The following is a 57,671-nucleotide window of genomic DNA, read 5'->3' on the forward strand; positions in this document are numbered from 1 at the left end:
ATCATCGGGTACTGGTACGCTGCATTGACCATCTTCACGAGATCGCGCGCGCTCGACACGTTCGAGCTCGACAGGCCGGTCGAATTCTCGAAATGCGTATCGGTCATGCCGAGCGACTTCGCCTTCGCGTTCATCGCTGCGATGAACGCCGGACGACCGCCCGGATAGTAGCGCGACAGCGCGGCGGCCGCGCGGTTTTCCGACGCCATCAGCGCGATGTGCAGCATGTCCTCGCGCGACAGCACCGAGCCGACCGACAGGCGCGAGCCCGTGCCCTTCTCGTAGTCGCGGTCTTCGTCGGTGACTTCGAGCTGATCGGTCATCGGCGACTTCGAGTCGAGCACGACCATGGCCGTCATCAGCTTCGAGATCGACGCGATCGGCACGACCGCGTGCGAATTCTTGTCGAACAGCGGCTCGCCGGAATTCTGGTCGACGACGTACGCGACGCTCGAGCGCAGCGCGAGCGCGTCGGGCGTGTCGTGCAGGCCGAACGCCTGGCCGACCGTCGGACGGCGCGGCTGGAACGCGACCTTGCGCACCGCGCCGCGATGGCCGCCATGCAGGTTGTTCGCCGCGAGCGTCACGCGCTTACGCGACGCTTTCGCGCGCGGCGCATCGGCGTCGGCGACCTTGGCGGATTTGTCGGAGGTCGCCCGGGCCGACTTCTTCTTCGCTGACGAAGCAGGAGCGACGGCCTTTTTCTTGGCGGCTTGGGTCTTCGCAGTGGCGGCGAAGGCGTCGGCAGGCGTGACGGACGCGGTGGTCGCGAGCAACGCGACTGCGACCGACACAGCGGTGCCGAGCGTCATGCTCTGCAACAATCTGCGCGGTGAAAACGATTCGGCTTTCATTGGGGTCTGGACAAAGCGGGCGGGAGGTTTCCGCAAGTGTAGTTAAAGCTGAAAAAAAGAGCAATATTAGGCACTTACCGATCGTCTTTAAACCGGAATGTAAGAGTCGGCCAACCTCCGGCCAATCGACCCTTCCGTTCCCATCGAAAAAATCGATGGGACGCACTGCCCGACAGCGCCCGTCTCCCGATTACCACGCGGTTAATTGAGATAACGTCACTTCGGCGGCAATTTAAAGCGGGGAAAGTACGTATCCGATGCTCGGCGTGCCCAGGGCGCCGGTCTCGGCCGTAACGGCGGCACGTCGCCACGGCACGCGCGTCGAAACGGCGCGTTTTTCGACAGGAACAGAAGGATAACGTTCCATGGGCCTGTCAGGTTTACCTGTGCGTGATCATGGTGCGGCGCGTTTTCCCCGGCGCCGTGCGCACCATGTGGGAACACGCATGAAACCGATTCCGCACGGGTGCGATAACTCGTTGTTTTATCGATAATTTGTCGCGATTGTGCAACGCACAAAAAATGCTTGACATCCGTGCTCTCTGCCCTAAAATAGGCCTCATTGCTGCGTTGCACAAAGCACGCGGCGCCGAAGTTCCCCAGCGTAGTGCCCTTTATCCTGCGATCGACGCGATCGCTTTTCAGGAGCCTGACATGTCCTTGCTGACCCCCGAGCAAATCGCCGCCGCCCAAAAAGCCAACCTCGAAAGCCTGTTCGGTCTGACGACCAAGGCGTTCGAAGGCGTCGAAAAGCTGATCGAACTCAACCTGCAAGTCGTGAAGTCGACGCTGGCCGAAGGCCAGGAAAACGCGCAGCGTCTGCTGTCGGTGAAGGACGCGCAGGAACTGATCGCGCTGCAAGCGAGCCTGTCGCAGCCGGTCGCGGAAAAGGTGCTGTCGTACGGCCGTCACCTGTACGAAATCGCATCGTCGACGCAAGCCGAGTTCGCGAAGGTCGCCGAAGCGCAATTCGACGAGCAGAACAAGAAGGTCCAGGCACTCGTCGACAACGTCGCGAAGAACGCCCCGGCCGGTTCGGAAACGGCTGTCGCCGCACTGAAGTCGGCGCTGAACGCTGCGAACACCACGTACGAAACGGTTCAGAAGGCCACGAAGCAAGCGGTGGAAATCGCTGAAACGAACTTCAACGCCGCTGCTGCCGTCGCAACGAAGGCTGCAACCGCCGCTGCCGCACGTCGTTCGAGCAAGCCGGCCGCGTAAGCGTCCCCTGCTCCTGAAAGAGCCGCGCCCAGCGCGGCTTTTTCGTTTCTGGCGCCGGAATGTGCCGGGCGGGCGGCCAACTGCCCGCCACCATCGAGCCTGTCGCGCGCCACGCAAAACAAAACGCCGCCGTCCGGTTTGCCCGGGCGGCGGCGTTTTCGTGGCCGGCGCGTGGCCGGCCATGCCGGTCGCGTTACTGTTACTTCTTGCGTTGCGGCGGCAGGTCCGTACAGACGCCTTCGTACAGCTCGGCGGCCATGCCGACCGATTCGCCGAGCGTCGGGTGCGGGTGGATCGTCTTGCCGATGTCTTCCGCGTCCGCGCCCATCTCGACCGCGAGACACACTTCGCTGATCAGGTCGCCCGCGTTCAGGCCGACGATCGCACCGCCGATCACGCGATGGGTTTCCTCGTCGAAGATCAGCTTCGTGAAGCCTTCGTCGCGACCGTTCGCGATTGCGCGGCCCGAAGCGGCCCACGGGAACACGGCCTTGCCGTACTTGATGCCTTCGGCCTTGCACTGGTCCTCGGTCTTGCCGGCCCACGCCACTTCCGGATCGGTGTAGGCCACCGACGGGATCTGCAGTGCGTCGAAGTACGCCTTTTCGCCGTGCGCGGCTTCCGCGGCGACGTGGCCTTCATGCACGGCCTTGTGCGCGAGCATCGGCTGGCCGACGATATCGCCGATCGCGAAGATGTGCGGGACGTTCGTGCGCATCTGCTTGTCGACGTCGATGAAGCCGCGATCCGTGACCGCGACGCCGGCCTTGTCGGCACCGATCTTCTTGCCGTTCGGGCTGCGGCCCACCGCGACGAGCACGAGGTCGTAGCGCTGCGCTTCCGCCGGCGCCTTTTCGCCCTCGAACTTCACGTAGATGCCGTCTTCCTTCGCTTCCGCGCCGACCGTCTTGGTCTTCAGCATCACGTTGCCGAAGCGCTTCGCGTTGTACTTTTCCCAGACCTTCACGAGATCGCGGTCGGCGCCCATCATCAGGCCGTCCATCATTTCGACGACGTCGATCTCGGCGCCGAGCGTCGAGTAGACCGTCGCCATTTCGAGGCCGATGATGCCGCCGCCGATCACGAGCATACGCTTGGGCAGCTGGCGCAGTTCGAGCGCGCCCGTCGAATCGACGACGCGCGGGTCTTCCGGCATGAACGGCAGCTTCACGGCCTGCGAGCCCGCGGCGATGATCGCCTGCTTGAACTTGACGACCTTCTTGCCGTTTTCGCCCTGCACTTCCATGTGGAACGGATCGACGAACGCGCCGACGCCGGTGACCACTTCGACCTTGCGCGCCTTCGCCATGCCGGCGAGGCCGGTCGTCAGTTTCTTGACGACGCCGCCCTTGAAGTCGCGCAGCTTGTCGAGATCGACTTGCGGCTTGCCGAACGTGATGCCGTGCGACGCGAGCGCCGCGGCTTCCTCGACGACGAGCGACGTATGCAGCAGCGCCTTCGACGGGATGCAGCCGACGTTCAGGCAGACGCCGCCGAGCGTCGAATAGCGTTCGACGAGTACGGTCTTCATGCCGAGGTCGGCGGCGCGGAATGCGGCCGAGTAGCCGCCGGGGCCGGCGCCGAGCACGAGCATGTCGCACTCGATGTCGGCGGCGCCGCTGTAGCTGCCGGCTTGCGGCGCGGGCGCGGGTGCCGGCGCGGCTGCGGGCTTCGGCGCTTCGGGCGCTTTCGCGGGAGCGGCTGCGCCTGCCGACGCTTCGACGATGGCGATGACGGTGCCCTGCGAGACTTTCTCGCCGGCTTTGACCTTGACTTCCTTGACGGTGCCGGCGACGTCGCTGGGCACTTCCATGGAGGCTTTATCGGATTCGAGCGTGATGAGCGTTTGCTCTTTTTCGATCACGTCGCCGGGTTTGACGTTGACTTCGATGACATCGACGCCGCTGAAATCGCCGATATCCGGAACCTTGACTTCGATGAGACTCATGACTGTCCCCTTCTTGAATAGCTGCAGAGAGAGAGGGAGGGACCGGCGGAAAGACGGAACCTGACGACATGCGGCCTGACAAGAGCACGCGACGTTGGGCAGGACCACCTTTGCCGTCCGCCCAAGGACGCGCCTTTCTTTTGGTCACTTTTCTTTGGAAGACAAAGAAAAGTGACCGCCGCCCCGCGCAGGGGCGACGCTAGCAGACCGTTGGCAAAACAGGTTCAACGACAAGAGCGTGGAGAACAGACACGAAACCACGCCCCCGCGAGCCCCTCATCTCATCAAAGAATGATGCGACGGAAATCCCCGAGCAACGCGCCGAGATACGCATTGAACCGCGCGGCTTCGGCGCCATCGATGACACGATGGTCATACGACAGCGACAACGGCAGCATGAGCCGCGGCACGAACTGCTTGCCGTCCCACACCGGCTTCATCTGCCCGCGCGACAACCCGAGGATCGCCACTTCCGGCGCGTTGATGATCGGCGTGAAGTTTGTCCCGCCGATCCCGCCGAGCGACGAGATCGAGAAGCAGCCGCCCTGCATCTGGTCCGGCTTCAGCTTGCCTTCGCGCGCGGCCTTCGACAGGTCGCTCATTTCCTTCGCGATGTCGACGAGGCCCTTCTTGTCCGCATCGCGGATCACCGGCACGACGAGGCCGTTCGGCGTATCGGCCGCGAAACCGACGTGGAAGTACTGCTTGAACACGAGGTTGTCGCCGTCGAGGCTCGCGTTGAAGGTCGGGAATTTCTTCAGCGCGGCGACGACCGCCTTGATCACGAACGCGAGCATCGTGAACTTCACGCCCGCCTTTTCGTGTTCCTTGTTCAGCTGGACGCGCAGCGCTTCGAGCTCGGTGATGTCCGCTTCGTCGTTGTTCGTGACGTGCGGGATCATCACCCAGTTGCGATGCAGGTTCGCGCCCGAGATCTTCTTGATGCGCGACAGCGGCTTCGCCTCGAACGGGCCGAACTTCGAGAAGTCGACCTTCGGCCAGGGCAGCAGGTTCAGCTCGCCGCCGCCTGCCGGCGCGGCTGCCGCGGCCGGCGCCGCGCGCTGGCCCGTCATCACGCCCTTCACGAAGCCCGTCACGTCTTCCTTCGTAATGCGGCCCTTCGGCCCCGAGCCCTGCACGCGCGCGACTTCGACGCCGAGTTCGCGTGCGAACTTGCGGACCGACGGCGATGCGTGGCTCGCGCGATATTCGCCCGACGGCGCGGCGGCCGGAGCCGGAGCGGCGGCGGCCGGTGCCGGCGCAGCCTTCGCGGGTGCCGGTGCGGCGGCGGGCGCCGGGGCGGCCGCGGCCGGCGCCGGCGCGCTGGCCTGCGGTGCGGCTGCAGCCGGTGCGCCTGCGGCTTCGAGCAGCACGATCAGCGTGCCTTCCGACACCGAATCGCCCACCTTGACCAAGATGCCCTTCACGACGCCGGCGGCCGGGCTCGGCACGTCCATCGTCGCCTTGTCCGACTCGAGCGTGACGAGCGACTGTTCCTTCTCGACCGTGTCGCCGACCTTCACGCCGATCTCGATCACCGGGACATCCTTGTAGTCGCCGATGTCGGGCACCTTCACTTCGAGCGTGCCGCCGGACGCGGCCGGTGCGGCAGCGGGCGCGGCGGCGGCCGGTGCCGGCGCTGCTGCGGGAGCGGGAGCCGCGGCCGGCGCGGCCGCGCCATTCGCCTGCGCGCCTGCGCCGCCTTCGAGCAGGATGATCAACGAGCCTTCCGACACGGAATCGCCGACCTTGACCTTGATTTCCTTCACGACGCCGCCGACCGGGCTCGGCACGTCCATCGTCGCCTTGTCGGACTCGAGCGTGACGAGCGACTGCTCGGGCTCGACCGTGTCGCCGACCTTCACGCCGATCTCGATGACCGGCACGTCCTTGTAATCGCCGATATCCGGCACCTTCACTTCGATCGCTTGACTCATCTGTTTCTGTCTCCATGGCCGCGCGCGCTCCTCGCGGGAGCGGCGCGCGGCATCACACGGCGTGTGCGTTAAACGGTCATCGGGTTGGGCTTGGACGGATCGAGGTTGTACTTGGCGATCGCGTCCGCGACCACCTTGCGCTCGATCGTGCCTTCGTCGGCCAGCGCGTTGAGCGCGGCGACGGTGACCCAGTGACGGTCGACTTCGAAGAAGTGACGCAGCTTCTCGCGGGTGTCCGAACGACCGAAGCCGTCGGTGCCCAGCACGACGAAGCGGCGATCGATCTGGCCGCGGATCTGGTCGACCAGCGCACGGACGTAGTCGGTCGAAGCGATGACCGGGCCCTGCGTGTCCTTCAGGCACTTCTGCACGTGCGACAGGCGACGCTCCTCGGTCGGATGGAGCAGGTTCCAGCGCTCGACCTGATGGCCTTCGCGCGCGAGTTCGGTGAAGCTCGGCACGCTCCACAGGTCGGCGGCGACGCCCCAGTCGTTCTTCAGCAGGTCGGCGGCGGCGATCACTTCGTTGAAGATCGTGCCCGCGCCGAGCAGCTGGACGCGCGGCGCCTTCTTGTCGGCGTCGGCCTTCCTGAACGCGTACATGCCCTTGATGATGTCGGCCGCCACGTGCTCGCCCTGCGGAATCGCCGGGTGCTCGTAGTTCTCGTTCATCACCGTGATGTAGTAGTACACGTCTTCCTGGTCCTGCACCATGCGGCGCAGGCCGTCCTGGACGATCACCGCGAGTTCATAACCGAACGTCGGGTCGTAGCTCACGCAGTTCGGCACCGATGCCGCCCACAGCAGCGAGTGGCCGTCTTCGTGCTGCAGGCCTTCGCCGTTCAGCGTCGTACGGCCCGCGGTGCCGCCCAGCAGGAAGCCGCGCGAACGCATGTCGCCCGCGGCCCACGCGAGGTCGCCGATGCGCTGGAAGCCGAACATCGAATAGAAGATGTAGAACGGCACCATGATCTCGCCGTGCGTCGAATACGACGTCGCCGCCGCGATCCAGTCGCACATGCCGCCCGCTTCGTTGATGCCTTCCTGCAGGATCTGGCCGGTCTGCGATTCCTTGTAGAACATCAGCTGGTCGGAATCTTCCGGCACGTACTTCTGGCCTTCCTGGTTCCAGATGCCGATCTGGCGGAACAGGCCTTCCATGCCGAACGTACGCGATTCGTCCGGGACGATCGGCACGACGCGCTTGCCGAGCGCCTTGTCCTTCAGCAGGATGTTCAGGATCCGCACGAACGCCATCGTCGTCGAGATCTCGCGGCCTTCGCCCGTGCCCTTCAGGAGCGGCTCGAACGCGTCGAGCGCCGGCACCGGCAGCGACGTCGCCTTCTCGCGGCGGTGCGGCAGGTAGCCGCCGAGGTCCATGCGCTTCTGGCGCATGTATTCGAGTTCCTTCGAGCCTTCCTCGAACTTCAGATACGGCACGTCGGCGATCTGCTCGTCGGTGATCGGCAGGCGGAACTGGTCACGGAACTTCTTCAGTTGCTCGACCGGCAGCTTCTTCTGCTGGTGCGTGATGTTCATCGCCTGGCCCGACTCGCCCATCCCGTAGCCCTTGATGGTCTTCGCGAGGATGACGGTCGGCGCGCCCTTCGTGTTGGTCGCTTCGTGGAACGCCGCGTAGATCTTGTGCGGATCGTGACCGCCGCGGTTCAGCGCCCAGATGTCGTCGTCCGACCAGTCGGCGACGAGCGCCTTCAGTTCAGGCGTGTTGAAGAAGTGCTCGCGGACGTACGCGCCCGACTCCGACTTGTACGTCTGGTATTCGCCGTCGACGCATTCCATCATCCGGCGCATCAGCGCGCCCGACTTGTCGCGCGCGAACAGCGCATCCCAGCGGCTGCCCCAGATGACCTTGATCACGTTCCAGCCGGCGCCGCGGAATTCCGATTCGAGTTCCTGGATGATCTTGCCGTTGCCGCGCACCGGGCCGTCGAGACGCTGCAGGTTGCAGTTGATCACGAACACGAGGTTGTCGAGCTTCTCGCGGCTCGCCATGCCGATCGCGCCGAGCGATTCCGGCTCGTCCGTCTCGCCGTCGCCGAGGAACGCCCACACCTTGCGGCCTTCCGTCTTCGCGATGCCGCGCGATTCCAGGTACTTCATGAAGCGTGCCTGGTAGATCGCCATGATCGGGCCGAGACCCATCGACACGGTCGGGAACTGCCAGAAGTCCGGCATCAGCCACGGGTGCGGGTACGACGAAATGCCCTTGCCGTCCACTTCCTGACGGAAATTGTCGAGCTGCTCTTCCTTCAGGCGGCCGAGCAGGAACGCGCGCGAGTACACGCCCGGCGACGAGTGGCCCTGCACGAACACGAGATCGCCGCCATGCTGGTCGGACGCCGCGTGCCAGAAATGGTTGTAGCCGACGTCGTAGAGCGTCGCGGCCGACGCGAACGATGCGATGTGGCCGCCGACGTTCGTGTCCTTGCCCGCGCGCAGCACCATCGCCAGCGCGTTCCAGCGCGTGTACGAACGGATGCGGTGCTCGATGTCCTGGTCGCCCGGAATCTTCGCCTGTGCTTCGAGCGGAATCGTGTTGATGTACGGGGTATTGGCGGAGAACGGCAGGTGTTCGCCGTGCATGCGGGCGAATTCGATCTGCTTTTCGATCAGGTAATGCGCGCGGCCGGTGCCCACGGAGGAGATCACGCCATCGAGCGACTCCAGCCACTCGACGGTTTCCTGCGGGTCGTCGTCACGTTCGGCGGCGACATACTTCATCACTTCGTTCGGTACAGCGGACATTCTCGTCTCCTGGGTCCTGGAATGTGAGGATCGCTCTCGTGCAGACGACGCGGCGCGGCCGGCTGCGGGCAAGCTCCGACGGATTGTAATGAGCGTGGACGGGCCTGCGCAACAAAATTTTCGAATCGTGAGATCTTTTCTCATGATGCGAAATATTGCTGCGCTGCACCCATATTTCGGGGCTCCGCGGCCCGTCTCGTCGGAACAAAACCGTTTCCGTTCAACATATCCGGTATCGGTTTTCCATGTATTGCGCTGCGCTACAATCCTGCCATGTTGACCGATCGGCTTTTCGCACGCTCGGCGCGACCGCCGGGCCCGCCGGCGGAGTCGCAGCCGTCCCGTTGGCACCACGGACCGTGGTGGTCCAATTCCTATTTGCTGACGCCGCTGCTGTCGATCCTGGTGTTCCTCGTCGTGATGAGCCTCATCCTGTGGAGCCTCAACCGGCGCGAACAGCAGCAGCAGGAAGACACCCTGTTTCGCAACGTCGCGTGGGCCCAGCAGCAGATCCGCCTGTCGATGACGGGCGCGCAGGAACAACTGCAGGCGCTGTCGCGCGACCTCGCGTCCGGCCGCCTCGATCAGAACGCGTTCCAGATGGCGGTCGCGGACGTGATGCAGACGCATCCGGAAATCCTCTACCTGAACTGGTACACGGCGCCGGGCGTGCAGCGCTGGCCGGCCGTGCATCCACCGCTGCTCGGCCAACGGCTCGCGAAGCCCGGCGACGCGCAGATGCAGGACGCGGTGCGCGGCGCGTACGACGAGGCGCGCAGCACGCGCCGCCAGGCGTATTCGCCGCTGATCTACGACGAGTTCGGCAACGGCTTCATCACGTTGCAGACGCCGGTAATGCGCGGCGACCGCGAATATCTCGGCTCGCTCGCCGCGGTGTTCTCGGTCGAAGGGATCCTGAAGCACGACATTCCGCAGGAGCTGTCGTCGAAGTACAAGATCTCGATCACCGACTCGAACAACCGCGAGCTGTCGTCCACGTCGACGCGCCCGCGACTGCCGCGCGACTCGCACTACGATCTCCCGCTCGACCCGCCCGGCCAAGGGCTGACGGTGCGCGTGTACGCGTTCCCGCAGCTCACGAACCTGACCAACAACACGCTCGTGTGGCTCGTCGCCGGGCTGTCGTGCTTCGTGCTATGGAGCCTCTGGAGCCTGTGGAAGCACACGCGCCAGCGCTTCGAGGCGCAGCAGGCGCTGTACGCTGAGGCGTTCTTCCGCCGCGCGATGGAAAACTCGGTGCTGATCGGCATGCGCGTGCTCGACATGCACGGCCGCATCACGCACGTGAACCCCGCGTTCTGCCGGATGACGGGCTGGGACGAGACCGATCTCGTCGGCAAGGTCGCGCCGTTCCCGTATTGGCCGCGCGACGCGTACCCGGAAATGCAGCGCCAGCTCGACATGACGCTGCGCGGCAAGGCGCCGAGTTCGGGCTTCGAGCTGCGCGTGCGGCGCAAGAACGGCACGCTGTTCCATGCGCGCCTGTACGTGTCGCCGCTGATCGACAGTTCGGGCCGCCAGACCGGCTGGATGTCGTCGATGACCGACATCACCGAGCCGAAGCGCGCGCGCGAAGAGCTCGCGGCCGCGCACGAACGCTTCACGACGGTGCTCGAAAGCCTCGACGCCGCGGTGTCGGTGCTCGCCGCCGACGAAGCCGAGCTGCTGTTCGCGAACCGCTACTACCGCCACCTGTTCGGCATCCGCCCGGACGGCCATCTGGAGCTGTCGGGCGGCGGCTTCGACCGCGCGCAGGCGTCGTCCGACTCGATCGACATGGTCGACGCGTTCGCGGGCCTGCCGGCCGCCGCGCTGACAAGCAGCACGGCGGACGCGCAGGAGGTGTACGTCGAGAGCATCCAGAAGTGGTTCGAGGTGCGCCGCCAGTACATCCAGTGGGTGGACGGCCACCTCGCGCAGATGCAGATCGCGACCGACATCACGACCCGCAAGAAGGCGCAGGAACTCGCGCACCAGCAGGAAGAAAAGCTGCAGTTCACGAGCCGATTGATGACGATGGGCGAAATGGCGTCGTCGATTGCTCACGAATTGAATCAGCCGCTCGCCGCGATCAACAACTACTGTTCGGGCACGCTCGCGCTCGTCAAGAGCGGCCGCGGCACGCCCGAGACGCTGCAGCCGGCGCTGGAGAAGACCGCGCAGCAGGCGCTGCGCGCGGGGATGATCGTCAAGCGGATCCGCGAATTCGTGAAGCGCAGCGAGCCGAAGCGCCAGCCGGCGCGGGTCGCGGACATCGTCGCCGACGCGGTCGGGCTCGCCGAAATCGAGGCCAGGAAGCGGAGAATCCGGATCGTCACGGAAATCCTCGCAAGAATGCCTATTATTTATGTCGACCCCGTGTTGATCGAGCAGGTGCTCGTGAACCTGATGAAGAACGCAGCCGAGGCGATGGCCGACGTGAAACCGGCGTCGGTGGACGGCGTGATCCGCGTCGTCGCCGACATCGATGCGGGCTTCGTCGACATCCGTGTGATCGACCAGGGCCCGGGCGTCGACGAAGCGACCGCCGAGCGCCTGTTCGAACCGTTTTACAGCACCAAGTCCGATGGCATGGGCATGGGGCTGAACATCTGCCGTTCGATCATCGAATCGCATCGGGGGCGTCTGTGGGTGGTCAACAACGTCGAGCCGGACGGCCGCATTTCCGGCGCGACGTTCCACTGCAGCCTGCCCATTGGGGAACCCGCTGATCTCGGCCAAGGGGGGCGCGAGGCATCGGCATCACATACCGTTACGGGAGAACTATGAATAGCCCTGTCACCACCACTCAGGAAACCGTCTTTGTCGTCGACGACGACGAGGCCGTACGGGACTCGCTGCGCTGGCTGCTGGAGGCGAACGGCTATCGCGTGCAATGCTTCTCGAGCGCCGAGCAGTTCCTCGATGCGTACCAGCCGGCGCAGCAGGCCGGCCAGATCGCGTGCCTGATCCTCGACGTGCGGATGTCGGGCATGAGCGGCCTCGAATTGCAGGAACGCCTGATCGCCGACAATGCCGCGCTGCCGATCATCTTCGTCACCGGCCACGGCGACGTGCCGATGGCCGTGTCGACGATGAAAAAGGGTGCGATGGACTTTATCGAGAAACCGTTCGACGAAGCCGAGCTGCGCAAGCTCGTCGAGCGGATGCTCGACAAGGCCCGAAGCGAAAGCAAGAGCGTCCAGGAGCAGCGCGCCGCGAGCGAACGCCTGTCGAAGCTGACCGCGCGCGAGCAGCAGGTGCTCGAACGGATCATCGCGGGCCGCCTGAACAAGCAGATCGCCGACGATCTCGGCATCAGCATCAAGACGGTCGAGGCGCACCGCGCGAACATCATGGAAAAGCTCAACGTCAACACGGTGGCCGACCTGCTGCGCCTCGCGCTGTCGAAGAAACAGGCCTGAGCGGGTGCTCCGGCCGCGGCGGCACGGCCCGCCCCGGCTGCCCGGCCCGCAACCGGCGTTTGCCGCCCCGCGCGATGCGGCCCACTCGCGCGGCGGCGGCCGTTCCTCCCGGCGCACGCGCGCCGCGGCCATGACGCTTCCCGTTGATTCGCTGTCGGACGGCAGCAGGCGAACGGTATAATTACGTGCTTTGCTACGGCGCTTCGGGCGCCGTACGCCCGCATTCCAACTTCCCGGCAGGACCCACCACCATGACAGCCCTCCTCATCGACGGCAACGCCCTTTCGAAGACCTTGCGCGCCCAGGCCGCCGAACGCGCCGCCGCGCTGACCGCGCGCGGCCACCAGCCCGGTCTCGCGGTGATCCTCGTCGGCGCGAACCCGGCGAGCGAAGTCTACGTGCGCAACAAGATCAAGGCGTGCGAGGACAACGGTTTCTTCTCGCTGAAGGATGCGTACCCGGCCACGCTGTCGGAAGCCGACCTGCTCGCGCGCATCGACGCGCTGAACCGCGACCCGAAGATCCACGGCATCCTCGTCCAGCTGCCGCTGCCCGCGCATATCGACAGCCACAAGGTGATCGAGGCGATCGCGCCGGAAAAGGACGTCGACGGCTTTCACGTCGCGAACGCGGGCGCGCTGATGACCGGCAAGCCGCTGTTCCGCCCGTGCACGCCGTACGGCGTGATGAAGATGTTCGAAGCGCACGGCATCGCGCTGCAAGGCGCGAACGCGGTCGTGATCGGCCGCTCGAACATCGTCGGCAAGCCGATGGCGATGATGCTGCTCGACGCCGGCGCGACCGTGACGATCTGCCACAGCAAGACGCGCGACCTCGCCGCACATACGCGCCAGGCCGACATCGTGGTCGCGGCGGTCGGCAAGCGCAACATCCTGACCGCCGACATGGTGAAGCCGGGCGCGACGGTGATCGACGTCGGCATGAACCGCGACGACGCGGGCAAGCTGTGCGGCGACGTCGATTTCGCGGGCGTGAAGGAAGTCGCCGGCTACATCACGCCGGTGCCCGGCGGCGTCGGCCCGATGACGATCACGATGCTGCTGATCAACACGATCGAATCCGCCGAACGCGCGGCGGCCTCCGCAGCCTGACACTGCCTTTGCCCGGCCGGCGCGCGGTTCAGCGCGCCGACGCCTCGCCAGCCGCCATCGCGCGGCTGCACCTCTCCGGCCGCACCTCGCCGGCCGCCCGCATCCGACCCTGCGTCAATCGCGTCATTAGAAACTAACGATTGGAAAGCGCACGATGCGCCCCAATAATGTCGGTATCGGGCGCCGCTTCGTCGCGCCTCACCCTTTTCACCCCGGTTCATCCGGCAACAGACAGGGAGTCTTAATGTCCGCCAGCGCCAACACCAATCCGCTCCTCGACTTCTCCGGCCTGCCCCGTTTCGGCGAGATCCGCCCGGAACACGTGACGCCCGCGCTCGATACGCTGCTCGATGCCGCCAGCCGCGCGGTCGAAACGGCGAGCGCGAGCGACACGCCGTCGACCTGGGCCGCCGTCGTCGAGACGGTCGAGCGAGCCACGGAGCCGCTCGGCCGCGCATGGGGCATCGTCGGCCACCTGAATGCGGTCGCCGACACGCCCGAACTGCGGGCCGCCTACGGTGAAAACCTGCCGCGCGTGACCGAGTTCTGGTCGAGCGTCGGCCAGAATCTCGCGCTGTACGAAAAGTACAAGGCGATCGCCGCGAGCGCCGAATACGCGACGCTGTCCGCCGAGCGCAAGAAGATCCTCGACAATGCGCTGCGCGACTTCCGCCTGTCGGGCGCCGAGCTGCCCGAGGACCAGAAGCCGCGCTTCGCGGAATTGCAGGAACAGCAGGCCGCGCTGTCGAAGGCGTTCTCCGATCACGTGCTCGACGCGACCAATGCGTACGCGTACTTCGCGAAGGACGAAGCCGAGCTGGCCGGCCTGCCCGGCGACGCGATCGAGGCCGCCCGCGAAGCCGCGCAGAAGGACGGCAAGGAAGGCTGGAAATTCACGCTGCATTTCCCGTCGTACTTCCCGGTGCTGCAGTACGCGGACAACCGCGCGCTGCGCGAGACGCTCTACCGCGCGTATGCGACGCGCGCGTCGGAGCTCGGCCCGCAGTACGGCGACGGCAAGGCCGAATGGGACAACACGGCGATCGTCGCCGACGCGCTGAAGCTGCGCCGCGAAGAGGCGCAGATGCTCGGCTACCGCAACTTCGCCGAAGTGTCGCTCGCGCCGAAAATGGCCGAATCGCCGCAGCAGGTGATCGCGTTCCTCGAGGATCTCGCGACGCGCGCCCGCCCGCACGCGGACAAGGACTGGGACGAACTGCGCACGTTCGCCGCGAATGCGCTCGGCCTGACCGAACTCACGCCGTGGGACGTCGCGTACGCGGCCGAAAAGCTTCGCCAGCAGCGCTATGCGTTCTCGGAAAACGAGGTCAAGCAGTACTTCCCGGAGCCGGCCGCGCTGAAGGGCCTCTTCACCGTCACCGAAACGCTGTTCGGCGTGCAGATCAAGCCGGACGACGCGCCGGTATGGCACAAGGACGTGCGCTTCTTCCGCGTCGAGAACCGCGACGGCTCGCTCGTCGCGCAGTTCTATCTCGACCTGTACGCGCGCGAAGGCAAGCGCGGCGGCGCGTGGATGGACGACGCGCGTTCGCGCGCGAAGCGCGGCAGCGACGTGCAGACGCCCGTCGCGTACCTGACCTGCAACTTCTCCGCGCCGGTCGGCGGCAAGCCCGCGTGCTTCACGCACGACGAGGTCATCACGCTGTTCCATGAATTCGGCCACGGGTTGCACCACATGCTCACGCGCGTCGACGAGCTCGGCGTGTCGGGCATCAATGGCGTCGAATGGGATGCGGTCGAACTGCCGTCGCAGTTCATGGAGAACTTCTGCTGGGAATGGGACGTGCTGTCGTCGATGTCGTCGCATGTCGATACGGGCGCCGCGCTGCCGCGCGCGCTGTTCGACAAGATGATCGCCGCGAAGAACTTCCAGAGCGGGCTCGGTACGCTGCGCCAGATCGTGTTCTCGATGTTCGACATGCTGCTGCACGTCGATTTCGACCCGGCCGGCGCCACCGGCGTGACCGCGTTCGCGCGCGAGATCAACGAGCGCTATCACGTGATCCCGCAGGCGGCGTTCTCGCGCTGGCCGAACACGTTCAGCCATATCTTCGCGGGCGGCTACGCGGCCGGCTACTACAGCTACAAGTGGGCCGAGGTGCTGTCGGCCGACGCGTACGCGGCGTTCGAGGAAGCGGCCGCCACCAGCGGCAGCGTGCTCGACGCGGCAACCGGCACGCGCTATCGCCGCGAAATCCTCGAGGTCGGCGGCAGCCGTCCGGCGATGGAGTCGTTCAAGGCGTTCCGCGGCCGCGAACCGCAGATCGATGCGCTGCTGCGCCACAACGGGATGGCCGCGTCCGCGCACTGAGCGCGCCGCCCGGCCCTTCCGGCTGTTCCGGCTGCATCGACAGGCACCGCTTCGGCGGTGCTTTTTTCATGGCGCGGGCGTGTCGTCGCCCGCTTCGTCGTCGAACAGCAGGAATTGCCCGTGGCGCTCGGCCGTGTCCTCGTCGATACGCACGCCGACGCCGAGCAGCCGCACCGGCTGCGCGCGCCGCAACAACCCCTTCGCGAGCAGCGTGACGGCCGTCTCGGCATTCGTCGCGTCGGCCACGCACTCGACCGTCGTACGCTGGAAATCGGCGAAGCGGATCTTCACGTACAGCTTGCGGATCGACCGCGCGGCGCCGGCGCGCTCGATCCGCGCGTCGAGTTGCACGACGAGGCGTCGGATTTCGTCCGCGCATTGCTCGAGCGTCGTCAGGTCGGTCACGTAGGTCGTCTCGACGCTGACCGACTTGCGCTCCTGGTCGGCCTGCACGAGCCGCTCGTCGATCCCGCGCGACAGTTCGTACAGCCGCCGCCCGAACGCGCCGAACTCGCGGTGCAGGTCGATCAGCGGCCAGTCGCGCAGCTGCGCGCAGGTCTGGATGCCGAGCCGGTCGAGCCGCGTGGCCGTCACCTTGCCGACCCCGTGCAGCTTGCGCACCGGCAGCGCCGCGACGAACGCGTCGATCTCGTGCGGCCGCACGACGAACAGCCCGTCGGGCTTGTTCCAGTCGGACGCGATCTTCGCGATGAACTTGTTCGGTGCGACGCCCGCCGACACGGTCACGCCGACCGTATCGCGCACCCGCTCGCTGATCTCGCGCGCGATCAGCGTCGCGCTGCCCTGGCAACGCTCCGACCCGCTGACATCGAGGTACGCCTCGTCGAGCGACAGCGGCTCGACGTCCGGCGTGTAGTCGCGATAGATCGCCATGATCTGCCGCGACGCCGCGCGATACTTGTCCATCGCGGACGGCAGGATCAGCAGGTCCGGGCACTTGCGCATCGCCAGCGCCGACGACATCGCCGAATGCACGCCGTAGCGCCGCGCCTCGTAGTTGCAGGTCGCGATCACGCCGCGCTGGTCGGGCCGGCCGCCGACCGCGAGCGGCCGGTTGCGCAGCGACGGGTCGTCGCGCATCTCGACCGACGCGTAGAAGCAGTCGCAATCGCAGTGGATGATCTTGCGCATGCGCGGTGGCGCGTCGCCGGGCGGCGGCGCGGGCGGATCGGCAGGCGGGATGGTGGTCGGGCTCACGGTGCCGATACTGTACAAAAACACAGTGCCGGTTTCAACTGCCGCGTATGACCCGAGTCGGTCGCCCGCCGCCGGCCACCCACACCCGGCTGCGCCGTACTGGCCCGGTTTGCGCGGATCGTACCGGCCGGGCACGCGCAGCGGCGCCTATACTCGTCTGCCGCGATACACGAAACGCAGGGGTGTCAGATGAAGACGATCGGACTGATCGGCGGCATGAGCTGGGAATCGTCGGCCGAGTACTACCGGATGATCAACCGGCACTCGAAGGCATTGCACGGCGGCCATCACAACGCGAAGAGCGTGCTGGTCACGGTCGACTTCGCCGAGATCGAAGCGCTGCAGCGCACGCACGACTGGGCGGCGCTCGGCGAACGGATGGCCGACGCCGCGCGGCAGCTCGAAGCGGCCGGCGCCGATCTCGTCGTGCTGACGACCAATACGATGCATCGCGTGCACGAGGCGATCGAAGCCGCGGTGACGCTGCCGTTCCTGCACATCGCCGACCCGACCGGCAGCGCGCTGCGCGACGCGGGCGTCGAGCGCGTCGCCCTGCTCGGCACGCGCTACACGATGGAGCTGCCGTTCTATGCGGAGCGGTTGCGCGAGAAGTTCGGGCTCGACGTGCTGACGCCGGACGAGCGCGGGCGCGACGACGTGCACCGGATCATCTACGACGAGCTGTGCCACGGTGTGATCTCGGCGGAATCGCGCGTGACGTACGTGTCGGTCATCGACGAACTGGCAAAACGCGGCGCGCAGGCCGTGATCCTCGGCTGCACGGAAATTACGCTGCTGATCGGCGCGGACGATTCGCCGCTGCCGGTATTCGATACGACCGCGCTGCATGCGAAGGCGGCCGTCGAGTGGGCGGCGCACTGAAGGACGCCCGCCATCGCGTGGCGTCAACCGTCGCCGGATGGCATCGCCGCATTGTTCCGCGCGGCAGGATTCAGTCTCCCGAGGCGCGCCTCGCCGCGCGCGCGACTCCGTGCTCTCGCCCGCCACACGGGCCCGGCGCGCACGGCCCGCGAAGCACCCAACGCGGCTCGCGCGGGCGCGCCGACACGACTGGTTATTCATTGGTAATAAAGTGACCGCAAATTGGTACGCGAGCAGCGGCGCTCAATCGACCCTGCTCGTCGCAGTCTCTTTTCCACCAACAGGAAACAGGAAATTGAAAAAACTGAACACCGCATTCGGCGCGTTGCTCGCCGTATCGTTCACGCTCACCGCGCACGCCGACCCCAACATCACCGCATCGGCGGCCTCGACGCCCCGGGACGGCTTCGATCGCATGACGTGGGAGATCACGCCCGAGGTCGTGCCGACCCAGGTCAACGCGAGCTACTACTGGGCCAACCAGTTGTCGTCGCAACATGGCGGCCACGCGATCTACACCGGTATCCAGCCACGCACGCAAAGCAGCAACGTGGTGATCTTCAGCGCGTTCGGCACCGGCACGACGCCGCTGTCGGCGAATTGCCGCGGCGGCGCCGACGGCGGCTCCGGCACCTCGTGCTCGATCGCCTACCCGTGGAAAACGGGCCACGCCTACCGGTTGCAGGTCACCGTGACGCAGGGTAATCGCAGCGACGGGCGCTCGACCGTCGACGGCTTCATCACCGACGTCGCCACCGGCGCGACGACGCCGACCGGCAGCATTGCCGTGCCGGCCGACTGGGGCGGCCTGTCGAGTTCGGCTTATCTGTTCGACGAGTACTTTCCGTTCAACGCCGCGTCGAGGGACCCGATGCAGCGGCCATGCGTGCCGTATGCGCGCTACATGACGTCGCTGCCGCATTTCTATCTGAAGGACGTCGACTACCCGACGACCGAACGGTCGATCCGGCTGAATACGGGCCAGGACAAGTGCGCGGCGCTGTCGGGCACGCCGAACGCGCGGGCCACGCTGGTCAACACGACCACCTATCTGCTCGAGAACGGCTTCTTGCCCGGGAGCCCGGGCGCACCGAAATAACGAAGACGGACGCGAAAAACAAAAAACCCGGCACGGAGCCGGGTTTTTCGTAGACGAAGTGCGCATCGGTCAATTGCGCGGCACATCGCCTGGTGTGCTTGGTTGCGGGGACAGGATTTGAACCTGTGACCTTCGGGTTATGAGCCCGACGAGCTGCCAGACTGCTCCACCCCGCGTCAGAGAAATAAATTATAGGGTGAGGAAGTACTCACGTCAATACTTTTGTCACAATTTCTGCTTCCGTTGCCCAAGCGGCGATGCGTGACACATGCGCGAGCCCGCATGACGCACGCGTTCGCACCCCATGCTCGCGGTAAGATGGCGGCCTTCGCATTCACGCCGCACGCACCCTCCCGTTCATGAAAATCGCCACCTGGAACGTCAACTCGCTCAACGTCCGCAAACAGCACGTGCTCGACTGGCTCGCGCAAAGCGGCGCCGACGTACTGTGCCTGCAGGAACTGAAGCTGCCGGACGAGAAATTCCCGCGCGCCGATCTCGAGGCGGCCGGCTACCGCAGTTGGTTCACCGGCCAGAAGACCTACAACGGCGTCGCGATCCTCGTGCGCGACACGCTCGCCGTCGACGAATCGGACGTCGTGCGCAACATTCCCGGCTTCGAGGATTCGCAGCAGCGCGTGATCGCCGCGACGGTCGACGGCGTGCGCATCGTGTCCGCGTATTTTCCGAACGGCCAGGCGCTCGACTCCGACAAGTTCGTCTACAAGATGCAGTGGCTCGACGCGCTGCAGGCGTGGCTGCGCACCGAGCTGCAGCGCTACCCGAAGCTCGCGCTGCTCGGCGACTACAACATCGCGCCGGAAGACCGCGACGTGCACGATCCCGCGAAATGGGAAGGCCAGAATCTCGTGTCGCCGCAGGAGCGCGCGCATTTCGCGCAGTTGATCGAACTCGGCTTCGTCGATGCGTTCCGTCGCTTCGAACAGCCCGAGAAAACCTTCACGTGGTGGGACTACCGGATGATGGCGTTCCGCCGCAACGCGGGGCTGCGCATCGATCACATCCTGCTGTCGCCGGCGCTCGCGGCGACCTGCGCGTCGTGCGAGGTCGATCGCGTGCCGCGCACGTGGGAACAGCCGTCCGACCACACGCCGGTCGTCGCGGTCGTCGGCTGATCGTTCAGGGCCTGTTCACGCCGATAACAGGCCCCAGGCCGCCCGCGCGCGATCAGCGCCGCGCGGGCGCCGGCCCGAGATGGGCCCACAGAAAGCCGAATTCGGCTGCGTCGGCTTCCGCGCGTTCGAGGTCGTCGGCGCTGCCGTGGCCGCCGTCGGTGTTCTCCCAGTACCACACCCGTTCGTGACCGAGCGCCTGCATGCGTGCGGCCATCTTGCGCGCATGCGCGGGATGCACGCGGTCGTCGCGCGTCGACGTCGTCAGCAACAACGGCGGATATGCGACGCCTTCGCGCACGCGGTGATATGGCGAATACGCGGCCAGCGCCGCGCCTTCGCGCGGATCGTCCGGGTCGCCGTATTCGTCGAGCCATGCGGCGCCCGCGTGCAGCTTCGGATAGTGCTGCATGTCGAGCAGCGGCACGCGGCACAGCACTGCGCCGAACAGCTCCGGACGCTGCATCATGCACGCGGCGACCAGCAGCCCGCCGTTGCTGCCGCCCTCGATTCCGAGTTGCGCGGCGGTCGTCACGCCGGTCGCGGCCAAGTCCTCGGCGACCGCGATGAAATCGTCGAACGAACGCTGCCGATGTTCGCGCTGCGCGTCGACGTGCCAGCGCGGCCCGAATTCGCCGCCGCCGCGGATGTGCGCAAACGCCATCACGCCGCCGCGTTCGAGCCAGCCGATGCCGAACGCATCGCTGTAGCCCGGCAGGTTCGGAATCGCGAAGCCGCCGTAGCCTGACAGCAGGCACGGCCGCGCGACACGCGCCCTGCCTTCCGGTGCATCGAGGGCATCGCGCGGACCGATCAACGTGTACGGCACCACCGTGCCGTCGCGCGAACGCGCGCTCGCGCGGCGGACGACGAGCCCGGCCGCATCGAACTGCACCGGCGGCCGGTCGAGCAGCACGCGGCGCGACGGCGCATCGTCCGCGCGATCGGCAAGATCGGCCAGCCAGCATTCGGGCGGATCGAGATAGGTGTCGACGTCGACGTACACCTCGTCGTTCAGCGTCGACTCGACGGGTTCGACGTCGATCTGCGCGTCGCCCGGCCAGTCGAACGGCCGCGCGTCCCACGTCCATGACCCGTCTTCTGCTTGCTTCGGCTGCCACAGCATCGTGCGGTTGTGCACGTCGTCGAGCCAGCTCGCGATCAGCGTCGTGCGCGTGTGCGTCCACGTACAGGCGGACGTCGTCGGGCGCGGCGCGAACAACGTCGTGAATTCGCGCGCACCGGCGAGGAACGCCTGCTCGCGAATCGCGAGCAGCGAGCCGCCCGCGTGGCGCACGCCGTTGCAGTCCCAGTCGAGGCGCGGCTCCAGCACGAGCCAGCCTTCCCAGAACCCGACCTCGACATGCGTCGGCACGTCGTAGCGCGCCCACTCGCCTGCGTCGGTCAGCCGGTACGCGTGCGCGTCGAAGAAGTCGACGCTGCGCCACGCGACGTGGCGGCGGTCGATCGGGTCGTACCATGCGCCGGCGCTGATGTCGTCCGGCTCGCCGCTGAACACGACGGGCGCATCGGCGAGCGCGGTGCCGCGTACCCAGCGCCGCGCTTCATACGGATAACCGGCCGCGGTCGCATGCGCTTCGCCGCGATCCCAGCTCACGTACACGGTGTCGCGGTCGATCCAGCCGACCGTGTGATGGCCCGGCGCGTCGATCGTGAACCCGCCGTCGACGAACCGCCGCTCGACGAGATCGAATTCGCGCACGACGACCGCGTCGGCGCCGCCCGGCGACAGCGACAGCAGCACGCGATCGCCGTCCGGATACAGGATCGCGTCCTGCTCGAACACCCACGATTCGCCCTCTTCGGCGCCGAGCGCGTCGACGTCGAGCAGCGTTTCCCACGCCGGCTGGCCGGCCCGCCAGTCGGCCCAGCGCGTGCGGCGCCACAGTCCCTTTGGATGGAGATCGTCCTGCCACAGGTCGTATGCCCAGTCGCGCCAGCGGGTCGGAATCACCGGGCGTTCGCGCGGCAGATACGCTTTCGCGAGACGCGCGGTCAACGCACGATATTCATCGTCGTCGCGCAGCACGGCGCGCGTGCGCGCATTCTGCTCGTCGACCCACGTGCGGGCGCGCTTGCTGTCGAGTGCTTCGAGGAAACGGAACGGGTCGGCCCCGGCGGGCCAGCGGAAGGAGTCGGACATGGAGGATCGGCGGGATGGCAAACGGCGTGCAAACCGCGATTATGTCCGATCGCGGCATGCGCGGGCCCGCGCATGCCGCGAATCGTGCTCGGTCAGGGCTCCAGATGGAGTTCCTGGATCTTGCGCGTGATCGTGTTGCGGCCGATGCCGAGCCGCTCCGCGGCTTCGACCTTGCGGCCGCGCGTGAAGTCGAGCGCCTCGCGGATCACGGCCGCCTCGAAGCGGCGTGCGAGTTCGTCCATCACGTCGGCCGAGTTCTCGCGCAACAGCCGCGCGACTTCAGTGCGCAGCCCGTGCTCCCACAGCGGGTAGCCGGTCGGCGCGCTGCCGTTCGCCGCGCTCGCGACCGGCGCGGCCGTCGGCGCTGCACCGATCGCGGCAGGCGCCGCCGTCGCGTGGCTGCTGCTACCGTGCACGTCCGCGCCGTCGCCCGTCGCGACGACCGGCGCACCGGCCGGCACGAGGTCGGGCGGCAGGTCCTTGATCTCGACCGTCTGCGCGGGCGCCATCACGGTCAGCCAGTTCGCGAGATTCTCGAGCTGCCGCACGTTGCCGGGAAACGGCAGCGACGTCAGGTACGCGAGCGCGTCGTCGGACACGCGCTTCGGCTCGACGCCGAGATCGCGCGCGCTCTTCTGCAGGAAGTGGCGCGTGAGCAGCGCGATGTCCTCGCTGCGTTCGCGCAGCGGCGGCAGACGCAGCCGGATCACGTTGAGCCGGTGGTAAAGGTCCTCGCGGAACAGCCCCTGCCGCACGCGCGACTCGAGATTCTGGTGCGTCGCCGCGATCACGCGTACGTTCGCGCGCAGCGGGTTGTGACCGCCTACGCGATAGAACTGCCCGTCCGACAACACGCGCAACAGGCGCGTCTGCAGGTCGAACGGCATGTCGCCGATTTCATCGAGGAACAGCGTGCCGTTCTCGGCCTGCTCGAAGCGGCCCTGCCGCGTCGTCTGCGCGCCGGTGAACGCGCCGCGCTCATGGCCGAACAGTTCGGATTCGAGCAGATCCTTCGGAATCGCCGCCGTGTTCAGCGCGATGAACGGCCCGTTCGCGCGCGGGCTGTGACGGTGCAGCGCCCGCGCGACGAGCTCCTTGCCGGTGCCCGACTCGCCGGTGATCAGCACGGTCGCGGCCGAATGCGACAGCCGGCCGATCGCGCGGAACATGTCCTGCATTGCGGGCGCCTGGCCGAGCATCTCGGGCGCCTCGGCCACGCGCTCGTCCTGCGGCGCGCCGCCGCGCAGGCTTTCTTCCACCGCGCGACGGATCAGCTCGACCGCCTTGTCGACGTCGAACGGCTTCGCGAGATATTCGAACGCGCCGCCCTGGAACGCGGCGACGGCGCTGTCGAGATCGGAGAACGCCGTCATGATGATGACGGGCAGGCCCGGCAGCCGCTCGTGCATCGCCTGCAGCAATTCGAGGCCCGAGCCGCCCGGCATCCGGATGTCGGACACGAGCACCTGCGGCGTCTCGTGGTCGAGCGCGGCCAGCGCGTCGCGCACGTTCGCGAAGCTCTTCGTCGCGAAGCTGTCCCGGGCGAGTGCCTTTTCAAGCACCCAGCGGATCGATTGGTCGTCGTCTACTATCCAGATCGGCTTCATAGGTCGGTCAGGTATGGGTGAATCGCAATGCCGCCGCTCAATGGTCGAGCGGCAGCAGAATCTGAAATTCGGTACGTCCGGGCCGGCTTTCGACCTCGATCATCCCGTCGTGCTGCTGGACAAACGTCTGCGCGAGCGTGAGGCCGAGGCCGCTGCCGTCGTCGCGTCCGGACACGAGCGGGTAGAAGATCCGGTCGCGGATCTCCTCCGGAATGCCGGGCCCGTTATCGACCACGTGCAAGTCCAGTGCCAGCTTGTACAGGCGCTTCGCGATCGTGATCTTGCGCGCGATGCGCGTGCGCAGCTCGATCTTCGCGTCGCCCTGCGCGATCCGTTCGCGCAGCGCCTGCGCGGCGTTGCGCACGATGTTCAGCAGCGCCTGGATCAACTGCTCCTTGTCGCCGCGCAGGTCCGGCACGCTCACGTCGTAATCGCGCTCGATCGTGAGCCCGCGCGGGAATTCCGCGAGCATCACCGCGCGTACGCGTTCGCATACTTCATGGATGTTCACGTCGCCGACGATGTGCGGATGCCGGTGCGGCTCCAGCAACCGGTCGACGAGCGTCTGCAGGCGGTCGGACTCCTTGATGATCACCTGCGTGTATTCGCGCAATTCGCCGCGCTCGCGCTCGCCCAGTTCGAATTCGAGCAGCTGGGCTGCGCCGCGAATGCCGCCGAGCGGATTCTTGATCTCGTGCGCGAGATTGCGGATCAGTTGCTTGTTGACCGCGGTCAGGTCGTGGATGCGCTCTTCCCGATCGGTGCGCGACTGACGTTCGTTCTCGAACAGTTCGACGAGCACGAAATCGGGCGCGCTCTCGAGGAAGCCGACGATCGCATGCACGTGCAGCGGTTCGCGGCCGGGCCGATCGAGCACGGTATCGAGGTGCGTCGCGTGAAAGCGTTCCTGGCCGATCGCGGTGATCGTCGACGCGAGCTCGTTCGCGTTCGGGAAAATCTCGCCCCACGGCCGCTGCGCGAGCTGCCGCCGCGAGATGTCGAGCATTGCCTCCGCGGACGGGTTCGCGAACGCGACCCGCAGCGTCTTGCGGTCGAGCACGATCACGACCGTCGGCAGCGCTTCGAGCCCCGCCAGCAGACCCGAGCGCGCGAGCCGCTCGTCGTCCGTCAGTCGTTCGGGCTGCCCCGTTTTCGCCTTGATCAGATTCTTCAGAACCATCTGCGTGCTTGTCGCGCCTCACCGGGCAGAAAATGAAAATCGGCGGAACAAAAAAGGGACGGCCGGACGCCGTCCCCTTTCAGACTCCGCCGTCCCCGCCGCCAGCCGCGCGACGGGAACGAACCGGCATGACGGCGCTGAATCGAAGCGCCATCGCCGATTAGAGCGAGTAGTACATCTCGAACTCGATCGGGTGCGTCGTCATGCGGAACTTCGCCAGCTCCTGCTCCTTCAGCGCGAGGTACGCGTCGATCATGCCGTCCGTGAACACGCCGCCACGGGTCAGGAACTCGCGATCCTTGTCGAGCGCTTCGAGTGCCTGGTCGAGGCCCGCGCAGACGGTCGGGATCTTTGCATCCTCTTCCGGCGGCAGGTCGTACAGGTTCTTGTCCGCGGCTTCGCCGGGATGGATCTTGTTCTGGATCCCGTCGAGGCCGGCCATCATCAGTGCCGTGAAGCACAGGTACGGGTTCGCCATCGGATCCGGGAAGCGCGTTTCGATACGGCGGCCCTTCGGGTTCGACACGTGCGGAATGCGGATCGATGCCGAACGGTTGCGTGCCGAGTAAGCGAGCTTGACCGGTGCCTCGAAGTGCGGGACCAGACGCTTGTACGAGTTCGTCGTCGGGTTCGTGATCGCGTTCAGTGCACGGGCGTGCTTGATGATGCCGCCGATGTAGAACAGCGCCAGTTCCGACAGGCCGGCGTAGCCGTTGCCCGCGAACAGGTTCTGGCCGTCCTTCCAGATCGACTGGTGAACGTGCATGCCCGAACCGTTGTCGCCGACGACCGGCTTCGGCATGAACGTCGCCGTCTTGCCGTACGAGTGCGCGACGTTATGGATGATGTACTTCGACCATTGCGTCCAGTCGGCGCGCTGAACCAGCGTCGAGAACTTCGTGCCGATTTCGTTCTGGCCCTGGCCCGCCACTTCGTGGTGGTGCACTTCGACCGGGATGCCGAGCTGTTCGAGCAGCAGGCACATTTCCGAACGCATGTCCTGGAACGTGTCGACCGGCGCGACCGGGAAGTAGCCGCCCTTCGTGCCCGGACGGTGGCCCGTGTTGCCGCCTTCGAATTCCTTGCCTGCCGACCACGGCGCTTCTTCCGAGTTGATCTTCACGAAGCAGCCCGACATGTCCGTGTTCCACTGGACCGAGTCGAAAATGAAGAATTCCGGTTCCGGACCGAAGTACGCCGTATCGCCGATACCCGTGCTCTTCAGGTACGCTTCGCCGCGCTTCGCGAGCGAACGCGGATCGCGCTCGTAGCCCTTGCCGTCGGCCGGCTCGACCACGTCGCAGGTCAGCACGAGGGTCGACTCTTCATAGAACGGGTCGACGAAGGCAGCGCTCGGATCCGGCATGAGCAGCATGTCCGACGCCTCGATGCCCTTCCAGCCCGCGATCGACGAACCGTCGAATGCATGGCCGCTTTCGAACTTGTCTTCGTCAAACGCCGAAACCGGCACCGACACGTGCTGTTCCTTGCCGCGCGTATCCGTGAAGCGGAAATCGACAAACTTGACGTCCTCGTCCTTCACGAGCTGCATGACGTCGGCGACGGTTTTACTCATAACCTCTTCTCCTGATTGAACAATTCCGGCGGACTGGGAAACCGCCTCGTTTATCGAGCTGACCGGGGTCTTGCTTTGGCGCAGCGCGCCCCGATTCGACCGAATTCTATATAGCAGCTTCCGTGCCAACCATCGCAAAACCGACGCGAATCACGCCGGCCCGCGCCGCAGCGGGGCTGCGCTGCGCGATTCCGGGGCCGGGCGCCGCACCGGCGATGGCGACGTCGCACCGATATGGTGCAATCGATCGGACACATCCGCACAACGCGATCATTCTGGTGCACGCCGTCCATTCTGCACCGTTTTGGTGAGCGCGTGTCCGGCGCGCGCCGTGCCGCATCCGGACGTTCGTGCAGCGACGTCGCGCTAGAATGGCCGTTTGACCGATACGGAGACCCCTGCCATGAGTACGCTGGACCAGCTTTACGCGAAGGCCGACGAACGCCGCGCACAAGGCGCGCTCAACTATGCCGGCGCGCTGCTGCCGGTCGAGGCATTCGAACTGCTGCAGCTCGATCCATCCGCGCGCCTCGTCGACGTGCGCACGCGCGCCGAGCTCGACTGGATCGGCCGCCCGCTCGTCGGCGACGGCCAGTACCTGCACGTCGAATGGACGCGCTACCCGGGCGGCGTGCCGAACGCCGAATTCGTCAACGAACTGAAGGCGGCCCTCCCGGCCGATACGCCGATCCTGTTCCTGTGCCGCAGCGCCGCGCGCTCGAAGCTCGCGGCGGTCGCGTCCGCGCAGGCCGGCTTCACGAAGGCGTTCGACCTGCTCGAAGGCTTCGAAGGCGCGAAGGACGCCGAAGGCCACCGCAAGACGGTCGACGGCTGGTGCTTCCGCAAACTGCCGTGGATCGGCGCCTGACGGCGCGCCGCGCCCGCCGGTTGCGACAGCCTCATCGTCGAGCCGGGCGATGACATGCCGATGACGGGCCGCGTTGCGCGGCCCGTTGCTTTTGGTGCGGCCGGGTTGTTGCAGGCCGCCGCTCAGGCGCGCGGCGTGTCGGGCTCGACGACGTCGCCGCCGAGCAGGTGCACGCCTTCGCGCAGCTTCACGAACGCGGCCGCGACCGCTTCCGGCTCGCCCTTCACGCCGAGATCGATGTGACGGCGCGCATAGATGCCGCCGCGCTCCGCGTCGCCGACGCTCGGCAGGCTGAACACGCGCACGCCCGGGAAATCGCGCTCGATCTTCTCCATCAGCGGCGTCAGCGTCGATTCCGGCAGCTCGAACACGTACAGCGAGCGCTCGGCATGCGGCGTCGCGTGATGCAGATGCGCGTACTTCGTATCGAGCACCCATTCGATCATCGGCCATGCCATCACCGGGAAGCCCGGCACGAAGTGAAGATCGCCGACCGAGAAGCCCGGAATCCGGTTATAGCCGTTCGGGATGATCGTCGCGCCGGCCGGGAACACGCCCATGTTGAAGCGATGCTGGTTCTCCGGCGACTCGAAGTCGACCGGCGTGGCAGGATCGGTGTGCGTTTCGCGGATCCGTTCCGAAATCAACGCCTTCGCGTCCGGATGCAGCTCGAGCGGCACGCCGAGCGCGGCGGCCGCGCACTGGCGCGTATGGTCGTCCGGCGTCGCGCCGATCCCGCCCGTCGAGAACACGATGTCGCCCGACGCGATCGCACGCGCGAGCGTCGCGGTGATGCGCGCGGGATCGTCGCCGACGTATTCGGCCCAGTCGAGCGCGAGGCCGCGCGCGCCCAGCAGTTCGATGACCTTCGCCAGATGCTTGTCCTGCCGGCGGCCCGAAAGGATTTCGTCGCCGATGATGATGATGCCGATGCTCATGCCTGCCCCATGTCGATTGCGGTGGCGCGCGCACTCGCGCGCAGGTCTTCCAGCGCGCGCAGGCAGTAGTGCCCGAACCACAGCGCCGAGAAGACGAGGATGAAAGCGTAAACCCAGATCATGGCGGCCGCGACGAACGGGAACAGCACCATCATCCAGACCGACGAGACCCACACGAAGGTCGGCACGGTGCCGAGCAGCCCGGTCGCGACGCCGATGCCGATCAGCGGCCAGCGATGCCGGCGCACGAGCGCGCGGCGCTCGTCGCGGCTCGCGTGCAGCGCGAGCGCGTCGTAGGTCATCACGCGGTACGTGAGCCAGCCCCAGATCACCGGCGGCAGCAGCGCGAAGAACGGCGGAATCAGCCACAGCGGGATCGTGACGACGAGCAGCACGACGCCGACGATCGCCGCGCCGAGCGAATTGACCACGCTGCCGAGGAAGGTGCCGCCCCGCTTCGGCTCGAGCGCCGCGAACTGCCGGTTCGACAGGTGCTTGATCACGACCGGCATCGAGATCGTCGCGATCAGCAGCAGCACGGTCAGCACGATCAGCGGGATCGCGAGCGACACGACCACGAACGGCGCGACGACCGCATGCAGCTGCGACATGCCGATCGCATCGAACGCGCGATACAGCGCGGCCGTCAGCACGAAACCGTCGAGCGCGCCGCGCGCGAGATCCAGCAGCGTCTGCCACGAGAACCACAGCACGACGCCCCACAGCAGCGCCGACACGACGAACGGCATCAGGGTGAGCCACAGCATGCGCGGATGCAGCGCGCTGGCGAGCGCCCGGACGAAGGAACGCAGCAGGTCGTTCATGCGAGCCTATGAAATCTGGATTGACGGAGAAAAACGGGGAAAGCATAAACCACGCGGCCCGCGTGCGCCAAAGCGCAGGCGGGCCGCGTGGGAAAGTCGTTCACCGGGAGAAAGGCCCGATCGGGATGGGGATCAGGCCGACGCCGCGCCGCGCTTCGCGGGGAACAGGCGCCGGAAGATCCGCACGAACGCGAGGCCGTGCTGCGACCAGAAGCCGTCGCCGTAGGACACGCCGTCCACCTGCTCGCGGATGCCGGTCGGCTCGACCGTGCGGTTCCACGACGCGGTGCCGAACATCATGTCCCACCACGGGAACAGCACGCCGAAGTTGCAGCCGTACTTGGTGCCTTCGTGGCCGTAGCCGACCGCATGGTGGCGGCGGTGGAAGATCGGGCTGACGAGCAGGCGCTCGCCGATGCGGCCGTACGACAGCCGCGCATTCGTATGCTGGATGCTCTGCAGGAAGTTCGTGACCGCGGTCAGCACGACGAACTGCGACGGCGTCACGCCGATCACCAGCGCGATCGCCGCGAAGAAGCACGACTGGAGCACGTCGTCGAGCAAGTGATTGCGGTCGTCGCACCACAGCGACATCTGCCGCTGGCTGTGATGAACCGCGTGCAGCTCCCACCAGATGCCGAACTTGTGCTGCCAGCGGTGATACCAGTAGCCGGCGAAATCGAGCACGACGAGGTAGATCGCGAACGCGACGATCGGCTGCGAGGTCACGCCCGGCCACAGATAGTCGAGGTTCACGTTCGCGACGCCGTGCAGGCGCAGCCACGCCTGGAGGTTGTCGAACACCGGCTGCAGCGCGAAGAAGAAGAACAGCGTGTAGATGCCGAGCTTCGAGATCGCGGTGTAGATCACGTCGACCCGCACCGCGCGGCGGTTCTTCCAGCGCTCGACCGGCAACAGCGCCTCGAGCGGGCGCAGCAGCGCGAACATCAGCACCATCTGCAGCGCGCCGACGATCACCCAGTACAGCGCATCGTAGGTGTCCTCGTCGTAGTCCATCAGGTTGAACTTGAAGAGGAGCGGCTGCACGACGTCGACGTACAGCCAGGTCTGGATGTCCGACACGAACGCATCGATCAGGTGCAGCATCGTTCGCCTCCGCCCGTCACGCGCCGTTCGCCGCCTTCCACGGCGCGCGGTCGTAGAAGTAGATGCCGTGCGGCGAGCGGCCGACGGCGATCGTCTGCACCAGCTTGCGCGAGGCCAGATCGATGATCCCGACCTTCTTCGCGAAACGGAACGTCACCCACAGCGTCTTCTTGTCGGCGGACAGCTCCATGTCATCGGGGCCCGGCAGCAGGCCGGTGATGTCGCCGACCTTGGTGAGCGTGATCTCGTCGATGATGCTGATCGTGTTCGCGACGCGGTTCGTGATCGCGACGTGCGTGCCGTCGGCGAGCGAGCGGAAGTTGTGCGCGCCCTTGCCCGTCTGGATCGTCTTCACGATCTTCTGATTGCGCCAGTCGACGACCGCGACGTAATCGGCGCCCGTCATGCCGACCAGCAGGTATTTGTCGTCCGGCGTCATCCACAGGCCCGCCGGCACCTTGCCGACCGGCATCTTCCACTTGACCGTCTGCGTCGCGAGGTCGACCGCCGCGATCTCGCCGGACACCTGCAGCGACACGAGCACGGTCTTGCTGTCCTTCGTGAACGCGAGGTGGCTCGGCATCACCGCGAGCGGCAAGCGCTTCACGAGATGCAGGTCGCGGCCGTCGTAGCTGTAGATGTCGAGCCGGTCGAGGCGCAGCCCGGTCGACACGAACCACTTCTTGTCGGGCGAAAAGCCAAGCTGGTAAGGATCCTCGATGCCTTCGACCGTGCGCTGCAGCTTGCCGGTCTTCGGATCGACGAACATCAGGCTGTTCGAGACCGAATTTGCGACGATCAGCGACGAATTGTCGGGCGTCGCCATCAGATGGTGCGGCTCCTTCCCGGTCGGCATCGTGGATACGACCTCGCGGGACTGCTGGTCGATCAGGGAAAGCGTCGCTTCGGCCGAATTGAGGACGATCACGTTATTCGCGTGTGCGGCGGGCGCCAGCACGGCGGCGGCCAGCGCAAGCGTGCGGCCGAAGGAAAGGAAAGTGCGCATGAAGACTCACGTCGTGGAACAGCGGTCATTGTAGAACGTTCGGCGGGCCCCTCCGGTTGACCCATGCCGGTATTGCGCCGCTTTTGCGCCGCCTGTGCGTCACCTCGCCGCACGCCGCGGCGGCGGGACGAGCCGCCGCGGCCGGCGTCGCGGTGCAGGCCCGGCCAACCGACGTCGCGCTAGCGCTGCATCGACTCCCAGACCTTGTGCAGACGCTTGACAGAGACCGGCATCGGCGTGCGCAGTTCCTGCGCGAACAGCGAAATCCGCAGTTCCTCGAGCAGCCAGCGGAATTCCGCGAGCCGCGCATCGGCGACGCCGCCACGCTGAGACACCGCGCGCTGGTACTGCTGGGCCAGGGGCAGCAGGTCGGCCGACTGCTTCGCGTCGCGCGCCGGATCGGCCTTCAGCTTGTCGATCCGCAGCGCGATGCCCTTCAGGTAGCGCGGGAAATGCGCAAGCTGCGCGTAAGGCGTGTCGATCACGAAGCGCTTGCCGACCAGCGCGGCCAGTTGCTGCTGCAGGTCCGCATGGGCCTGCGCGAACGGCTTCGCCTGCGCGAGCTTCTTCACGAGCCCCGCGTATTCGGCCAGGATCTGTCCGACGAGCCGCGCGATTTCCTGCGCGAGCAGGTTCAGGCGGCTGCGGCCCTCGTCACGGCGCGCGTGGAAGCTCGCGTCGTCGTCGGGCAGCGGGTCCTGCAGGCATGCGCGGTCGAGCGCCGTGTCGATCAGCTGGTCGCGCAGTTCGTCCTGCGTGCCGAGCGACATGTACTGCATCGCCATCTCGCGCAGGCCCGGCAGGTTCTTTTCCAGGAACTTGATCGGCTCCTTCAGCTGCAGCGCGAACAGCCGCCGCAAGCCGGCCCGGTGGATGCGCGCGGCCTCCTCCGGCGAATCGAACACCTCGACGTCGCAATGCGTGCCGCGGTCGACGAGCGCCGGATAGCCGTACAGCGTCTGGCCGCGCCGGCGGATTTCCAGCAGCTCGGGCAGCTTGCCGAAATTCCACGTCGTCAGGTTCTCGTATAGCGCGGTCGCGCCGGTTTCGGCCGGGGCGGCCGTCTGCGGCGCCGCGCCCTTGCCCGGCTTGCCGCCTCGCGCCGCCGAACCCGGCGGGGCGGCAGGCGCGGCCGTGTCGCCTGCGTCGCCCGCGCCCGCGTCGCCGCCGGTCGCGATCGTCGACGCCGCCGCGATCTTCTGGAACTGCTGTTGCGCCTGCGCGCCCAGCTCCTGGCGAAGCTGCGCGAGATTGCGCCCCATCGCGAGCTGGCGGCCGTGCTCGTCGATCACCTTGAAATTCATGAACAGGTGCGCGGGCAGCGTCTCGAGCTTGAAGTCGGCCGTTTTCATCGCGACCTGCGTCTCGCCGCGCACGTCGGCGATCAGCGCCTCGACGAGGCCGCCCGCGCCGAAGCGCTCGCGCCCCATCCGCTCGACGAAACCGGCCGCGTACTCGGGCAGCGGCACGCAGTGCCGGCGCAGCTTCTGCGGCAGCGACTTCAGCAGCAACTGCACCTTTTCCTTCAGCATCCCGGGCACGAGCCACTCGCAGCGGCGCGCGTCGACCTGGTTCAGCGCGTAGAGCGGCACCGCGAGCGTCACGCCGTCGCGCGGCGTGCCGGGCTCGAAGTGGTACGTGAGCGCCATCTCGACGCCGGCCATCGTCGCGCGCTTCGGGAACAGGTCGGTCGTCACGCCGGCCGCCTCGTGACGCATCAGGTCGTCGCGCGACAGGTACAGCAGCCGCTGCTTGTCGTCGGGCTGGCCGCCCTTCTTCACTTCGTCGCGATACCAGCGCTCGAACGCGGCACCCGTATGGATGCCTTCCGGGATCGCGTGGTCGTAGTACGCGTAGATCAGCTCGTCGTCGACCAGCACGTCCTGGCGGCGCGACTTGTGCTCGAGCTGCTCGATGTCGGCGAGCAGCTTGCGGTTGTGCGCGAAGAACGGCAGCTTCGTGTCGAATTCGCCTTCGACCAGCGCGCCGCGGATGAACAGCTCGCGTGCGCGCGCCGGGTCCTGCTTGCCGAACGCGACGCGCCGCCGGTGGTAGATCGGCAGCCCGTACAGCGTCGCGCGCTCGAACGCGCTGACCTGCGCCGGACGCTTCTCCCAGTGCGGCTCCGACAGCGATTTCTTCAGCAGGTGCGCGCCGATCTTCTCGACCCACTCCGGCTCGATCTTCGCGAGGCAGCGCGCGTACAGCCGGCTCGTCTCGACGAGCTCGGCCGCCATCACCCAGCGGCCGGCCTTCTTCGCGAGCGCGGAGCCTGGCCACAGGTAGAACTTGATGCCGCGCGCGCCGAGGTAATGCGGATCGTCGTCGGCCTTCATCCCGAGGTTGCCGAGCAGGCCCGTCAACAGGGCCAGATGAATCTGCTCGTACGTGGCTTCGGCTTCGTTGAGCCGCCAGCCGTGCTCGCGCACCACCGTCAGCAGCTGCGAATGGACGTCGCGCCACTCGCGCAGCCGCAGGTGCGACAGGAAGTTCTGCCGGCACGCGTCGATCAGCTGGCGATTCGACTTCTTGTGCGCGACGGCCTCTTCGAACCACGCCCAGATCTTCAGCCACTGCAGGAATTCGGAGCGCTCGTCCGCGAACCGGCGATGCGCCTGGTCGGCCTGCTCCTGCGCTTCGATCGGGCGGTCGCGCGGGTCCTGCACGGACAGCGCGCTCGCGATGATCAGCACCTCGCGCAACGACTGCTGGTCGCGCGCGGCGAGAATCATCCGGCCGACGCGCGGGTCGAGCGGCAGCCGCGCGAGCTCGCGGCCGAGCGGCGTCAGCGCGTTGTCGTCGTCGACCGCGCCGAGCTCGTTGAGCAACTGATAACCGTCCGCGATCGCGCGGCCGGGCGGCGGTTCGAGGAACGGGAACGATTCGATCGCGGTCAGGTGCAGCGACTTCATCCGCAGGATCACCGACGCGAGCGACGAGCGCAGGATTTCCGGATCGGTGAAGCGCGCACGCGCCTGATAGTCGCTTTCCTCGTACAAGCGGATGCACACGCCGTCGGCCACGCGGCCGCAGCGGCCCGCGCGCTGGTTCGCGGCGGCCTGCGAGATCGACTCGACCTGCAACTGCTCGACCTTGTTCCGGTACGAATAGCGCTTCACGCGTGCAAGGCCGGTATCGACCACGTAGCGGATGCCCGGCACCGTCAGCGAGGTTTCGGCCACGTTGGTCGCGAGCACGATCCGGCGCGCGTTCGACGCCTTGAACACCTTGTCCTGGTCGGCCGCCGACAGCCGCGCGAACAGCGGCAGGATCTCGGTGTGCGGCGGATGGTGCTTGCGCAGCGCCTCGGCCGCCTCGCGAATCTCGCGCTCGCCGGGCAGGAACACCAGCACGTCGCCGGGGCCTTCGCGGCACAGCTCGTCGACCGCGTCGACGATCGCGTCCATCAGGTCGCGTTCGGCTTCGCGTGCGGTCTTCACGCGGTCGCGGCCGCCCGTGCCTTCGGCGTTCTTGACGGCCGGGCGATCCTCGGCCACCGGCCGGTAGCGCATCTCGACCGGGTACAGCCGCCCGCTCACCTCGATCACGGGCGCCGGACGTTCGTCGGTGCCGAAATGGCGCGCGAAGCGATCGGCGTCGATCGTCGCGGACGTGACGATCAGCTTCAGGTCCGGCCGCCGGGGCAGGATCTCCTTCAGATAGCCGAGCAGGAAGTCGATGTTCAGGCTGCGCTCGTGCGCCTCGTCGATGATCAGCGTGTCGTACGCTTTCAGCAGCGGATCGGTCTGCGTCTCGGCGAGCAGGATGCCGTCCGTCATCAGCTTCACGGACGCGCCCGGCGCGAGATTGTCGGTGAAGCGCACCTTGTAGCCGACCACCTCGCCGAACGGCGTGCCGAGTTCCTCGGCGATGCGGCGGCCGGTCGACGACGCGGCCAGGCGCCGCGGCTGCGTATGGCCGATCAGGCCGGTGCCGCCGGCGCCGAGGCCGCGGCCGAGATCGAGACAGATCTTCGGCAACTGCGTGGTCTTGCCCGAGCCGGTTTCGCCGCAGACGATGACGACCTGATGACCGGCGATCGCGCGCGCGATTTCGTCGCGCTTGCCCGACACGGGCAGGCTTTCGGGGTAGGTGATCGGCGGGACGGGGTTCGGCGGGACTGCCGCGCGCGCCGCACGCTCGCGGCGCGGGGCGCGCTCGCCGGTTGCCTGCGGCGCGCCCTTCGCGGCCGGCTGGCGCGCGTCGCCGCGCCGTTCGTCATGGCGCGGCCCGCGCGGCGCGGGTGCCGGCTTGCCCGCCGGCTTGTCCTGCTGCTGGCGCGGCGGCTGGCCCTGCTGCTCGCGCGCATCGGCCGCACCATCCGGGTGCTTCGCCGACGGCGTATTGGCCCGCGTCGGCGCGGGACTTTTAGAAACATTCGACATGGGGGCGCATTATAATCCCGCCCATGAATTCCCAAACCGACCTCCCTCCCGCCCAGACCGGCGCCGCGACGCCGCCGGCCGCCGACGATTCGGCCGCCAGCCACGCGCAGTTCGTCGACTGGATGCGCTCCGTCGCGCCCTATATCCACAAGTTCCGCAACAGCACGTTCGTCGTGGGGTTCGGCGGCGAGGTGGTGCAGCAGGGGCTGCTGAATGCGCTCGTGTCCGACATCGCGCTGCTGCAGGCGATGGGCATTCAGATCGTGCTGGTGCACGGCTCCCGCCCGCAGGTCGAGGAGCAGTTGAGCCTGCACGGTGTCGAATCCGAGTTTTCGCACGGGCTGCGCATCACCGATGCGCGCGCGCTCGAATCGGCGAAGGAAGCGGCCGGCGAAGTGCGCCTCGACATCGAGGCCGCGATCAGCCAGGGTCTGCCGAACTCGCCGATGGCGCACGCGCACATCAGCGTCGTGTCGGGCAACTTCGTGACCGCGCGGCCGGTGGGGATTCTCGACGGGGTCGATTTCGCGCACACGGGCATCGTGCGCAAGATCGACGCCGAATCGATCCGTCATTCGCTCGCGAGCCGCAAGCTCGTGCTGCTGTCGCCGCTCGGTTTCTCGCCGACCGGCGAGGCGTTCAACCTGTCGATGGAAGACGTCGCGTCGGCGGCCGCGATCGCGCTGCGCGCCGACAAGATCATCTTCCTGACCGAAGGGCCCGGCATCGTCGGCGACGAAGGCGAGCTGGTGCGTGAAATGTCGCTCGACGCGGCGGCCGAGCTGCTCGATTCCGGCAACATCCAGGGCGACGACGCATTCTTCCTCAAGCATTCGATCCGTGCATGCCGCGGCGGCGTGACCCGCGCGCACCTGATCCCGCAATCGCTCGACGGCAGCATGCTGCTCGAACTGTTCCTGCACGACGGCGTCGGCACGATGATCTCGTACGAGAACCTCGAGAGCCTGCGCGAGGCGACGCCGGACGACGTCGGCGGCATCCTGTCGCTGATCGAGCCGCTCGAGTCGGACGGCACGCTGGTGCGGCGCGGCCGCCACCAGATCGAACGCGACATCGACCACTTCTCGGTGATCGAGCACGATGGCGTGCTGTTCGGCTGCGCGGCGCTGTACCCGTACCAGCAGGAGAAGATCGGCGAGATGGCGTGCCTGACGGTCGCGCCGGAAGCGCAAGGCTCGGGCGACGGCGAACGTCTGCTCAAGCGCATCGAGCAGCGCGCCCGCGCGCGCGGCCTCACGCACATCTTCGTGCTCACGACGCGCACCGAGCACTGGTTCCTCAAGCGCGGTTTCGTCAAGGTCAGCGTCGATGACCTGCCGGAAGACCGCCGCAAACTCTATAACTGGCAGCGCAAGTCGCTCGTGCTGATGAAGCAGCTCTGAGCGCAGGCACGACTGCCCTTCCCCCCAGACCGATTACAGGAGAAGTACACGATGGCTCGAATGATCCAATGCGCGAAGCTCGGCAAGGAAGCCGAAGGCCTCGATTTCCCGCCGCTGCCGGGCGAACTCGGCAAGCGCATTTACGAGAGCGTCTCGAAGGAAGCGTGGCAAGGCTGGCTCAAGCAGCAGACGATGCTGATCAACGAAAACCGCCTGAACATGGCCGACCCGCGCGCACGCCAGTACCTGATGAAGCAGACGGAGAAGTACTTCTTCGGCGACGGCGCGGACCAGGCGTCCGGCTACGTGCCGCCGACGGAAGGCTAAAGCAACGCGACTCGCGACGGCCGCGCCGTACCGGCGGCGTCGCGACGTGAAGCCGATGTCCAGGCAAACGGCACCGTGTATCGCACGGTGCCGTTTGCTTTTGGGAATGCGTGGTCCGGCGCCAGCGAAGGCAACGCGACGCGCGGCCCGCCGGGCGCCCGATGCCGCGGAATCGCCGAATCGCCACCTCGCCGCATCGCACCGGCCTGCCCCGCTCAACCTGCCGGCTTCAACGTGCCGCGATCGTCGGGTTGCGCGGCTTCGCCTGCGAGGCTTCCCGCCCCCGTACTCTCGGTGCCCCACTCGGCCGCATCGCTGCGCTCGGCGCTCGACAGTTCGTCGGCGCGATACCCGGTGCGATCGAGCAGCGCCAGCATGCACGCGAGCGACACGAGCGCATAGAGCCCCGACGCGACCGCGACGCCGACGATGCTGCCGGTCGCGTTGAGGATCGCCTGCGCGAGCACCGGCGTGCCGCCGCCGACGACCAGCGCGCTCAACTGATACGCAAGCGACAGGCCCGTATAGCGGATGTTGGCCGGGAACACGCGCGCGAGCACGCCGCCGACCGCGCCGTAGAACATCGCCGACGGAATCGTCGAAATGCACATGCCCGCGACGGCGACCCAGTACGAACGCGTCGCGAGCGCATGGAACATCACCGGCATCAGCACGATCTCGGGAATCAGGATCCAGCACATCGCGCGCCGCATGTCGACTTTCGACACGAACCACGCGCCGACCGGCTGCATGAGGAATTGCACGACGAGCGAGATCGACAGGATGCCGAGGAACGTGCCCTGCGCGTAACCGAGCTCCCTGGTCGCCCACGACAGCGCGAACGTGCTGCGGAAATACGTGACGTTGATCACCGGCAGCGTGCCGGCCGCGAGCAGCACGACGACCCAGTGGTCGCGCACGACGTCGCGCAGCGGCAGCTTCACCGTGCGCTTGCGCGCGAGCACGCGCTGCATGTCGATCGACTCCTCGAGCCGCAGCCGGATCACCATCCCGATGATCACGAGCACCGCCGACAGCAGGAACGGAATGCGCCAGCCCCACATCAGGAACGACGGCGTCGGCAGCGCGCTCAGCGCGAAGAACGCGGCCGTGGCCAGCAGGTTGCCGGTGGGCGAGCCCTGCTGCGCGAACGCCGCATACAGGATGCTGCGATGCTTCGGCGCATTCTCGCTCGCGATCAGCACCGCGCCGCCCCACTCGCCGCCGACCGCGATGCCCTGCAGCACGCGCAGCACGACGAGGCCCGCGGGCGCCCATACGCCGATCGACGCATAGCCGGGCAGCAGGCCGATGCCGGTCGTCGCGAGCCCCATCATCACCAGCGTGATCACGAGCGCGGTCTTGCGGCCGACGCGATCGCCGAGATGGCCGAACACGATCCCGCCGAGCGGCCGCGCGGCAAAGCCGGCCCAGAACGTGACGAACGCGAGCAGCGTCGCGACGCCGGGGTCCATCGTGCTCGAAAAGAACACCTTGCCGAACACGAGCGCGGCGGCCGTGCCGTAGATGTAGAAGTCGTACCACTCGATCGTGGTGCCGACGAACGCCGCGAGGGCGGCGCGGCCGGGCCGCGGCTGTGCGGCGGGCGGGGATTGCGGACGGCTCATCGATGTCTCCATGTTTGTTCGGCTGCGCGACTGTCGCGCGCGTTGCCGGGCGGCCGGCGTTGCGCCGCCGGCTGGCGGGATTGCGCTACGTTGCGTTGCCCCGGGGTTGCCGTCGATGTTGCGATCGGTCGGTTCGGGACGACTCTCATCTGCAGGGGCCCTCGCCCGTCACGTCTCGTCCGGCGCGACCTTCAGCACGCCGGCATGGAGCAGTTGCTGCTGGAGCGCGCGATCGATGCCGAGACGGTCGAGCACCGCGCGCGTGTCGCGGCCGAGCGCGGGTGGCGCCGACCGGTAGATGGCCGGCGTGCGCGACAGCTTCACCGGCGACGCAGTGCCGCGATACGCGCCGATCTCGACGAACAGCTCGCGGTGCAGCGCATGGGGATCGCGCGCGACGTCGGCCACCGTGCGCACCGGCCCGCATGGCACGCCGGCCGCCATCAGGTCGCGCGCGAGCGGCTCGCACGCGTGCGCGGCGAGCCGCGCTTCCAGTTCGACCTTCAACTGCGGCCGGTGCGCGCAGCGGCTGCGGTTATCGACGAAGCGCGGGTCGCTGGCGAGCGCCGGCGCCCCGAGATGCGCGACGAGCCGCGCGAACTGCCGGTCGTTGCCCACCGCGAGGAAAATCGGCACGGTCGCCGTGCGGTAGCTGTCGTACGGTGCGATGTTCGGATGCGCGTTGCCGCTGCGTTCCGGCACGCGGCCCGACCCGAAGAAATTCGGCAGGTGCGGATGCAGCAGCGACACGCCGCAGTCGTACAGCGCCACGTCGATCGACTGGCCGCGCCCGCTCTTTTCGCGCTCCGCGAGCGCCAGCAGGATGCCGGCGAGCGCGTTCAGCCCCGTGACCATGTCGACGATCGGCAAGCCGATGCGTGTCGCGGCGCCGTCGCGCTCGCCGTTCACGCTCATCAGCCCGGCCATCGCCTGGATCACCGCGTCGTAGCCCGGCAGGCCGCCGAGCGGGCCGTCGTCGCCGAAGCCCGTCACCGCGCAATGGATCAGCCGCGGGAAGCGCGGCTGCAGGTCGCGTGCGTAATCCATCCCCCAGCGCGCGAGCGTCCCGGGCTTGAAGTTCTCGACGAGCACGTCGGCGTCTTCGAGCAGGCGCCACAGGATCGCGCGCCCTTCGTCGTGCGACAGGTCGAGCGCGAGCCCCTCCTTGTTGCGGTTCACGCCCATGAAGTACCAGGCCGTGTCGCCGAGGAACGGCGGCCCCCAGCCGCGCGTCTCGTCGCCGTCGGGCGGCTCGATCTTGATCACCGTCGCGCCGTGGTCGGCGAGCGCCTGCGTGCAGTACGGGCCGCCCAGCACGCGGCTCAGGTCGACGACCTTCAGGCCGTCCAGTGCGCCGCGCGTGGTGTTCGGCGTCGCCGCCTGTGTCGCTGTCATCGTGCTCATCGTTCGACCTCCGGCAGCAGGTCGAGCGCCATGTCGAGCGGCACCGGCGTGCCACGCAGCAGCGCATCGGACGCGGCCGATTCATCGTCGAGCGATGCCGGCGCGAGCGGATCGACCGGCAGCAGCTTGTGCCGCACGATCAGGTGCGCGAGCGCGAGACGCCTGAAATCCGGCGCGAGCCGCGCGCCCTCGCAGGCCATCAGCACGGCCGCGCTCGCGTAATACAGCGCGGACGCGGCCTGCCGCACGCGCGCGTCGTCGCCTTTGTCGGCGACCCGCATGAGCGCATCGCACGCCCGCGCCAGAATGCGCCGCAGCGCCGTGCGGCTCGCGTCGGGCAGCGGCGCCGCGCCCAGACGATCGCCGAGGAACGTGCGCAGCGCGTCGAGCGCATGTTCGCGCTGCGCGGCGCGCGCGACGTCGAGCGCGACGATGTTGCTCGTGCCTTCCCAGATCGAGCCGAGGTGCGCGTCGCGCACGAGCCGTGCGTCGCTCCATTCCTCGATATAGCCGGTGCCACCGCGCACTTCCATCGCGTCGCCCGTCACGCGGCGCGCGTCGCGGCAGGCGCGGAACTTGATCAGCGGTGTCAGGATCCGCACGCAGCGCGCCGCCTGCTCGTCGCCCGCATCCGCGTGCGGCAGCAGCAATGCGATCTGCATGAACATCGCGCGCGCGGCCTCGGCCGGCAGCAGCATCTTCATCAGCTGGCGCTGCATCAGCGGCATCTCGATCAGCTTGCGGCCGAACGCGTCGCGATGCGCGGCGACGTGCAGCGCTTCGTTCAGCGCGCGCCGCATCAGCCCGGCCGCGCGCACGCCGTTCGACAGACGCGACATGTTGATCATGTCGGCCATCTGGTGAAAGCCGCGGCCGATCTCGCCGATCAGGTAGGCCTGCGCGCCTTCGAGCGTGATCTCGCCGCTCGCCATCGAACGGCTGCCGAGCTTGTCCTTCAGGCGCACGATCCGGTAGCGGTTGCGCGTGCCGTCCGGCAGCGTCTTCGGCAGCAGGAACAGCGCGAGACCCTTGATGCCGTCCGGCGCGCCGTCGGGCCGCGCGAGCACCATCGCGAGATCGGCGTCCGCGTTCGAACAGAACCACTTGTCGCCGGTCAGGCGCCAGACGGTCTCGCCGTGCGCGTCGGTTTCGCGGGTCGCGCGCGTCGCTATCCGGCCGACGTCGGAGCCCGCCGCCTGCTCGGTCATGAACATCGCGCCCTGATACAGCGTGTCGAAGTCGCGCGACGCGAGCCTCGGCAGGTAGCGCGCGACGAGCTCGGGATCGCCGAAGCGGCGCAGCGTGCGCGTCAGCGAATCGGTCATGCTGACCGGGCAGCACAATCCGAATTCCGCCTGCACGAACAGGAACGTCAGCGCGTACTTGACGAGCGGCGGCACCGCGTCGGGCTGATGGCTCAGCGACGCGAGCCCGAGTTCCGCATACGCGACACGTTCGAGCGCGACGTACGCCGGATCCTTGTCGATCCGCTGCACGGCCTCGCCGCGCCGGTTGCGATGCTCGAGCACGGGCGGATGCTTGTCCGCACGCGACGCCCATTCGTCGAGTTCGCCCGATACGCGCGCGCCGAGCGCGCGCAGCCGCGGCTCGAGTTCGGCATAGTGCGCGTCGCCGAGATGCAGCTTCAGCAACGCGCCGAGATCAAGATCGACGGTGAAGAAATTGAGACCCCGGCTGTCGGGGATATTGGATGCGCCGGGGTCCGGCGTGCGAGCGGTGTCGTTCATGCGTGCGTCTCCTGGATTGCCTGCGCAGGTGCCCGGGCCGCGTGCCGCAACGCCCGGCCGGTCCTGCGTCAAGCCTTCCGAAGAGCGTAGGCGTGCGGTCGATAAGCGTCCAATACAGGATTTATCCGGTACGATAGATATCGCTTATCGATGCCGACGCCGGGAGGAGACACCGTGGAACTGAGGCAGTTGCGCTACTTCGTGGCGGTCGCCGAGGAGCTGCATTTCGGGCGCGCGGCGAAGCGCCTGTTCATCTCGCAGCCGGCGCTGAGTTTCGACATCCGCAAGTTCGAGGACGCGCTCGGCGTGCAGCTCTTCTCGCGCACCAACAAGACCGTCGCGCTGACCAACGCGGGCGAGGTGCTGCTCGGCGAAGCGCGCCGGCTGCTGCTGCAGGCGACCGAAGCCGAGCGCCTGACGGTGCGCTCCGCATCGGGCCTCGCGGGCCGGCTGCGGATCGGCTTCGTCCACTCGATGCTGTATCGCGGGCTGCCCGATGCGGTGCGGCGCTTCGAGGCCGACTATCCGGGCGTCGAAGTCGTGCTGAGCGAGATGAACACGCACACGCAGGTGCAGGCGATCCAGCGCGGCCAGATCGATCTCGGCTATGCGCACTGGGGCCGCTTTCCGCCCGACGTCGAATCGGCGCCCGTCTATGCGGAGCCGTTCGTGTGCTGTCTGCCGGCCGCGCATCCGCTCGCGCGGCGCCGGCAGATCGCGCTCGCCGCGCTCGCGACGGAACCGTTCATCCTGTTTCCGCGCGACGCCGCGCCGCACTATCACGACCTGATCATCGCGCAGTGCGTGAACGCGGGATTCAGCCCGCTGATCCGCCACGAGGCCCGGCTGTGGCAGACGATCCTGTCGATGATCGAGTTCGGGATGGGCATCGCGCTGGTGCCGCGCGTGCTGCAGCAGGCGAAAAGCGACCGGCTCGCGTTCGTGCCGCTGAAGGACGCGTCGCTCGAATCGCGCACGCTCGCGCTGAAACGCAGCGGCACCGCCGAACCGGTCGCGCTGCGCTTTGCCGGCTACGTGCGCGCATCGATCGACGCGCTGCCGGCGCTCGCGGGCTGAGCATGCGGCCTGAGAACCGGTGCTTGCGGCTATTTGAAAAAATTTGCAGAAAGGGCTTTACGAACCCCAAAAGCTCTGACATAATTTGATTCTTCTTTGGGCGGTTAGCTCAGCGGTAGAGCACTGCCTTCACACGGCAGGGGTCACTGGTTCGATCCCAGTACCGCCCACCAAAGATTCGAAGGGCCGGCAATCGCCGGCCCTTCTTGCTTTCCGGGTCAGCACTTGGCGAAATGTTCGTTAAGTGTCCTCTCGCCCAACCGGATTGTTGGCACATTCTTGTCACACTTCTTCTTCGAGGTGTCTGGTGCCAAGCCGATCTTCACGAGTTCAAGCCGGCCAGCGCGCACCAAGTTGTAGACGGTCGCCCTCGAGACGCCCAATCGCTGTATCACATCGGCAACGCGATATAACCGGTCGGTGTGCAGCTGCGGCGTCACTGGCGCGGCGGGGTTCCGCTGCTCCTGTCGATGCGCCGGTGTCGGCGGCCGCTCGCGCAGCCGCGCCGCAACACGGCTCGCGATTCGATTCGCGAGCAGATCGAGCAAGTCGTCACACAGCACCAGGTCGCGGCCGGCGGCCACACCCGCCTTGAAAGTCTTCAATACGTAGGGCATGGCCCTTCCTTCGAGGTCGATCACGACAAACAGCGCCCCGCCCTTTCCGGCGAGGCGCGCACGTGTTCAGTCCCAGCCAATAGCCTTGTTGATCGCGATGTCGAGTTCGTCGGTTGCTGCCTCGGCCCGTTGCCAAAACCACTCAGCGCCTGGGACGGTATCGAGGACGATCTTCTGCTCGAGCGCACCGCGCAGCGCGTAGATGCACGTCCGGAGTTCGCCCTGCAGTGCATGGATTGTCGCGATGTCACGTGACGACACCGAAATTTGATCAGGAATACTACCGATATGGAAAGCGTTCGCGGAAACGTGGAACGTCATGATGGGCTCCGTATGCGATCGCATCGCCCCGCTGTCAAACGGGGTGGGCAGCGACAAGCGGAGTTGACAGACCGGGGCATACGGAACCCGGCAGGCCGAAGCATCTCCACTCGCGCCACCCATAGAAGATGCGTAATCTCAGACGAAGAAAACCACCACTGCGAGCGGTTTACCGCCCCATGCATTCGGGCTGTCAACGTTGTTTGGGTCGACGGGTTCAGCACAGGGCACGCGAAAGCAAAATTGCAACAAAATCAGTATGTTATGAAACCCTTTACGACATGTACAGGTCTGCTTGACATCGTGTTAGCGGCCGGTGAGACCTGACTGAAACGGCTCCTTCACGCCTACTAGAATCCGAATCGCCTTAGGCGGCACTTCATCATTGCGTACCGCCTGCATACGCGAAATGACGTGCACATTACTTAACAGGGCTACAAGTTGAAGCACCGCCGGCGGTGTTTCACCCGCTCCTGTATGGATTGGGTTGAGGTGAACAGACACGCCTGTCGGAATCTGCTTGAACATCGCTTGATAGACATCGGAATCACCGCATTGCCAGCCTGCATCGCGTAACACCTGAGCTATCTGCTGACCGAATTGCTTTCCGTCTGCGTCGCCCATCACCGAAACGATTTGCAAATGTTGCCCTTTGAACGGCATTGCAGCCGCAAGAATTGCGGAAGCTTGGCTCTTCGACAGAGTTCGCCACATCAATTGCGACTGCAGGCGCAGGTTTTCGGCAGTAAGTCGTGCCGTTTCTTTATCAAGTTGCGCTGCACGCAACACCGCATCCGCGGCGCCTTTACCCGCCTCCTTCGCTTTCTCGTTGGCAACGGCGATTTGGAGGCTGGCGTCCGACTGATACTTGGCTAACGCGCGATCCTTCCTCTCGGAGATCCTTTCGTTCAATTTGAACTGCATATAGCCCGAAACTATCGTCACAACAGTAAAGAAGGCAGCGAGCGCACCCGCCACGTAATAGACCTTGTTTACCCAATCGAGCAAACCTTCATCAGACACCCCCGGCATCAGTCGCACTCCCGTCGCTAATATGAATGTGTTACGTGCGGTATTTTCGCACGGCACTGAGCGCCCGCACTTGCGCAGCGCCTTTCCTTCTAAACTTGACTTACAACCATAGTCCAAATCTCTTTCGCTTGGGGCCACGCTTGAATCGCTGCAGCTGTTACGGAAAGCACCGTCAGTATGCCAAGAGCAATTTGAATATTGCGATTTGTCTTATGCCGTCGCTCCTCGTTTTCGTAATTGTGCAAAGCTGTCAGCGCGCGCGGATGCAATACGAACATCATGTCTCGGCGTTCGAGCAGCCCCTCGTCGGCAAGTGAACGGAGTACCAGGTCGTAATAGGCGTAGCGTCTGTCACGCCGTGGATGAAAGACCGAACGCATTCCGTGAAGGTGCGTAGCCAATGTGATCGCGCCAACGCCACCTCGCTGGCCTTCGATCTCCCTCGAAACAATGTGCTTCAGCACCGTCAATCGATCAACAGTCGTCGGTGATCGTCGGTTATACAACCGCTGCAGCAATCCATCTAACGCGACTACCAGCCGATAAATCCCGAACAAGTTGCGTAGCTCGAATTCCATCGGGGAAGTGGTGTAAAACTCGTGCAGGCTCAAGTAGTAGCGAAACTCGACGGTCGCACCTTCAATATGGCTCCACGGAATGGAGCACGATGCATCGTAACGATCTCCATCCCACCATAGCCCCTCAATGCCGTGCGAATTAACGCCGGACAACAGCAGGCCCCACGCCTGGCCACCAGCTTGACCCAAGATCTCCGCAAGGTAGTAGTCGCGAAGCACTGCATCGCTGTACCCGATGGCAATTCGATTCGGCGCCAAGCGGCTCGCGGTACGCGTCAATGCGCGGCGAAGAAAGAAATTGCGGAACATAGCGACCCCGGTGTTTTATTGAACGCCTTTCGGTGTCGCTACGTTATCACGCCGCGTGCCGCGTCAAAGCGTCGAGATAAAGCAACACGCTAGAATGCACTCACCAACAACAACGCAACGGGGGTGCTGTGATTCCAACTCGACGCTATGCATTTGCCGCGTGCGTGAGCGCGGCGATCGTCTTCTCGGCGCCCGCCGACGCGCAAGCAATCAACGCTCGTGCACGCCTCGTCACGACCTGGCAAGCAAAGGATCTCACGGGTAAATCGACGGCCGTAGAGCGCCTCGCTGCGCTCGAAGAAATGGACGAAGTTTACGACCGTCCCGGCGACAACTGCACGCAATTCATCGGGCCCGTCACCGTCGAGGGCATCCAGTTCACACCGAGCGGCGGCACCCTCGAAACGTTTCGATTCACTGACAAGAACGGAACCCAATGGTCCGTGCCAACGAACATCGGGCGCCTATCGAACGTCGACCGACAACGCGCGAACAGCCTCATCCGCGTCGGTAAGCGCTACCTCGTGCACATACAGGTGTGCGGCAGCGGCGGAATCGCAAGCCTGGTCAGCATGTACGACGCAGCCGTGAATTTCGGTCCAATTCGCTGACCTCGTTTGGTCAGGTGCCGGCTATCGCCTGCGACAGCCGGCACACATCACGGCATCGTGAACAGCAGCGGATTGCCGGCTGCCGCGAAGGGTTGGAAATGTGGCAAACAGTGAACGCGCCGCTTGGGCAATCGGTATTCGCTCGCAATACCGCATCGATGCCACTTTCGTATTCTGCCAGGCGACCGGCCTTTTTTCTTACTTGCACTCGCCCGACTCGGACAATGCCTATCTCTGCCGGAAGTCGAACGCCCCATTGCCGCACGGGTACAGCTGAAGGCCGTGTCCGACGCCTAGTTTGGACGGGGGCTGGCGCCGGCGATACGGAACCAATCGAAATGCTATGAAAGCAATTCGACGGGACAGAACTTTCCGTATCGTTCACATCTGAAGGTCGCGCTGGCACAGGCGCACTCCGCTATAGCCGGGATGCATCGGTGTCTTATCTCGACCGGCTCCGCATCTGTCCGACACGCTAAGGCGCACCGCCGACGTTCCCAGGACTAACGCTTGCGCCGTCGCGGATCGATGCCGTTTTGTTCGAGTAGCTTTCGCAGGCGGGCGTTATCGCCCCATAGCGTTGCGAACGCGATCAGCATCATGACGGTGGGGAACCATTCGCCGGTTCCGGCGATGATGGCCCAAGCGACGGCGAAACAGACTATCGCCGTGCCGATGAGAAGTAGGCGGTCGGCAATCCACTTCATCGCGCACCTCGGATCGCCGTGTTCATCTTCAACCCGAAATAGCTATGCGGGCCGGGCGCGAGAACCTCCGGATGCCGCAGGATTTGCGCCATGACGAGCGGATGAATCGCCAGCCCATAGCGTGTGCCCCATCGAGCGACTGCAAGCGACGTGTTCGCGTTGCCCTTGCCTGCGCCGCACGCCAATGTCGAATCGGTTGCGACCATCAGGCTACCGATGACCGCGCCCAGATAAGCGCTGCCAAGGATCGAGCCGACAACACCGACCTTTTCGACTAGCGTAGTCGCACCGAGCATTTCGCCCACCGTCGCGTCGGGGCCAAGCGCCTTTAGCGTCCCCATCATCGTACTGACAGCCGCAACCGACGTTTGTACCGTCGCGAAAAGCGTTGTCGGAACGGGCATATGCAGCGCGGTCATGTTCGTCTGGAAGGCTTCAAAGAAGCTCGGGCATGTCGGCATGGGTAGCTCCCCGGATCAAGCGCATGATTTTCGCATACCTGCCACGTCGGCCTACCTGTCACCGTTGACAGGCAATTCACTAGACCAGCGGCAGTTTGTTCATTGGCGCTACGAAAGAACGAGCCCGATTCGCCTTTTACCTGCGACGGCGCCCACCAAAGAATTCAAGGGCCTGCGTCTCACGACGCAGGCCCTTTTCGTTTTGGCGGCGCGCGTGTCCGCCCCGATACGGGCGCCGCGTCATTCGACGCCGCGCCTTCCGCACGCAGGTGTGCCGTGCTTACCGCACGCGCCCCACCCGCTCCGCCGTCGCATCGAATGCGCGCTTCGCCTTGTCGACGATCTCGTCTACCTCCGCCTCGCGGATCACGAGCGGCGGCGACAGCAGCATCCGGTCGCCGGTCGCGCGCATGATCAGGTTGCCGTTGAAGCAGAAGTCGCGGCAGATCGTGCCGATATCGACACTCGCATCGAACCGCTCACGATCGCGCGCAAGCTGAACGCCAGCAACCAACCCGCTCCCCGCGATCTCGCCGACGATCGGATGGTCGCCCAGCGCGTCGCGCAGCCGGCGCTGGAAATACGGCCCGATATCGGTCTTCACGCGCTCGACGATCCCCTCGTCGCGCAGCAGCTTCAGGTTCGCGACCGCGACGGCCGCCGCCACCGGATGGCCCGAATACGTGAGGCCGTGATTGAATTCGCCGTTATCGATGATCGGGCGCGCGACGCGCTCATGAATGCCCACCGCCCCCATCGGCACATAGCCCGACGTCAGGCCCTTCGCCATCGTGATCAGGTCCGGCTCGAAGCCGAAGTGCTGGTGCGCGAACCATTCGCCGGTGCGCCCGAACCCGCCGATCACTTCGTCGGCGACGAGCAGGATGTCGTACTTGCGGCAGATCCGCTGGATTTCCGGCCAGTACGTCGACGGCGGGAAGATCACGCCGCCCGCGCCCTGGAACGGCTCGCCGATGAATGCCGCGACGTTCTCCGCGCCGAGTTCGAGGATCTTCGCTTCGAGCTGCTGCGCGCGTGCGAGGCCGAATGCTTCGGGCGTCTCGCCCGGCTGCGCCTCGCCGAAGAAATACGGCTGGTCGATATGCACGATGTGCTCCACCTTCGACGGCATCTGCTCGTGCATGTAGCCCATCCCGCCGAGCGTGCCGCCCGCGATCGTCGAGCCGTGATAGCCGTTCTTGCGCGAGATCACGTATTTCTTCTGCGGCTTGCCCTGCACGCGCCAGTACTGGTGCACGAGACGCAGCACGGTGTCGTTGCCTTCCGAGCCGCTGTTGCAATAGAAGAAGTGGTTGAAGCCGGCGGGCGTCACTTCGGCCAGCATCGCCGACAGTTCGATCACCGGCGGATGCGTGGTTTTGAAGAACGTGTTGTAGAACGGCAGCTCCTGGATCTGGCGATACGCGGCGTCGGCGAGTTCCTTGCGGCCGTAGCCGACGTTCACGCACCACAGGCCAGCCATCCCGTCGATCACCTTGTTGCCGTCCGAGTCCCACAGGTAGACACCGTCGGCCTTCACGATCACGCGGCTGCCGGCGCGGTTGAGCGCGCCCATGTCGGAGAACGGGTGGATGTGGTGCGCGGCGTCGAGCGCACGAAAATCGGCGGTCGAGTACTGCGGAAAAGCGTCGTTTCGATCGGTCATGTTTTCTCCGTCAAACAGCGCCGCACGCCTACACGTGCAGCAGCAAATGCCTGCGTTCCCACGAGCTGATCACGCGGAAAAACGCTTCGTATTCGGTTTCCTTCAATGCCAGGTAGGCCTTCACGAACTTGTCGCCGAGGATGCCGGCGAGCGGCTCGCACGCGGCCATCAGCGAGATGCCTTCCTCGAGGTTGCGCGGCAGCTGATACGGCAGATCGTAGCCGTCCGATGCGATCGGCTCGGTCGGCGCGAGCTGTTGCGTCATGCCGAGATAGCCGGCAGCGAGCGTCGCCGCGAACGCAAGGTACGGGTTGCAGTCGACGCCCGGTATCCGGTTCTCGATGCGACGCGCGACGGGGCTCGACTGCGGGATGCGAAAACCCACCGTACGGTTGTCGTAGCCCCATTGCACGTTGATCGGCGCGGCCATGAAGCGCGACAGGCGACGGTACGAATTGATGTACGGCGCGAAGATCGGCATCAGCGCCGGCGTGTACTTCTGCAGCCCCGCCAGATAGCTGTGGAACAGCGGCGACACGGCGCCGTTTTCGTCGGCGAACAGGTTACGCCCGGTGCGTATGTCCGCGAGGCTCTGATGAATGTGCATCGCGGACCCGGGCTCGTTTTCCATCGGCTTGGCCATGAACGTCGCATACATGTTGTGACGCAATGCAGCCTCGCGCACCGTGCGCTTGAACAGAAACACCTGGTCGGCCAGCGACAGCGCGTCGCCGTGCATGAAATTGATCTCCATCTGCGCGGCGCCGACTTCATGGATCAGCGTCTCGATATCGAGGCCCTGCATTTCGCAGTACTCGTAGATGTCCTCGAACAGCGGATCGAACTCGTTGACGGCCTCGATCGAATACGACTGGCGACCCGTTTCCGCCCGCCCCGTGCGGCCGACGGGCGGCCGCAGCGGCAAGTCGGGATCGGCGTTCATGTCGACCAGATAAAACTCGAGTTCCGGCGCGACGACGGGCTTCCAGCCCTTCGCCTCGTACAGGTCGAGCACGTGGCGCAGCACGTAGCGCGGCGAGATTTCGACCGGCGAGCCGTCGAAGTGCACGCAGTCGTGGATCACTTGCGCGGTCGGATCGACTGCCCACGGGATCAGGCAGATCGTCGACGGATCGGGCACGCACACCATGTCGGGATCGGTCACGCCGGTCAGCGTGCCGTCCTCCGGATAGTCGCCGGTGACGGTCTGCACCATCACGGCCTGCGGCAGGCGCATCGATTCGCCGGATTCGAATTTGTTGCGCGGAATGATCTTGCCGCGCGCGATGCCGGCCATGTCGGGAATGATCGCCTCGACTTCGGTGATGCGGTGCTGTCGCAGGAATTCGCTCAGTTCGGGTTGCATGATCGGCCTCGTTAGTCGATGTCGATATCGGATGCGGCCGGCGATGGCGTCGCGCCGCCGCCCGCACGAAGGCGATGCGTCATCCGCGCGCGGCACGCCGCGCCGAATGCCGCGAAGATGTCGCGCGACAGCGGCTGCTCCGCGTAGCGCCATTCGGGATGCCACTGCACGCCGAGCGCGAACGCACGCGCACCGCGCACGCTGACGGCTTCGACCAGCCCGTCGGGCGCGCTCGCTTCGACGGCGAGCCCCGCGCCCAGGCGCGCGAGGCCCTGGTCGTGCAGCGAATTGACCTTCGCCTCTTGCGCGCCGCGCGCGATCCGCTGCAGCAGGCCGCCCGGCGTGAGCTGCACGACATGCGCGGGACCGTACTGCCGTTCGAGCGGATCGTCCGGTCGTTCGCGGTGGTCGTCGAAGCCGGTCGTCGCATGCAGCCGCTGATGCAGCGTGCCGCCGTACGCGACGTTCAGCTCCTGCATGCCGCGGCAGACGGCGAGCACGGGCACGCCCGCGTCGATCGCCGCGCGGATCAGCGGCAGCGCGGTCGCATCGCGCGCCGGATCGTGCAGCGTGTCGGGTACGCTCGCAGCGCCGCCGTAATGATGCGGTTCGACGTTCGAATAGCTGCCGGTCAGCAGCAGTCCGTCGATTGCCGCGACGATCGCGTCGGCCGGCTGCCGCGCGCCGAGCGCGGGCAAGACGAACGCGAGCGCGCCGGCGCCGTCGACGATGGCGGCGAGGTACTTCTCGCCCGCCGTGTGGTTCGGATGGGCGCCGCGCAGGATGCGGTCGGCGGTGACGGCTACGATCGGGCGTTCACGCATCGACGTCTCTCCGGTAAGGGCGCGCGACACGCTTGCGCGCGCAACGATCCAGGTTCACGGGTACGTCGCACGCGCGTGCGATCGCGCGGCGCAGGCGCGATCCTGCCGCACGGATGCTGCGGCAACGGGCGATGCGTCCCGGAACGGAAGCGAAAACGGAAGCGGAAACGGACGCTAGGGCAACAACGATGCGCTGCCGTCGCACTGCACCGCGCTCGACAGGTGCGCGGTCGCGAGATTGAAGCGGCGCGGGCCGCGATGGGAAATGGCGAAGAAGCGAGGCTCGCGTAACGGGGTGGCGCGCGTGCCGCGATCAGCATGCCGGTTCGGCCCGGCCTGAGGCGGCGCGCCCGCCGACGGACTTCGCGTCCGGCGTATCGAAGGGCTGGCGGCTTTCACGATCGTACTCGACTGACTGATGGAGACAGGACACGTGTCGCTATGCCGCGTGGCGACACGTCAGCAAGATGTCTCGCAGCGGATGCCGGCGCTGTCCGGCCATCGTCGATGGCCTCGCCGCCGGTACGCGCGTGACGACTTCCTGACATTCAGCTTATATCACCTAAAAATTGCGTCAAATTTTCAGGTGCCGATGACGCCATCGGTCAGACGAAAAAAACGGCATCGATCGCGCGGATCGATGCCGTTTTGTGCATTGCATCGGCTCGCCTGCCATGTGCCGACGGGGCGGAACGCACTGCCCGCCGCGCTGCCGCATGCATGCGGCCCTGCTCAGCGATGCGCGAGCGCCGTTTCGACGAGCGTCTGCAGCAGCGGCACGATCCGCGCTGCACGCGCTTCGTCGTACGCGTACGGACGCGTCTCCTCCATGTAGGTGATCTGCGACAGCTCGAGCTGCACGGCCTCGACACCGGTATCGGGCACGCCATAGTGACGCGTGATGTAGCCGCCCTTGAAGCGCCCGTTCGCGACGGCCGTGTAGCCGCCGTGCGCGAGCACGCGCGCGGCGAGCGCCTCCGCGAGACCGGGCGCCGCACTCGCGCCGCTCGACGTGCCGAAGTTGAAGTCCGGCAGGCGGCCGTCGAAGAAACGCGGCACGTGCGAGCGGATCGAATGCGCTTCCCACACGAGCACGCGGCCGTGTTCGCCCTTCAGGCGCGCGATCTCGCGTTGCAGCGCGTCGTGATACGGCAGCCAGTAACGGTCGCGGCGACGCATGATCTCGTCGTTGCCGGGCAGCGCGTTGGCCGGATACAGCGGCGCCTTGTCGAACGTATCGACCGGCACGAGCCCCGTCGTGTCCTGCCCCGGATACAGGTTCTCGTTGTCGGGCGGACGGTTCAGGTCGACGACGTAACGCGCATGCGACGGCACGAGGATCGATGCGCCGAAATCGGCCGCGAAGCCGTACAGCCGCTCCAGATGCCAGTCGCAATCGTCGACGAAGCGCGCGTCGGGCGTCATCGTCGCTGCGATGTCGTCGGGGATGTGCGTGCCCGCATGCGGAATCGAGATCAGCAGCGGCAGCGTGCCCTGCTTCAGCGTGAATACAGCCGGTTGTTCAGTCATGTCGCCTCACCGTAAGAGTCGGCCGGCGCACCGTGCGCCGGGTGTCGCGCGTTCAGCGCAGCAGTTGCGCCAGCGCGGCGCGGTAGTCGGCATACGCGGCGGCTTCGTCGCGATGGCGGCGGCCGCTCACGACGCGCTCGCCGCCCGTGTAGACGTCGAGCACCGGCGTCTCGCCATGTTCGGCGAACACGATGCCCGACAGCCATGCCGTGCTGTCGTGTTCGGCGATCGCCGGATGATCGGGATCGAGCACGAGCCAGTCGGCGCGACAGCCTGCGCGCAGCGCACCGATGCGTCGCCCGCTTGCCTGCGCCCCGCCCGCGAGCGACGCATCGAACAGGCGATCGGCGACGTGCGCCTGCGACTCGCTCGCCAGCACGTTGCGCGCGCGGTGCACGAGCCGCTGCCCGTATTCGAGCAGGCGCAGCTCCGAGCGCCACTCGACCGACGCGTGGCTGTCCGAGCCGACGCCGATCACGCCGCCCTGCGCGAGATAGTCGACGGCCGGAAACACGCCGTCGCCGAGGTTCGCTTCGGTCGTCAGGCACAACCCGGCGACCGCGCGACGCTTCGCGAGCGCCGCCGTCTCGGCCGCATCGACGTGCGTCGCGTGCACGAGGCACCAGCGCGCGTCGACGTCGAAACGATCGAGCAGCCATTGGACCGGGCGTGCGCCGTACGCGCGCACGCAGTCGTCGACTTCGGCCGTCTGCTCGGCGATGTGGATGTGCACCGGCGCATCGCCGGGCAGCCCGTCGAGCAGCACACGCAGCCCGCTCTCGGACACCGCGCGCAGCGAATGCGGCGCGACGCCGTAGCGCAGGCCGCCATGCTCGGGCACCGCGCGACGCATCGCGTCGAGCAGTTCGAGCACGCCGTCGGGCGTGTTGATGAAGCGGCGCTGGTCGTCGCGCGGCGGCTTGTTGCCGAAGCCGGCGAACTGGTACGACACGGGCAGCATCGTGATGCCGATGCCGGCCGCGCGCGCGGCATCGACCACGCGCGTGCCGAGCTCCGCGATCTGCGGATAGCGCGAGCCGTCCTGCGCGTGATGCACGTAGTGGAATTCGCACACCGACGTGTAGCCGCACTTGAGCATCTCGACATACAGCCAGCGTGCAATCGCCGCGAGCGCGTCGGGCGTGATCTTCAGCGCGAAGCGGTACATCAGGTCGCGCCAGCTCCAGAAACTGTCGGCAGGATTCGCGCGGTATTCGGTGAGCCCCGCCATCGCGCGCTGGAACGCGTGCGAATGCAGGTTCGGCATGCCGGGCAGCACCGGCCCGGCCGCGCGCGCGACGCCGGCCGGTGCGTCGGTGTCGGGCGTCACGTCGGTCAGCGTGCCGGCCGCGTCCCAGCGCAGCAGCACGTTGCGGCGCCAGCCATCGGGCAGGTAGGCATGGTCCGCGAACAACAGGGTGTCGGTCATTGCGTGTCCTCATCGACCGGATCGAGCGCTTGAGCATCTCGTCCGGCCCGGTGCCGCGGCCGGCAGGCGCGAGCGCGTCGCGCCAGCGCCGGCCTCGCGGCGATCGACCGGAGTGCGCCGTTGCGCGCCGGGTCCGGTCCCCTGCAAAGCGTCGCCCGGATCCGGTACGTCACGTACCGAACCCGGTCCGTCGCAAAAACTATCCGTTCATCCTGCGAAACACGGTCGTGCCGCCGCGTACGACCTGCTCGCACAGCGGCCGGCCGATCCAGTACGCCAGCTCGGCCAGCGAACCGACCGACCACGCGGCGAAATCGGCCTGGCGACCGACCTCGAGCGCGCCGTGGCGATCCGCGCGGCCGAGCGCCGCGGCCGCATGGCGGGTGACGCCCTGCAGCACCTCGGGCACCGTCATGCGGAACAGCGTGCAGCCCATGTTCAGCGTCAGCAGCAGCGATTCGAGCGGCGACGTGCCCGGGTTGTGATCGGTCGCGAGCGCGATCGGCACGCCGTGCTTGCGCAGCAGCTCGATCGGCGGCAGTTGCGTTTCGCGGATGAAGTAGTACGCGCCGGGCAGCAGCACGGCGACCGTGCCGGCCGCCTTCATCGCCTCGATGCCGGCTTCGTCGAGAAATTCGAGGTGGTCCGCGGACAGCGCGCGGTAACGCGCGGCGAGCGCCGTGCCACCCGCATTCGACAGTTGCTCCGCATGCAGCTTCACCGGCAGCCCGCGCCGCGTCGCGGCCTCGAACACGCGTTCGGTCTGCGCGAGCGAAAAGCCGATGCGTTCGCAGAACACGTCGACCGCGTCGACGAGCCCTTCGTCGGCCAGCGTCGGCAGCATCCGGTCGCACACTTCGTCGATGTAGTCGTCCGCGCGGCCCGCGTATTCCGGCGGCAGCGCATGCGCACCGAGGAAGGTCGTATAGACGCTGACCGGGAAGCGTTCGCCGAGCTGGCGCGCGACGCGCAGCATCTTGCGCTCGCTCGCGAGGTCGAGCCCGTAGCCGGACTTGATCTCGATCGCGGTCACGCCTTCGGCGAGCAGCGGCTGCAGGCGCGCGGCGGCCTGCACGAACAGCGCTGTCTCGTCGGCCGCGCGCGTCGCGCGCACCGTCGACACGATCCCGCCGCCCTGCCGCGCGATTTCCTCGTAGCTGACGCCCGCGAGGCGCTGCGCGAATTCGTCGGCGCGCGTGCCGCCGTACACGAGGTGCGTATGGCAGTCGACGAGGCCCGGCGTCACCCACGCGCCGTGCAGGTCCTCGCGCCGCCAGTGCGCATAACCGTGCGGCAGCGCGGACAATGCGCCGAGCCACGCGATCGTGCCGGTTTCGTCGACGGCGATCGCCGCGTCGTCGATCGTCTCGTCGGGATGGCCGTGCGGACACAGCCTCAGGTGATGCCAGACAGTCGGTTTCATGCGTTCAGTCTCGTTCGCCGACGGCGAGCGATACGGCAAGCAGCGCGCCGCTTCCGCTCACGACGACGTCAAACGCACGCCGCGGCCCGTCGAGCCGCAGCGTGTCCATTTCCTGCAGCGCGTAGTGCGCGCCGTCGATCTCGACACCGACCGCGCCGGTCGCGCAGAACAGCAGCACGGTATCGGCGCGCTCGATGCGGTGCGTGCCCTCGGGCCATACGTCGACCGACCCGCGCGCGGCCGAACGGCGCGTCATCAGGTTGAAGTCGCGCGTCGCGCCGTCGTGCAGCATCGCGTCGATCGCCGTCTCGCCCGCAAAATCCGCACGGGCCAGCGGTGCATCGAGCACGTGCCGCGTGCCGCCCGCTTCGGCGAGCGTCATGCCCGCGCCGGACAGCAGCACGAGCGTGCGGTCGACGCCGTCGAAACGCGAGAACGGCCCGGCCGTGCCGACGTCCGCGACGCTCACGCGCCACGCGAACGCATCGAGTGCCGCGCCGGGCGGGAACGCGCCGATCTCGCGCGTCACGCCGCCGCCGTTCTTCCACGGCGACGCGACGAGATCCGCCGCGCGGATCGTCGTCACGTTCACCGGCGCCTGGTCGAGCGCCGTCATGCTCAGCGGCCGAGCATCGGCAGCTTCAGGCCGGCTTCGCGGGCCGTCTGCTGCGCGAGTTCGTAACCGGCATCCGCATGGCGCATCACGCCCGTCGCCGGATCGTTCAGCAGCACGCGACCGAGACGCTCGTGCGCGTCGGCGGTGCCGTCGGCGACGATCACGACGCCCGAGTGCTGCGAGAAGCCCATCCCGACGCCGCCGCCATGGTGCAGCGACACCCACGATGCGCCGCCTGCCGTGTTCAGCAGTGCGTTCAGCAGCGGCCAGTCGCTGACGGCGTCCGAACCGTCCTTCATCGATTCCGTTTCGCGGTTCGGGCTCGCGACCGAACCCGTGTCGAGGTGGTCGCGGCCGATCACGATCGGCGCCTTCAGTTCGCCGTTCTTCACCATCTCGTTGAACGCCTGGCCGAGGCGGTAGCGATCCTTCACGCCGACCCAGCAGATCCGTGCCGGCAGGCCCTGGAACGCGATGCGCTCACGCGCCATGTCGAGCCAGTTGTGCAGGTGCGGATCGTCGGGGATCAGCTCCTTCACCTTCTGGTCGGTCTTGTAGATGTCTTCCGGATCGCCGGACAGCGCGACCCAGCGGAACGGGCCCTTGCCTTCGCAGAACAGCGGGCGGATATACGCCGGCACGAAGCCCGGGAAGTCGAATGCGTTCTCGACGCCCATTTCCAGCGCCATCTGGCGGATGTTGTTGCCGTAGTCGAGCGTCGCCGCGCCGCGTTCCTGCAGCGCGAGCATCGCGCGCACCTGGACGGCCATCGACTGCTTCGCGACCTTCACGATGCTTTGCGGATCGACCTTCTGCGCCTCGCGCCATTGCGCGACGGTCCAGCCTTGCGGCAGGTAGCCGTTGATCGGGTCGTGCGCGCTCGTCTGGTCGGTCACGCAGTCCGGCGTGATGCCGCGCGTGACGAGTTCCGCGAACACGTCGGCCGCGTTGCCGAGCAGGCCGATCGACACCGGCTTGCCGGTGCGCTTCGCTTCGTCGATCATGCCGAGCGC

The 57,671-nt window shown here is 66.6% G+C and carries 44 protein-coding genes and 2 tRNA genes (2 of these 46 running past the window's edge); 14 read left to right on the forward strand and 32 right to left on the reverse strand.

Annotated elements, in window-relative coordinates; all coding sequences use genetic code 11:
• On the reverse strand, positions 1-854 hold the 5' portion of the coding sequence (pbpG, locus tag HWX76_RS16275; protein WP_050013009.1) for a D-alanyl-D-alanine endopeptidase. Its footprint begins 313 nt before the window's first position; 854 of the gene's 1,167 nt are visible here — the first part of the coding sequence; the start codon lies at positions 852-854; the stop codon falls past the left edge of the window.
• Positions 855-1,508: 654 nt separating this feature from the next.
• On the opposite strand from pbpG, the gene HWX76_RS16280 reads away from it, so the two are divergent.
• Complete coding sequence (locus HWX76_RS16280) at positions 1,509-2,075, forward strand: phasin family protein (RefSeq protein WP_034188948.1); 567 nt, start codon at positions 1,509-1,511, stop codon at positions 2,073-2,075.
• Between the two features lie 199 nt (positions 2,076-2,274).
• Here the strand turns inward: HWX76_RS16280 and lpdA are convergent, their stop codons facing one another.
• The 3 genes from lpdA to aceE all read right to left on the reverse strand — a co-directional run bounded on the left by lpdA (position 2,275) and on the right by aceE (position 8,725).
• A complete protein-coding gene (gene lpdA / locus HWX76_RS16285) occupies positions 2,275-4,023 on the reverse strand; it encodes a dihydrolipoyl dehydrogenase (RefSeq protein WP_176016036.1) in 1,749 nt (582 codons plus the stop codon).
• A 284-nt stretch (positions 4,024-4,307) separates the two neighbouring features.
• Complete coding sequence (gene aceF / locus HWX76_RS16290) at positions 4,308-5,960, reverse strand: dihydrolipoyllysine-residue acetyltransferase (RefSeq protein WP_050013011.1); 1,653 nt, start codon at positions 5,958-5,960, stop codon at positions 4,308-4,310.
• A gap of 68 nt (positions 5,961-6,028) precedes the next feature.
• Entirely contained in the window at positions 6,029-8,725 is a 2,697-nt protein-coding gene (aceE, locus tag HWX76_RS16295) for a pyruvate dehydrogenase (acetyl-transferring), homodimeric type (RefSeq protein ID WP_050013012.1), read from the reverse strand.
• 273 nt (positions 8,726-8,998) lie between these two features.
• Between aceE and fixL the strand changes: the two genes are divergently transcribed.
• From fixL to HWX76_RS16315, 4 genes are all read left to right on the forward strand, one after another.
• A complete protein-coding gene (gene fixL / locus HWX76_RS16300; RefSeq protein ID WP_050013013.1) occupies positions 8,999-11,515 on the forward strand; it encodes an oxygen sensor histidine kinase FixL in 2,517 nt (838 codons plus the stop codon).
• A complete protein-coding gene (fixJ, locus tag HWX76_RS16305; protein WP_006493245.1) occupies positions 11,512-12,150 on the forward strand; it encodes an oxygen response regulator transcription factor FixJ in 639 nt (212 codons plus the stop codon). The genes fixL and fixJ overlap by 4 nt, the downstream gene beginning before the upstream one ends.
• A 251-nt stretch (positions 12,151-12,401) precedes the next feature.
• Positions 12,402-13,262: a bifunctional methylenetetrahydrofolate dehydrogenase/methenyltetrahydrofolate cyclohydrolase FolD gene (gene folD / locus HWX76_RS16310; protein ID WP_050013014.1), complete on the forward strand. Its 861-nt coding sequence runs from the start codon at positions 12,402-12,404 to the stop codon at positions 13,260-13,262.
• A gap of 244 nt (positions 13,263-13,506) precedes the next feature.
• A complete protein-coding gene (locus tag HWX76_RS16315) occupies positions 13,507-15,594 on the forward strand; it encodes a M3 family metallopeptidase (protein WP_176016037.1) in 2,088 nt (695 codons plus the stop codon).
• Positions 15,595-15,660: 66 nt separating this feature from the next.
• Here HWX76_RS16315 and dinB read toward each other — a convergent pair whose 3' ends face one another.
• A complete protein-coding gene (gene dinB / locus HWX76_RS16320) occupies positions 15,661-16,836 on the reverse strand; it encodes a DNA polymerase IV (protein ID WP_176016038.1) in 1,176 nt (391 codons plus the stop codon).
• A 165-nt stretch (positions 16,837-17,001) separates the two neighbouring features.
• On the opposite strand from dinB, the gene HWX76_RS16325 reads away from it, so the two are divergent.
• Together HWX76_RS16325 and HWX76_RS16330 are read left to right on the forward strand one after the other, a co-directional pair.
• Positions 17,002-17,694 carry an aspartate/glutamate racemase family protein gene (locus tag HWX76_RS16325; RefSeq protein ID WP_089488597.1) on the forward strand — a complete coding sequence of 231 codons (693 nt, stop codon included), beginning with the start codon at positions 17,002-17,004 and terminating at the stop codon, positions 17,692-17,694.
• A 295-nt stretch (positions 17,695-17,989) separates the two neighbouring features.
• On the forward strand, positions 17,990-18,793 hold the full coding sequence (locus tag HWX76_RS16330; RefSeq protein WP_050013018.1) for a DUF3472 domain-containing protein: 804 nt from the start codon (positions 17,990-17,992) through the stop codon (positions 18,791-18,793).
• A 99-nt stretch (positions 18,794-18,892) separates the two neighbouring features.
• Here the strand turns inward: HWX76_RS16330 and HWX76_RS16335 are convergent.
• Positions 18,893-18,969 (reverse strand) — tRNA-Met (locus tag HWX76_RS16335).
• A gap of 183 nt (positions 18,970-19,152) precedes the next feature.
• Between HWX76_RS16335 and xth the strand changes: the two genes are divergently transcribed.
• Entirely contained in the window at positions 19,153-19,929 is a 777-nt protein-coding gene (gene xth / locus HWX76_RS16340; RefSeq protein WP_050013019.1) for an exodeoxyribonuclease III, read from the forward strand.
• A gap of 52 nt (positions 19,930-19,981) precedes the next feature.
• On the opposite strand, the gene HWX76_RS16345 is transcribed toward xth, so the two are convergent.
• The 4 genes from HWX76_RS16345 to glnA all read right to left on the reverse strand — a co-directional run bounded on the left by HWX76_RS16345 (position 19,982) and on the right by glnA (position 26,453).
• A complete protein-coding gene (locus HWX76_RS16345) occupies positions 19,982-22,090 on the reverse strand; it encodes a prolyl oligopeptidase family serine peptidase (protein WP_176016039.1) in 2,109 nt (702 codons plus the stop codon).
• Between the two features lie 92 nt (positions 22,091-22,182).
• The gene (gene ntrC, locus HWX76_RS16350; protein ID WP_050013021.1) at positions 22,183-23,697 is read right to left on the reverse strand and encodes a nitrogen regulation protein NR(I); all 1,515 of its coding nucleotides are present in this window, start codon (positions 23,695-23,697) and stop codon (positions 22,183-22,185) included.
• Positions 23,698-23,734: 37 nt separating this feature from the next.
• Entirely contained in the window at positions 23,735-24,877 is a 1,143-nt protein-coding gene (gene glnL / locus HWX76_RS16355; RefSeq protein WP_006478366.1) for a nitrogen regulation protein NR(II), read from the reverse strand.
• Between the two features lie 160 nt (positions 24,878-25,037).
• A complete protein-coding gene (glnA, locus tag HWX76_RS16360; protein WP_017331833.1) occupies positions 25,038-26,453 on the reverse strand; it encodes a type I glutamate--ammonia ligase in 1,416 nt (471 codons plus the stop codon).
• A 403-nt stretch (positions 26,454-26,856) separates the two neighbouring features.
• Here glnA and HWX76_RS16365 point away from each other — a divergent pair, with 403 nt between their 5' ends.
• Positions 26,857-27,321: a rhodanese-like domain-containing protein gene (locus HWX76_RS16365; protein ID WP_050013022.1), complete on the forward strand. Its 465-nt coding sequence runs from the start codon at positions 26,857-26,859 to the stop codon at positions 27,319-27,321.
• Between the two features lie 122 nt (positions 27,322-27,443).
• Here HWX76_RS16365 and HWX76_RS16370 read toward each other — a convergent pair whose 3' ends face one another.
• The 5 genes from HWX76_RS16370 to hrpA form a co-directional block, all read right to left on the reverse strand.
• Complete coding sequence (locus HWX76_RS16370; protein WP_050013023.1) at positions 27,444-28,259, reverse strand: molybdopterin-binding protein; 816 nt, start codon at positions 28,257-28,259, stop codon at positions 27,444-27,446.
• A complete protein-coding gene (locus tag HWX76_RS16375) occupies positions 28,256-29,083 on the reverse strand; it encodes an EI24 domain-containing protein (protein ID WP_050013024.1) in 828 nt (275 codons plus the stop codon). Before HWX76_RS16375 ends, HWX76_RS16370 begins: the two co-directional genes overlap by 4 nt.
• A 132-nt stretch (positions 29,084-29,215) precedes the next feature.
• On the reverse strand, positions 29,216-30,190 hold the full coding sequence (locus tag HWX76_RS16380; RefSeq protein ID WP_124651465.1) for a sterol desaturase family protein: 975 nt from the start codon (positions 30,188-30,190) through the stop codon (positions 29,216-29,218).
• A 16-nt stretch (positions 30,191-30,206) separates the two neighbouring features.
• On the reverse strand, positions 30,207-31,196 hold the full coding sequence (locus HWX76_RS16385; RefSeq protein WP_089488603.1) for a beta-propeller fold lactonase family protein: 990 nt from the start codon (positions 31,194-31,196) through the stop codon (positions 30,207-30,209).
• Positions 31,197-31,375: 179 nt separating this feature from the next.
• Positions 31,376-35,581 carry an ATP-dependent RNA helicase HrpA gene (gene hrpA, locus HWX76_RS16390; RefSeq protein ID WP_176016040.1) on the reverse strand — a complete coding sequence of 1,402 codons (4,206 nt, stop codon included), beginning with the start codon at positions 35,579-35,581 and terminating at the stop codon, positions 31,376-31,378.
• 23 nt (positions 35,582-35,604) lie between these two features.
• Here hrpA and argA point away from each other — a divergent pair, with 23 nt between their 5' ends.
• Positions 35,605-36,984: an amino-acid N-acetyltransferase gene (gene argA, locus HWX76_RS16395; protein ID WP_050013028.1), complete on the forward strand. Its 1,380-nt coding sequence runs from the start codon at positions 35,605-35,607 to the stop codon at positions 36,982-36,984.
• A 51-nt stretch (positions 36,985-37,035) separates the two neighbouring features.
• Positions 37,036-37,311 carry an oxidative damage protection protein gene (locus tag HWX76_RS16400; protein WP_006478357.1) on the forward strand — a complete coding sequence of 92 codons (276 nt, stop codon included), beginning with the start codon at positions 37,036-37,038 and terminating at the stop codon, positions 37,309-37,311.
• 215 nt (positions 37,312-37,526) lie between these two features.
• Here HWX76_RS16400 and HWX76_RS16405 read toward each other — a convergent pair whose 3' ends face one another.
• From HWX76_RS16405 to HWX76_RS16415, 3 genes are all read right to left on the reverse strand, one after another.
• Positions 37,527-38,939, reverse strand: coding sequence for an MFS transporter (locus HWX76_RS16405; protein ID WP_050013029.1), 1,413 nt, complete (start codon positions 38,937-38,939; stop codon positions 37,527-37,529).
• 168 nt (positions 38,940-39,107) lie between these two features.
• Positions 39,108-40,334 (reverse strand): CoA transferase, encoded by a 1,227-nt coding sequence (locus HWX76_RS16410; protein ID WP_089488668.1) that lies wholly within the window; start codon positions 40,332-40,334, stop codon positions 39,108-39,110.
• A 5-nt stretch (positions 40,335-40,339) separates the two neighbouring features.
• Positions 40,340-42,091: an acyl-CoA dehydrogenase family protein gene (locus HWX76_RS16415; RefSeq protein WP_176016041.1), complete on the reverse strand. Its 1,752-nt coding sequence runs from the start codon at positions 42,089-42,091 to the stop codon at positions 40,340-40,342.
• A 174-nt stretch (positions 42,092-42,265) separates the two neighbouring features.
• Here HWX76_RS16415 and HWX76_RS16420 point away from each other — a divergent pair, with 174 nt between their 5' ends.
• Together HWX76_RS16420 and HWX76_RS16425 are read left to right on the forward strand one after the other, a co-directional pair.
• A complete protein-coding gene (locus tag HWX76_RS16420; RefSeq protein ID WP_050013031.1) occupies positions 42,266-43,168 on the forward strand; it encodes a LysR family transcriptional regulator in 903 nt (300 codons plus the stop codon).
• 98 nt (positions 43,169-43,266) lie between these two features.
• A tRNA-Val gene (locus tag HWX76_RS16425) sits at positions 43,267-43,341 on the forward strand.
• Positions 43,342-43,386: 45 nt separating this feature from the next.
• On the opposite strand, the gene HWX76_RS16430 is transcribed toward HWX76_RS16425, so the two are convergent.
• The 4 genes from HWX76_RS16430 to HWX76_RS16445 form a co-directional block, all read right to left on the reverse strand.
• Entirely contained in the window at positions 43,387-43,809 is a 423-nt protein-coding gene (locus HWX76_RS16430; protein ID WP_244137976.1) for a helix-turn-helix domain-containing protein, read from the reverse strand.
• Positions 43,810-43,851: 42 nt separating this feature from the next.
• Positions 43,852-44,106 (reverse strand): hypothetical protein, encoded by a 255-nt coding sequence (locus HWX76_RS16435; protein WP_176016043.1) that lies wholly within the window; start codon positions 44,104-44,106, stop codon positions 43,852-43,854.
• A gap of 306 nt (positions 44,107-44,412) precedes the next feature.
• Positions 44,413-45,138: a hypothetical protein gene (locus HWX76_RS16440; RefSeq protein WP_176016044.1), complete on the reverse strand. Its 726-nt coding sequence runs from the start codon at positions 45,136-45,138 to the stop codon at positions 44,413-44,415.
• 89 nt (positions 45,139-45,227) lie between these two features.
• Entirely contained in the window at positions 45,228-46,025 is a 798-nt protein-coding gene (locus tag HWX76_RS16445; RefSeq protein WP_176016045.1) for a hypothetical protein, read from the reverse strand.
• Between the two features lie 164 nt (positions 46,026-46,189).
• Between HWX76_RS16445 and HWX76_RS16450 the strand changes: the two genes are divergently transcribed.
• Positions 46,190-46,636, forward strand: coding sequence for a hypothetical protein (locus tag HWX76_RS16450; RefSeq protein WP_176016046.1), 447 nt, complete (start codon positions 46,190-46,192; stop codon positions 46,634-46,636).
• Between the two features lie 503 nt (positions 46,637-47,139).
• Here the strand turns inward: HWX76_RS16450 and HWX76_RS16455 are convergent.
• From HWX76_RS16455 to hutU, 10 genes are all read right to left on the reverse strand, one after another.
• A complete protein-coding gene (locus HWX76_RS16455; protein WP_124557644.1) occupies positions 47,140-47,343 on the reverse strand; it encodes a hypothetical protein in 204 nt (67 codons plus the stop codon).
• Positions 47,340-47,804, reverse strand: coding sequence for a hypothetical protein (locus tag HWX76_RS16460; protein WP_176016047.1), 465 nt, complete (start codon positions 47,802-47,804; stop codon positions 47,340-47,342). The genes HWX76_RS16455 and HWX76_RS16460 overlap by 4 nt, the downstream gene beginning before the upstream one ends.
• A gap of 280 nt (positions 47,805-48,084) precedes the next feature.
• Positions 48,085-49,470, reverse strand: a complete 1,386-nt coding sequence (locus HWX76_RS16465; protein WP_176016048.1) for an aspartate aminotransferase family protein — start codon at positions 49,468-49,470, stop codon at positions 48,085-48,087.
• 28 nt (positions 49,471-49,498) lie between these two features.
• Positions 49,499-50,836: a glutamine synthetase family protein gene (locus HWX76_RS16470; protein ID WP_050017981.1), complete on the reverse strand. Its 1,338-nt coding sequence runs from the start codon at positions 50,834-50,836 to the stop codon at positions 49,499-49,501.
• Between the two features lie 11 nt (positions 50,837-50,847).
• Entirely contained in the window at positions 50,848-51,660 is an 813-nt protein-coding gene (locus HWX76_RS16475; RefSeq protein ID WP_176016049.1) for a gamma-glutamyl-gamma-aminobutyrate hydrolase family protein, read from the reverse strand.
• 732 nt (positions 51,661-52,392) lie between these two features.
• Positions 52,393-53,190 carry an N-formylglutamate deformylase gene (gene hutG / locus HWX76_RS16480; RefSeq protein ID WP_176016050.1) on the reverse strand — a complete coding sequence of 266 codons (798 nt, stop codon included), beginning with the start codon at positions 53,188-53,190 and terminating at the stop codon, positions 52,393-52,395.
• Between the two features lie 52 nt (positions 53,191-53,242).
• On the reverse strand, positions 53,243-54,619 hold the full coding sequence (locus HWX76_RS16485; protein WP_050017984.1) for a formimidoylglutamate deiminase: 1,377 nt from the start codon (positions 54,617-54,619) through the stop codon (positions 53,243-53,245).
• A 199-nt stretch (positions 54,620-54,818) separates the two neighbouring features.
• Complete coding sequence (hutI, locus tag HWX76_RS16490; RefSeq protein ID WP_089488669.1) at positions 54,819-56,042, reverse strand: imidazolonepropionase; 1,224 nt, start codon at positions 56,040-56,042, stop codon at positions 54,819-54,821.
• A 4-nt stretch (positions 56,043-56,046) separates the two neighbouring features.
• On the reverse strand, positions 56,047-56,658 hold the full coding sequence (locus HWX76_RS16495) for a HutD family protein (protein ID WP_050017986.1): 612 nt from the start codon (positions 56,656-56,658) through the stop codon (positions 56,047-56,049).
• Between the two features lie 2 nt (positions 56,659-56,660).
• Positions 56,661-57,671, reverse strand: partial view of a urocanate hydratase gene (gene hutU / locus HWX76_RS16500; RefSeq protein ID WP_011549425.1) — the 3' portion only. The gene runs 678 nt beyond the window's last position; 1,011 of the gene's 1,689 nt are visible here — the last part of the coding sequence; its start codon lies off the right edge, out of view — the gene reads right to left on this strand; the stop codon is at positions 56,661-56,663.

The sequence above is a fragment of the Burkholderia sp. BCC0398 genome, from assembly GCF_902833245.1.
GTDB classification, from domain to species: Bacteria; Pseudomonadota; Gammaproteobacteria; order Burkholderiales; family Burkholderiaceae; genus Burkholderia; species Burkholderia sola.

What these genes read in the sequence shown, in the direction of transcription:
- HWX76_RS16280 (WP_034188948.1), top strand. Translation starts at nt 1,509, where the DNA reads ATGTCCTTGCTGACCCCCGAGCAAATCGCCGCCGCCCAAAAAGCCAAC.
- lpdA (WP_176016036.1), bottom strand. Translation starts at nt 4,023, where the DNA reads ATGAGTCTCATCGAAGTCAAGGTTCCGGATATCGGCGATTTCAGCGGC.
- aceF (WP_050013011.1), bottom strand. Translation starts at nt 5,960, where the DNA reads ATGAGTCAAGCGATCGAAGTGAAGGTGCCGGATATCGGCGATTACAAG.
- aceE (WP_050013012.1), bottom strand. Translation starts at nt 8,725, where the DNA reads ATGTCCGCTGTACCGAACGAAGTGATGAAGTATGTCGCCGCCGAACGT.
- fixL (WP_050013013.1), top strand. Translation starts at nt 8,999, where the DNA reads ATGTTGACCGATCGGCTTTTCGCACGCTCGGCGCGACCGCCGGGCCCG.
- fixJ (WP_006493245.1), top strand. Translation starts at nt 11,512, where the DNA reads ATGAATAGCCCTGTCACCACCACTCAGGAAACCGTCTTTGTCGTCGAC.
- folD (WP_050013014.1), top strand. Translation starts at nt 12,402, where the DNA reads ATGACAGCCCTCCTCATCGACGGCAACGCCCTTTCGAAGACCTTGCGC.
- HWX76_RS16315 (WP_176016037.1), top strand. Translation starts at nt 13,507, where the DNA reads ATGTCCGCCAGCGCCAACACCAATCCGCTCCTCGACTTCTCCGGCCTG.
- HWX76_RS16325 (WP_089488597.1), top strand. Translation starts at nt 17,002, where the DNA reads ATGAAGACGATCGGACTGATCGGCGGCATGAGCTGGGAATCGTCGGCC.
- xth (WP_050013019.1), top strand. Translation starts at nt 19,153, where the DNA reads ATGAAAATCGCCACCTGGAACGTCAACTCGCTCAACGTCCGCAAACAG.
- HWX76_RS16345 (WP_176016039.1), bottom strand. Translation starts at nt 22,090, where the DNA reads ATGTCCGACTCCTTCCGCTGGCCCGCCGGGGCCGACCCGTTCCGTTTC.
- ntrC (WP_050013021.1), bottom strand. Translation starts at nt 23,697, where the DNA reads ATGAAGCCGATCTGGATAGTAGACGACGACCAATCGATCCGCTGGGTG.
- glnL (WP_006478366.1), bottom strand. Translation starts at nt 24,877, where the DNA reads ATGGTTCTGAAGAATCTGATCAAGGCGAAAACGGGGCAGCCCGAACGA.
- glnA (WP_017331833.1), bottom strand. Translation starts at nt 26,453, where the DNA reads ATGAGTAAAACCGTCGCCGACGTCATGCAGCTCGTGAAGGACGAGGAC.
- HWX76_RS16365 (WP_050013022.1), top strand. Translation starts at nt 26,857, where the DNA reads ATGAGTACGCTGGACCAGCTTTACGCGAAGGCCGACGAACGCCGCGCA.
- HWX76_RS16370 (WP_050013023.1), bottom strand. Translation starts at nt 28,259, where the DNA reads ATGAGCATCGGCATCATCATCATCGGCGACGAAATCCTTTCGGGCCGC.
- HWX76_RS16375 (WP_050013024.1), bottom strand. Translation starts at nt 29,083, where the DNA reads ATGAACGACCTGCTGCGTTCCTTCGTCCGGGCGCTCGCCAGCGCGCTG.
- HWX76_RS16380 (WP_124651465.1), bottom strand. Translation starts at nt 30,190, where the DNA reads ATGCTGCACCTGATCGATGCGTTCGTGTCGGACATCCAGACCTGGCTG.
- HWX76_RS16385 (WP_089488603.1), bottom strand. Translation starts at nt 31,196, where the DNA reads ATGCGCACTTTCCTTTCCTTCGGCCGCACGCTTGCGCTGGCCGCCGCC.
- hrpA (WP_176016040.1), bottom strand. Translation starts at nt 35,581, where the DNA reads ATGTCGAATGTTTCTAAAAGTCCCGCGCCGACGCGGGCCAATACGCCG.
- argA (WP_050013028.1), top strand. Translation starts at nt 35,605, where the DNA reads ATGAATTCCCAAACCGACCTCCCTCCCGCCCAGACCGGCGCCGCGACG.
- HWX76_RS16400 (WP_006478357.1), top strand. Translation starts at nt 37,036, where the DNA reads ATGGCTCGAATGATCCAATGCGCGAAGCTCGGCAAGGAAGCCGAAGGC.
- HWX76_RS16405 (WP_050013029.1), bottom strand. Translation starts at nt 38,939, where the DNA reads ATGAGCCGTCCGCAATCCCCGCCCGCCGCACAGCCGCGGCCCGGCCGC.
- HWX76_RS16410 (WP_089488668.1), bottom strand. Translation starts at nt 40,334, where the DNA reads ATGACAGCGACACAGGCGGCGACGCCGAACACCACGCGCGGCGCACTG.
- HWX76_RS16415 (WP_176016041.1), bottom strand. Translation starts at nt 42,091, where the DNA reads ATGAACGACACCGCTCGCACGCCGGACCCCGGCGCATCCAATATCCCC.
- HWX76_RS16435 (WP_176016043.1), bottom strand. Translation starts at nt 44,106, where the DNA reads ATGACGTTCCACGTTTCCGCGAACGCTTTCCATATCGGTAGTATTCCT.
- HWX76_RS16440 (WP_176016044.1), bottom strand. Translation starts at nt 45,138, where the DNA reads ATGCCGGGGGTGTCTGATGAAGGTTTGCTCGATTGGGTAAACAAGGTC.
- HWX76_RS16445 (WP_176016045.1), bottom strand. Translation starts at nt 46,025, where the DNA reads ATGTTCCGCAATTTCTTTCTTCGCCGCGCATTGACGCGTACCGCGAGC.
- HWX76_RS16455 (WP_124557644.1), bottom strand. Translation starts at nt 47,343, where the DNA reads ATGAAGTGGATTGCCGACCGCCTACTTCTCATCGGCACGGCGATAGTC.
- HWX76_RS16460 (WP_176016047.1), bottom strand. Translation starts at nt 47,804, where the DNA reads ATGCCGACATGCCCGAGCTTCTTTGAAGCCTTCCAGACGAACATGACC.
- HWX76_RS16465 (WP_176016048.1), bottom strand. Translation starts at nt 49,470, where the DNA reads ATGACCGATCGAAACGACGCTTTTCCGCAGTACTCGACCGCCGATTTT.
- HWX76_RS16470 (WP_050017981.1), bottom strand. Translation starts at nt 50,836, where the DNA reads ATGCAACCCGAACTGAGCGAATTCCTGCGACAGCACCGCATCACCGAA.
- HWX76_RS16475 (WP_176016049.1), bottom strand. Translation starts at nt 51,660, where the DNA reads ATGCGTGAACGCCCGATCGTAGCCGTCACCGCCGACCGCATCCTGCGC.
- hutG (WP_176016050.1), bottom strand. Translation starts at nt 53,190, where the DNA reads ATGACTGAACAACCGGCTGTATTCACGCTGAAGCAGGGCACGCTGCCG.
- HWX76_RS16485 (WP_050017984.1), bottom strand. Translation starts at nt 54,619, where the DNA reads ATGACCGACACCCTGTTGTTCGCGGACCATGCCTACCTGCCCGATGGC.
- hutI (WP_089488669.1), bottom strand. Translation starts at nt 56,042, where the DNA reads ATGAAACCGACTGTCTGGCATCACCTGAGGCTGTGTCCGCACGGCCAT.
- HWX76_RS16495 (WP_050017986.1), bottom strand. Translation starts at nt 56,658, where the DNA reads ATGACGGCGCTCGACCAGGCGCCGGTGAACGTGACGACGATCCGCGCG.